Genomic DNA, 57,671 nt, shown 5'->3' with positions numbered 1-57,671 from the left:
CCGGGAACAGGTCCTCCAGCTTCAATGCACAAGACTCCTCCAAATCCCACTTCAGAAATATCTTTCAATTTAACATCATTGCTTTCCCTCAAACTATCAAGCACTGTAGTAAGATAGTTCCCTCCCCTTAAGGTGTTGGTAGAATCACTTTTTGGATCGCAGCCAATTTGTATCACCTTATATCCTGATTCCGCCAGAGCAGCACTTATATTGGAGGTAGTTGTAGATTTTCCTATTCCACCTTTACCGTAAATAGCTATATGTTTCGTTTTTTTACTCATAGTCAATTTTCCTTTCATAAAATAATATTGATTTATCCTTATACTTTTTAAATACTTAACACTCTTTTCACTATTTTGGTAAAAAGTATATAAAATTATTTTTATCCCCACTTTAAATTTTATTAATGTTCACACCACATCCCAACTTCTATTTATTTTTATCAAAACTAAGCACAAAATGTAAAAGAAAAGGCCAAGGTAACTTATAAGATAGAGATAATATAATATATTATCTACTATGCTAAGTTAACTTGACCTCTAGCTTTCTAGTCAGTCCAAATAAAAAACTTCCTGTGGAGAAACCACAGGAAATTATATCCTCTCGTTTCTCATCTCTCAGGGTATGCCTGCTGGAATTAGCACCGTTGAATATAAAATTTATTCAGGTTGCCGGGCATCATAGGGCCAGTCCCTCTGCCTCTCTCGATAAGAAGTTTTGTTTTTTAATTTACTACATGATACAACTTTTAAAATGCTTTGTCAATAATAATTTTTTTATGTTCCTCAATTTCATTATCAATGCAGCCTTCTAGGAAAAGAGCCGCTGCACCCACTGAAAATGCATCTTTTTTAAAATATCCATACCTTTTTATAGAAACTCTTTCAGGAATATATTTTATACAGGTTTCATAAAACATATTATAATCAATCAGGGATCCATTTAGTATTATACATTCAATATTTAGCAGATTTATGTAAGCTTTAATACATCTCCCCAATTTTGATCCACCTTCAAGAAGATATTTTTCAGACATATCATTATCTTTTATGAAACTGGAGTACAATTTATTAAAATCCACACTTTCATCCATATTTTCAATCATATGCTCAAAGGCATATTCATTGTCTTCAGATGATCTTATAATCCTGCCCTGAATAATTGCTGCCTGTTTCAATCCAGCACCACAATCAAAATAAGCCATATTTTTAAAATTTTTGCCTGATCCATAGAAATACTCTGCAGTGCCAGCTGCATTTGCGCAATTGGTGACAACTACACTGCATCCCAACTTTTCTTCAAGTATTTTATCTATGTGCTCATCATTCCAAAGCCCCGTCTCAACTGCAGCTCCAATTCCCACAAGCTGAAGAAGTTCCAGATTCAATTCTTCATAGGCACTTTTTATAGTCAATAGAATTTTTTCTATTACCTCATCACAGGAAATACAAAAATCAATATAAAAACTCTTTTTATAAAAGATTTCCATCCTCAGGTTCACTATGGATACCTGTACACAGGTACTGCATATGCTTATGCCCACAATATAAAATCTGCATACATTCACATCGTACAACACAGGTTTTCTCCCACCTGTAGACTCTCCTATACACTTCTGGACTAAAATGGATTTCTTTTCAAGCGGATTCATAATGCGATTCAATGTAGTTAGTTTCATATCTGTTTTAAACAGGATTTCATTTTTAGTCATCAATCCATTTTTCTGTATTAAATTAAATATCTTTTTTTGTTCCAGGGTCAAATCTCTAAATAATCTATAATTGTCTATCATAACATCATACCTTTTATCATTATTGTATACTTTATTCAATGCACAATTATGGAGAAAAGCATTCTTTGCAATCAAACTCTCTCTGCATCCAGTAACCTAATAAAAATATAGTACGAAAGGGAGGCCGGTGTCAATACGATAAAAATAAATTTATTGACAAATTTATTTTAAGTGTGTTAGTATTTAATCAATTAAATATTGAATTCTTATCAAGAGAGGCGGAGGGACTGGCCCTATGATGCCCGGCAACCTGATTATTTCAAAGGTGCCAATTCCAGCGGGTTACATAATTTGCCTGAAAGATGAGAAAATTATATAAAAAACTTTCTTGTAAATTATATCAGGAGGGTTTTTATTTTGTCAAAGTTTTGATGTTAAGTATAGATTCTTCTTTCCAAAATGGTTAGAAGATTAATACTTCATTTAACAACAAGGAGGGTATCATGAAAGTAACGATTAATGGTAAAATTAAAGATATAAAGGAGGGAGTGACTGTAACAGAAATTTTAAAAATAGAAGACGTAGAAATGCCGGATATGGTTTCCGTACAGCTAAATGATGAATTCGTGGACAGACCTAACTTTGGCAGTACTATTCTAAAAGAAAATGACAAGATAGATTTTCTGTACTTTATGGGAGGTGGAAGCAGTGGATTTTAGTGAGGAGCAGATAGAAAGATATTCGAGGCACATAATTCTGTCAGAAGTAGGTGTGGAAGGTCAGGAAAAACTTCTAAACTCCAAAATCCTCATTATAGGTACAGGCGGTCTGGGAGCACCTGCTGCCATGTATCTGGCCGCTGCAGGAATAGGAACCATAGGTCTTGTGGATGGAGACGTAGTGGATCTTTCAAATCTTCAAAGGCAGATAATCCATCAGACAAAGGACGTGGGAAAACCCAAGGTTCAGTCCGGAAAAGAAACCATAAATGAATTGAATCCAGATGTAAATGTAATAACCTATAATGAGCTTGTAAATTCCGGCAATATTCTGGATATCATAAAAGACAGAGATTATGATTTTATAATAGATGGTACAGATAATTTTCCAGCTAAGTTTTTAATAAACGATGCTTGTGTACTTTCCAAAAAACCATTTTCACATGGAGGAATAATAAGATTTCAGGGGCAGCTCACAACTTATATACCCGACAACGGCACTCCCTGTTACAGGTGTATTTTTCAATCACCGCCCCCGGCAGGAGTTGTTCCAACCTGCAGAGAAGCAGGTGTTCTAGGTGTAATGGGTGGAATCATAGGATCTCTTCAGGCAACAGAAGCCCTCAAGTATATACTAAAAATCGGCAGTACTCTTGCAGGATATCTTTTGACTTACAACGCAATGACAATGGAATTCAGAAAAATAAGGGTATCCAAGAACAAGAACTGCGGTATATGCGGTGAGCACCCCACAATAAAAAAACTGATAGATTACGAACAGGCAGCTTGTGATCTCAAAACAGCAAATTGAACAGGTGATAATTATGATATATATATACAAATTGCAGTATGAAAAAATCTTAAAACAGGCCAGGAATGAATTTCCCAATGAATGCTGTGGTTATCTTGGAGGATTGGATTCTGGAAAAGACATTTTTATTAAAAAAATATACTCCCTGACCAATACAGATCACAGCAGTGATCATTTTTCCATGGATCCTGCCGAACAATTCAGAGCTGTAAAGCTCATGAGAAGCGAGAAATTCAACATGATTGGCAATTATCATTCTCATCCTTATTCACCTTCCAGACCATCTGAAGAGGATAAAAGACTTGCTTTTGATGACAAAATATTATACGGAATTTTATCTCTTGAAAAAGAGAAACCAGTATTTAATTTGTTTAAAATCGACAAAAATAAGAATGTTGAAAAGCTTGAATATAAAATAGTTTAAAAAAGGAGTGAGATGTTGTGATAAATATAAATAAAGATCACTATAAATCCATAGAAGACATAAAAGAAAAATCACAGCAGTATTTAAACAATGCAATAGATCCTGTGAGATTCAAGGCTTTTAGAGTTTCCATGGGAGTATATGAGCAGAGAAAAAAGGAAACTTATATGGTGAGAACCAGAATACCCGGAGGAGTCATAACTTTAGAACAATTCAAACGTATAAGTGAACTTGCAGAAAAATATGCAAAAGGCAAATTGAAATTCACCTCCAGACAGGACATTCAATTTCAAAGTGTTGATTTAAGAGATGCTTATCCAATAATAAATTCCCTTATAGAAGTAGGCATAATAACAAAAGGCACGGGGGGAAATACTGTTCGAAATGTGGAGTGTTCCCCTCTTTCAGGTGTTTCAATAGATGACGTCTTTGACGTAACACCCTATGTAAAAGCAGCCACCAATTACCTCATAAAAGATCCGACAACCATGAACATGCCCAGGAAATACAAGATAGCTTTCTCCAATACTCCAGAAGATACAGGCAATGCAACCATATCCGATCTGGGGTTTATTGCAAAAATAGCAGATGGCAAAAGGGGCTTTGAGGTATATGGAGCCGGAGGATTTGGAGGAAGCCCGAGAGTTTCTTTAAAATTAAGTAATTTCATACCAGCAGATGAAATACTATACTATATACAGGGTCTTAAAAATGTGTTTGAAGCCGAAGGAGACAGAACCAATAAGAACAAGGCCAGAATACGATTCATCCTCATGAGACTGGGCGAAAAAAAATTTGTTGAAGAGCTAGAGGAAGAAATAAACAAATTAAAGGAAAAAGGCAGTCTCAACATACAGGTGGATGAAAATGAATTTACACTACATCCCGACGCCAAAATTGTCCAGGACGTAAAAGTGGATGAAAAACTTAAAAATGTACTGTTTCCACAAAAGCAGGAAGGCTACTATTCCGTCTATGTTCATCCTCAAAGCGGAAATTTAAAAGTTGAAAACTTGAATAAAGTACTTGCTTTTATAGAAAATTTGGATTATGAAACATCCATCAGGGTAACAAATACCCAGGGCTTTTTTATAAGAGACCTGAAGAAAAAAGATGCTGAAGCTCTTATAGAAATAACAGGCAGCTTTACTTCCCTATACAACATAGACAACTCTGTAACCTGCGTGGGTGCTTCCACCTGTCAGCTCGGATTATGTCTTTCACAAAATCTATTAAAAGCCATAAAGAAGGAATTTGAGGGTGCATCATCTCAAATAAAAGCTGCACTGCCAAGACTGTTTATATCAGGCTGCCCGAATTCCTGCGCCCAGCACGAAAAAGGAGCTCTTGGCTTTCATGGCAGAGCTAAACGAACAAAAAATGGCCTGATTCCAATGTACTCCATATCCTTTGGGGGAAAAGTGGGATCAAATATAGCCAGAATGGGTGATACTTACGGAGATGTACCAGCAAAGAAAGTTCCCCTGTTCATCCATGAACTTGCAGAACTAAAAGTGAATTCCGGATATGAAGATTTTTATGATTTTCTGGATAACAGGTCATCGGATATAAAAGCTCTTATAAGCAAGTATACCGACGTGGATAAATTTATCGGTGAAACAGACATCTACTTTGATTTTGGAGCCTGCGAGAAATTTTCATTAAAGGGCAGAGGACCTGGAGAATGCAGTTCCGGCGTAATGGATGTTATAAGACTGGATTTGTCAAATGCCGAAGCCTCCCTTGAAAGGTACAAAGATACAAAACAAAATTCCGATCTGTACTCCTCTGCACTGTCCTCGGCCAGAACCCTTCTGGTACTTAAAGGAGTGGATTCAAACAAAGACAGAGAGATATTTGAGGAATTCAGCAAGAATTTTATAGAGACAGGCTATGTTAAATCCTCGATTAAAGAGCTTTTTGAGGATCTCATAGACTACAAAATAGACAGTGCAAATGACATATCCGACAGAGTTTCGGAAGTGGAATACCTGTACAATAAAGTGGATGCCATGTATAAATCCTTAAACGGTAAATTGGAAATAACACTTCCAAAAGAAAAAAACGTGCAGTCAGAGTCCCACAATGAGGACAATGATGAAGTCGACGGTCATGATAAAATCGGTAATCTTAAAATTGTGAATTTAAGAGGAGTAAAATGTCCTATAAATTTTGTAAAGGTAAAAGTCGAACTTTCCAAAATAAAATCCGGACAAAAGCTGGGATTTTATTTAGATGACGGAGATCCTATAAACAATGTTCCCCAAAGTGTGACAAAAGAAGGAAACGAAATAATTTTTACAGATACAAATTATGACGGCTACAATTTATTGGTTATACAAAAAAAGTAATGTGAATTCAATGAAGGGTGGTATCCCTGTTAAATACCATCCTTCAAATAAATTACTGGGAGTGAAACAATGAAATTCAATACAAAACTCATACATGGAAATTTTAATATAGATTATACTGGAGCCACCAATGCCCCCATCTATCTTTCAAATGCATATGCTCATAAAAGTGCGGAAAATCTGGAGGATATATTCACTGGAAAAACCATGGGTTATGCCTACACCAGAATATCCAACCCCACGGTCATCTCTTTTGAAAGAAGAATGGCCAGCATAGAAGACGGATTGAGTGCAACATCTGCAGCATCGGGCATGAGCGCCATCTACCTTGCAATTATGAACGTACTGGAACCCGGAAACGAGATAATTGCTTCCTGTGGTCTCTATGGCGGCAGCTATACCCTGATAAGAAATTTAAGATCCTTTGGAATAAAAGTAAAATTTTTAGAAGAATTAAACAAAGAGTCTCTGGAACTGGCCATAAATGAAAATACCAGATTGGTTTTTGCAGAGACTATAGGGAATCCCAAGCTGAATGTTCTTGACATAGAACCTGTTTCAAAGATCTGCAAGCTGCACAAGATTATTCTGATGATTGACTCAACCATGACAACTCCATATCTCATAAAACCTCTGCAGCATGGAGCAGATGTGGTAATACATTCCACTTCCAAATACATAAATGGAACCTCCAACTCCATAGGTGGAATTATAATAGACGGTGGAGGCAGCAAATATTCTGACTCAAAATACAGCAATTTTGAACCTTATGTAAAAAGATTCGGAAATATGTCCTTTACAGCCAAGCTCAAAGATACCATAGGAAGAGATATAGGTCCAGCCATGTCACCATTTAGTGCATTTTTAAATCTCACAGGAGTGGAAACACTTGCCCTTAGAATGAAGGAACATTGTAAAAATACACTTATGGTGGCTAGATATTTAGAGTCCAACAAAAAAATTTCAGAAGTAAACTATCCCGGCCTGGAAAGCTCCAAATACCATGATCTGATTAGAAAATATTATAAAAATGAAGCCGGTGGTATTTTAACTTTCAGACTTGGAAGCAAAGAAAAAGCCTTTGCTTTTCTAAACCGCCTGAAACTCATATTAAATCTTACAAATATAGGTGACACCAAATCCATAATAATTCATCCTTCTTCCACTATATGCTCCAATAATACAGAAGAAGAAAAAATGCAAATGGGGGTATATGATGATCTGCTCAGATTATCTGTGGGAATAGAGGATGTGGAGGATATAATAGGAGATATGGAGCAGGCCCTGGAAAACGTCTGAAAAGTTTTAATCAGGACAATGTACTTTTGAATATTTAAGAAATCCGCTATCTATATTCAATTCTATAACTCCTTTTTCATTTAAATACTCCAGATAGGACTTGAGCATTCTCTCTATAAGAGTGTATTTGTACTTATTACCGATATGAATCTTAAAATCTTCAACAACGGCTTTCATTATATCTTCCATTGTCATAGAACCTTTTATAGTGTCACATACTTTTTGGGCTCTATTTCTATAAAAATTCACATTATCATCTATAAGCTTTGTAATATCGTCAAACACACCTCTATGTGCCACTATATATTTACTGCACCTTAGATCATAGAGTTTTTTCTTGCTCTTCAAATCCTCTGTGAGTATATAGGCATAGGGCATTTTTGCTCCTTCCATAACCTCATAGCTTATAAGAGAATCCCCAAGATATGCAACGCCGTCAGGAGTTACAATACAAATATGTGCAGGACTGTGTCCCGGGGTATGAATAATTTCAAATTCAATGTCACATACCTTTACTCTGTCTTCATCACTTAAGATTAAGATATCGGTCTTGCAGATCATGTTTCCAAAATGTTCTTTTACCTCCGACAGAGTTTGGCCATTATAATAGAGTTTCAAATTCACTGCTGAACTGCATATAAGCGCTTCATAGGCAGACATGGCAATGGTACATCCGTATTTCTCTTTTAAATGGGTATTATTTCCCACATGATCTACATGAGCATGACTGCATATTATTCCGGAAACTTTAAAATTATTTTTTTCCAGGAGTTCATCTATTCCCTTTCTCTCTCCCTCAGCCCATCCCGTATCCAGCATTATAATTTCTCTATCATTGATCTTGTAAAAAGGTATATATGTCATTCCTGTATCAATATAAAACGTATTTCCCTTTACTTTTTCCATTTTCATAATCTAATTTCATCTCTAGTGAATTGTACTAGAAATCGGTCCACCTCTTTTATGCTGTTTTTATTTAAATTCTTGAAAAATTACAATTTTTTATCCATGTAAAAATTATAACATCAATAATTTTGGAAATCCACACAATATATTTTCATATACACTGTAATATACAGATAATTTATTTTATAATTGTTTTATAATTACTTTAAAAATAAAAAACTTTTTTAGGGGGACCAGAAAATGAATGCTAAACTCAATATCATCATATCCATGCTTATATTTGGAAGCATTGGTGTCTTTGTAAAAAATATAAATTTGCCTTCTTCCGAACTTGCCTTTTTCAGATCTTTCATTGGAAGTCTTTTTCTAGTCTGTGTATGCTGTTTAACAAGGAAAAAAATATCCTTCCAGTCAATAAAACAAAATCTTCTGCTGCTCCTGGTATCTGGAACAGCTCTGGGACTAAACTGGATTTCATTATTTCAGGCATATAAATACACCACAGTATCCATTGCAACTCTTACCTATTATTTTGCTCCTGTATTTGTAATAATGTTATCTCCTTTCATCTTGAAGGAAAAGCTTACCTTTACCAAAGTGAGCTGTGTCATCATAGCGCTGGCAGGACTATTTTTAATTTTAATCACAGGTAATAATGCCATGACAGGTTCCTACAATCATTTAAAAGGCATAATATATGGAATTTTAGGTGCAGTGCTCTATGCCAGCGTAATTTTAATGAACAAGTTCATAAGAAATTTATCAGGCTTTGAAACCACACTGATCCAGCTTGTAACAGCAGCTCTGGTACTCCTGCTAAGTATGTTCTATAAAAGCCACATCAACATTGGTGAAATAAACCACAGCGCCTTGATATTTATATTGATAGTAGGCATTTTGCATACAGGCATAGCCTATTTACTTTATTTCAGTTCTATAAAAAAATTAGATGGACAATCTATAGCAATTTTAAGCTACATAGATCCAATTTCGGCAGTATTTATTTCCGCCCTGTTTCTAGGTGAAACCATGACATCTATCCAGGTACTGGGAGGTATACTTATTTTGGGCTCAACCTTTTTAAGTCAGATTATAAAAAAGTAACGCCGTTCGTGCTTTACTTTTCTATAACCGATCTGTTTATCTTATATCTATTTTATCCCTGATTTTCTCCAGGGTCTTATCCCCTATCCTGTCTATTTTCTTCAGATCTTCCACTGAGGAAAAATCTCCGTTTTTTTCCCGATAGTCTATTATTTTCTGGGAAGTAACATCTCCTATACCTGGTATGGTTTTAAGTTCTTCCTTGGATGCCTCGTTTATATTTACTTTGCCATCACTTCCCATTTGGCTCTGGGAGGATACGGGAGAAGCTGAACTTCCGGCAGCATTGCTTGTTTTACTGTCTACGTATATATAGTCCTCATCTTTTAATTTTTTAGCCAGATTCAGCTTTAAACTGTCGGCTTCATCTGTAAAACCTCCTGCTGCCTTCACCAGGTTTTCAACTCTGCTGTTGTTTTTAAGTTTATATACTCCAGGCTTTTTGATCTCACCGTTTATATAAACGGTTATTTCTCCTGTATTATTGACAGCTTCAGTACCTTTGGAATTTTCACCAGTGTTCTGTTCTCTGAATATATTTTCACTGTCCTTATTCACTTTTGCCGGTCTGGAGTGTACATATCCCACTGCCAGGAACACAGAAAACAGTGCCAAAATTATAATGGATCCTATTATTTTTTTCCTGTTTTTCATTTTATCTCCCCTTTCAATATCAATTACAGTAAGAAAGCTGCAATTTGCATTAAATTATATTTAAGTTTATAATTTAAATTATTGACAGTTTTAAAAAAATTTTGCCACTTAATATTGTCTTTTAATACAATGTTTAAAGATAATAACAAGGGAGGAAAAAATGAAAAAAACAATTACATTTATATTACTGTTTTTACTTATTTATTCATGCAGCTTACATAATATTTATGCTAAAGAAACACCTCCTGCTGTTTCTGCTGACAGCGCAGTTATATTAGATGCAGCCACCGGTCAATTACTGTATTCCAAAAATCCCGATTCACCTTATCCACCGGCGTCTACCACTAAAATAATGACCGCCCTTTTAACACTGGAAAATACAAATTTAAATGACAAAGTGGTGATTGGCAAAAATCCACCAGCTGTAGAGGGAACCCGATTGGGTCTTTACCCTGGTGAAGAAATAACTGTAAGAGATTTATTATACGGGTTATTGCTGGCTTCTGATAACGATTGTGCAGAAGCACTGGCGGAACACATAAGCGGTTCCATGGATAAATTTGCTGCAAAAATGAATGCCAGGGCAAAAGAGCTAGGTGCAAAAAATACAAATTTCGTAAATCCCACCGGACTGTTTGATGAAAATCATAAAACTTCTGCCAGGGATTTATCACTTATAATGAGAGCACTGTCTAAAACTCCTGAATATTCAAAAATTGCAACTACTACATCTTACACCATTGCTCCTACTAATAAATCTGCGAAGCCAAGAACCGTATGGAATGAGAATAAGCTTGTACAAAAACAATCTATGTACTATTACAGCGGATGTGAAGGTGGTAAAACAGGCTACACAATTCAATCTCTCCACTCTTATACAGCAACTGCTACAAGAAATGGTCAGGAATTGATTGTGGCTTTAATCCACGATAAAAACAAAACCTTTTTCAAGGATTCAATATCCCTATTTGATTTTGGCTTCAACAATTTTCAACTGACAAAACTGTATTCAAAAGGGGATTTAGTTACAACCTATAACAGAAACAAACTTTCCATTCCACTTATTGCAAATTCTGATTTTTACTATGTAAAACAAAAGGATGACAAATCCATACCACATTTAAACATACAAAATAAAAATCTGTCCTTTAAATTTTTCAAAATTGGAGATGTAGTAAACAAAGCCACGGTGTATTTTAAAGGTCAAAATATAGGAGAATTGAAGCTTTCAAGTGGTGTGAATCATACTGAAAAACAAATATTGGATTCAGACGTCATTCAAAACCTGGTAATGAAAAACAAATACTCAATTCCAATTATGGCAGTATTTTTAACAGCTATAGTCATTTTCACCATAAGAAAGTTTATATATATAAATAAATAGTTTTAAATGATATTTGCCAATTTTTGATAAAAAATATTTTTCAGAGCAGTTAATAAATAAGTTGAGGCTTTAGATATTCAATATCAAAGCTTCAACTTATTTTGTTTATCAGATCCAAAATATCCTGGGGAATATCACATTTAAGCTCCATCAGTCTGTCGCCTCTCGGGTGGGGAAATTTAAGTCCATAGGCATGAAGTGCCTGCCTTTTTATATACTGGCTGTCATCTTCTAATCCATAGAGTGAATCTCCATACAGCGGATGACCTAAATAACTTAAATGAACCCTTATCTGATGGGTCCTTCCAGTTTCAAGAGTAAGCCTCAATAGCTGAGCATTTTTAAAATTATCCATTACTTTATAATGGGTTACACTTTTCTGGCCTCTCTCGTCTATAACCCTCTTTATTCCGGCTTCTTTATTTCTGTATATGGGTAAATCTATAGTTCCTTCTTCATCATCCATCTTTCCGTGAATAACAGCTATGTAACTTTTCTGGAAGTTCTTGCTTTTCATATCCCTGGCCAGGCACATATGTGCAAATTGATTCTTTCCCACTATTATAAGTCCAGAGGTATCCATGTCCAATCTGCTCACCAATCTGACTATGCAGTTCTCTCCCTTTTTTCTAAAATAATAGATAATTCCATTGGCCAGGGTACCATTGGGATAGCTTCTGGTAGGATGGACAACTATACCAGGCTGTTTGTTTACAACTATTATATCCTTGTCTTCATATACCACCTGTATATCCATTTTTTCAGGCTCAATATTCTGGGATTCTTCCTTTATAAGATTTAAAGATACACTTTCTCCGGTCTTTACTATATGATTTAGTTTCACTCTTTTATTGTCTATCTCCAGTCTCCCACTTAAAGCCGCCCCTTTTATAAGTCTGCTGGAAAGCCTCTGAACCTTTTTTAAATATGCTCTTAGCTTCAATCCTTCATCTTCCTGTCTCACCTTAAATACTATTTTATTTTCTTCCATGCAATATAATCCTTTCCCTATCTATCCATGCCTAAAATAGAAAAAATAAATCTTAACAGTCAAAGAGTGAACCTTTAAAAGTTCACTCTTTGACTATGTTCCATTTAATCCACCAATGCTATTACTTCTATTTCAACCAATGCATCTTTGGGAAGTTTTACTTCCACGCAGGATCTTGCAGGCATATCTTTTTTAAAATACGCTGCATAAACTTCATTTACAGCTGCAAAATCAGACATATTTTTTACATATACAGTGGTCTTAACAACTTTATCAAAGGATGTACCTGCTTCTTTAAGCAGTGCCTTTATATTTTCAAGTGACCTTTCAGTAGCTTTTTTAATATCATCTGAGATAAGCTCTCCAGTTGCAGGATCCAATGGAATCTGACCTGAAGTGAATAAAAAGTTTCCCACCTTAACAGCCTGGGAATACGGTCCTACGGCTCCAGGTGCCTTTTTTGTACTTATTATATTCTTTTTCATAATAACCCTCCTTGTAAAATCTAATTGAATATACTAAAATAAAACATCAGCCTGCAATATGTAACAACATCATTATATCAAATTTTCATATCTAATGTTAAATATTTAGAGAATTATGTCTATAAAATTACAGATGCAAAGTCTTATATATTAAATAGTTTCTTCCCTGAATTGTATTTAAATGAAGTAATTGATTTCTGCTTATCACAACCTTTATAGTGTTGTTAAAGGCATCCAGCAGAGCCCCGTTTAAATCCGTAAGGGCCTTTTCCCTGAGTTCTTCTACCCCTGGAAAATCTCTTAAAGGTTCTATGTAATCCGAAATATATACTATTTTCTCTAGAATATTCATATTTTTTTTACCTGTAGTATGATATTTCACGGCACTTAATATATCCTCATCACAAATTCCCATGATATTTTTTGCTATTACAGCAGCAATACTGCCGTGCAGAAGTTGTGGATTTGCTCTAGCTACTTCATCTACTTCCATTCCATTTTGCTCTGCTATAGACAGTATTTGCCCGTTTGACATATATTTTGCACAGTCATGAACCAGCCCTGCCGTACCTGCCTTTTTAACATCTGCATTATAAATTTTAGCCATTTTTATAGCCGTATCTCTTACACTCAAACTGTGTTCATATCTGCTTTTCTTTAACTTTTCCTTTAAGTACTCTATAATCTGTTCCTCATTCCACATCAATTATCACTCCAAAATAAAAATTATAAAACTATTTATAAAGACCAAGTTGTTTAATAATACGGGAAACATTTCCCGGTAAAAGATAATTTACATTTCTTCCTTCACTTATATTTTTTCTTATGGTAGTAGAGGAAATATCCAAAAGTGGTGCATTTAAATATATGATCTCAGTAGAATACCTGTCCTCAATTTTTTTCTTTTTTTCTTTTATACTCTTCATCGTAAATGCCGGAAAGCTGGGTCTGTTAAATACTATAAATTGGCACAATTTAAATATATCCTCTATTTTATTCCAGTTTTCAAGGTCCATCAGACAATCCATCCCTACAAGGAAATACCATTGAGTCTGCTTTTCAAGATCGCTAAAATATTTTAGAGTATTATAAGTATAACTTAAATTGGGTCTGCTTATTTCATAATCGCTTACAGTGAATTTGTCCTCTGATTTAATAGCCTCTTTTACCATCTTATGCCTCAAAAGAGCATCTGTTATATCCTCTTTTGATTTATGAGGCGGATTGCCAGTTGGCACAAATACCACCTTGTCTAATTTCAGCATATACAATGCTTCATAAGCTATGTGTATGTGTCCAATGTGTATTGGATCAAAAGTTCCTCCAAAAATAGCTTTTTTAATCATCTGTTTCTCCCCATTTATTTATAGATTACATCACGTAGTCAAATTCAAAATTGTTGAGTCTTACTATGTCCCCATCTTTAATTCCACTATCCACTAATTCCTTGATGACTCCTTTATTTTTCAGCACTTTATAAAAATATCTCAATTCATCAGGATCATTTACATTTACGCTGTCCAGTAATCTGTCCACAAAGCTTCCCTCAACTATATAGACATTTCCTTCTTTTCTTATGTTATAAGTGAACTTCTTTTCCTGGGGAATAAATCTATCCTCCTCACTTATTTCAACATCAGTAACAGGTATTAAATCAAGCATAGCTGCAGTTTCCTGCATGAGCTCTTTTATTCCCTTTTGTGTAACAGCAGATATTTTAAAAACTTTGGTGTAACCTAATTTCTTAACCTCATTCTTAAAATTCTCAAATAATTTATCATCATATAACATATCTGCCTTGTTTGCAGCAATTATCTGAGGTCTATCCCAAAGCTTCACATCATATTTTTTCAGTTCTTCATTTATTTTAATAAAATCTTCCAGAGGATTTCTTCCCTCTATACCTGATATGTCCACTACATGTATCAGGACTCTGGTTCTTTCAATATGTCTCAAAAATTCTATTCCAAGTCCTACCCCTTCTGCTGCTCCTTCAATTATACCCGGTATATCAGCCATTATAAAACTCTTAATTCCCGGTACATCAACTACACCAAGATTAGGGGATAATGTTGTAAAATGATAATTTGCAATTTTGGGTGTTGCTTTAGTAACTACGGACAGAAGAGTAGACTTACCTACATTGGGAAATCCCACAAGTCCTACATCTGCAAGTATCTTCAATTCAAGACTTACATACCTTTCTTCGCCTGGCATTCCCGGTTCGGCAAAATCAGGTGCCTGCCTTACAGAAGTAGCAAATCTGACATTTCCCCTTCCACCTTTTCCTCCTTTTACCACCAGGCATCTGTCGCCCGGGTGGGACAAATCTGATATTATTTTATTGCTTTCTACATCTCTTACAACTGTGCCGAGAGGTACTTTTATATAAAGATTCTCTCCATTTTTTCCAAAACATTTGGAGCCAAGACCATTTCCACCATCTTCAGCTGCATATTTTTTCTTATATGCAAAATCCAGCAAAGTGGTCATATCTGTATCTACTACCAATACAACATCTCCGCCTTTTCCACCATCTCCGCCATCTGGTCCTCCCAGTGGTACATATTTTTCTCTTCTAAAAGAAACGGAACCATCTCCACCTTTTCCGGATCTGACGAATATTCTGGCTGTGTCCACAAACATCTCAAATCACTTCCCTTCTATTATATTTAGTTTGCCCGATGGCTATCATTTCTAAACCTCCCAGTCTTATGACTGGCAGGTTAAGAACTGCTACGCCCCTGGATTGGTTCTTCTAAGGTTCCTCCCAAGAAAGATCCTTCTTAGAAGCAAATTTCCACGAACCTAAGAATCACCTTACCCGATGGATTTCTAAACCTCCCAGTTTCACAACATGGCAGGTTAAGAACTGCTACGCCCCTGGATTGACTCACTCAAAAAGAACACACAGGTTTAAAAAAGCACCCCTATAAGGGTGCCCAATAACACTATTCAGCTGCTAATTCTTCTACCTCTAAAGGGTATACACTTGCTCTTTTTTTAGTCTTTCCCATTCTCTCATATTTAACTACGCCGTCAATTTTCGAAAACAGAGTATCATCAGAGCCTCTACCCACATTATTTCCTGGATGGATTTTAGTTCCCCTCTGTCTCACCAATATATTGCCTGCCAAAACAAATTGTCCGTCAGCAGATTTAACTCCAAGCCTCTTTGACTCACTGTCTCTACCGTTTCTTGAGCTACCTACTCCTTTTTTATGAGCAAACAGCTGAAGGTCCATGATCATCATGCAACTACACCTCCTTCACTTTTACACTTATATATTTACCAAAATTAATCTCTATACTCTTCAAAGAAAGTAACATAGTTTCCATAAGTACCTGACATCTTAAAATATCTTTTTCTTCCATATCCTCCAGAGAAAAACTCAAGAATCCATCTTTTCTGGAATAGTCAAGATTTAATTTCAGCACTTCAATTATCCCAATTACAGTACTTTGGGATACAGCTGAAACAGCACTGCAAACCAGGTCATATCCCTGCTTTGACCATTCCGCATGACCCTGAAGTGAAACTGAAACCAAATTACCATCTTTTTTATCAAATATTACTCTAATCATAATTATGCATCAATTTTTTCAATCTGCAATTTTGTATAAGGCTGTCTATGACCCTGTTTTTTCCTGTAATCCTTTTTAGCTTTATACTTAAATACCACAACTTTTTTGGATTTTCCCTGAGCTAAAACCTTGGCATTTACCTTGGCTCCCTCAACTACAGGTTTCCCAACAACCAATCCTTCATCGTCCTTACTCACTATAAGTACATTTCCAAGTTCAACTGTTGAATCAACTTCAGCATCCAGTTTCTCAACGTAAATTACGTCTCCTTCTGCAACTTTATACTGTTTTCCTCCAGTTTCTATAACCGCATACATTCAAAACACCTCCTCAATCCAGTCTCGCCTAAAAGGTATATACAGAATCTTTTTCAGCATAATTTAAACCTCTTTCGAGCGGTCTACAGGTGTCATTTTAACACATATACCTCTCTTTGTAAAGCTTTTTGGATTCAATTTACTTTAAACATTTCAAGCTGCTCCAGCTGACTTTCAAATACAAGAGGTTCCAATTTATACATGAATAACTTATCTTTATAGGTAATATAAACCGTCATATTATCAGCCCCTATGTTCTTTACAAAGCCCTGTAAATCTTTTTCTATTTCTTTTTTATAATATGAATTTATCTGGATATGAATATTTTTTATATTTTTTTCCCTGCTCATATTTAAAATTTCATTTCCAATGAGCAGAACCATATAGGACAGCTTTATTTTCTTTCCAATGCCGCTGCAGCATGCACAATTTTCCTCTATATAGTCATATATGGGTTTTCCCTTTCTCCTTCTCGCTATCTGTACCAGGTTAAGTTCTGTAAAATCATATATCAGGATTTTATTTTTATCATTTGAAAACCCACTTTTCAATTTACACAAAACTCTTTCTTTGTCTTCTTGTCTATCCATATCTATGAAATCTATCAAAATTATTCCATTTAAATTTCTGAGTATTATCTGTCTGGAAATTTCCTCTGCAGCCTGCAGATTAGTACTGAGTACGGTTTTATTCATAGTATTGTTTTTTGTATTTTTACCTGAATTCACGTCTATTACAAACATAGCTTCTGTTCTGTTTATTATTATGTATCCGCCACAGCTCAATTCTACCCTGCTGTTTCTCAGCTTCAATATTTCCTTTTCCAGATTATAATATGAAAACAAGTTCCTATTATCCTGGTGCAGTATCAGTTCCACATCCACATTGCATACATATCTCAAAAAATTCTGCACACAGGCATAATCTTTTTCATTGTCTACATATATTTTAAACTTATCATCATTTAATTTGTCCCTGAGAGTTTCGCCGAGTATTCCGCCGCTTTCAAATATCAATCCCGGTTTTAATGAATAACGCCCTTTTTTCTCTATACTACTATAATCTTCATACAATTTATTTATTTCATTATTTACAGCATCTACATTCACATTCTGGGCATCAGTCCTTATCATAACTCCCACATCTGCAGGCAGTTTTATATTTTTTGCTATTCTATTTTTGAAATCCCTGTCATCTATCTTTTTTGAAAATTGTACATTATGGATAAAATCATCTAAAACACAGTATTTCCCTGGTATACTTATACTATTAACCACTTTGGCTCCTTTTTTCCCATAGCTTTCCTTAACCACCTGTACAAGAAGCTTTTCTCCCTTTTTCAAGTTCAGATTTTTGAATTTACTGTCCATGTACATATAGGCATTTTTACCACACCCTATATCTATAAAAGCACATTTTATAGCAGGAACTATGTTTTTAACCACACCATTGTACACCTCTCCTGGATACGCATCACCCTTTTGTTCCTCAATAAGACATTCCTTTAAAATACCATTTTGTCTTATAATGATTCTTAAAAGTCCCCCATTTCTTTCCACAAATATCTCCCTCAAGCACAGATCTCTCCTTTCTTTAAAAATCATCTTCTGTCATATACAGTTCACATACTCGCTGAGTGGAACTAAAGCATGATCCAACTGTCCATATAGTTCCTTCCTCATTATTTCAACAAAACTCTCCTTATCTGCATTTTCAGTATTATATTGTATGAAATGAACCAGGAGCTGCGGCGATAAATTTTCTGTACTTCCGCAGGAAATCAAGGCATTTAAAATCAATCTGCCATTTTCAAAAGTACAATCTATCTTTTTTACCAGTGTTTTAATGTCTACTCTGCTCTCTCCTCTTTTAGTCTTTTTCAAATCATACCAGTGTTCCCTATTCATTAGATCATCCATGTTTTCTTTTAATTTATCAGCATTATTGTACTGCATGCCTATTAAATATTCAGCCGCACTTATTGCTGCCATGGATTTAAACACCTTTCTATTTTCAACTCTTTTTACCTTGTTCACTTTTAATATCCTTATTCCGGAGGGTGCACTGTTATTTAATTTTTCCATAACCTTTTTTTCTGAAATACTCTGCTCCAAATATAAATCCATATATTCTCCACAAGAATAAACCCCTACAGAAAGCGGCTGTGCTATGGACATATTTATGTGTGGATTGAATCCCCGGGAGTATTCTGCAGGTATACCGGATCTCCTTATCATCCTCTGGAGAGTTCTCATCAAATCAAGATGTCCTATAAATTTTATGTTCTGTCCTTTACTGAACTTTATCAGATACTGTTCCCTCAAAACATTTCCCTCCTAAATTAACATTGACACCGCAGTTTTTACATCCTAGTCTACAATCTGGAGTTACCCGGGCATTCTTGGCATTTTCATTTTCATCTATCAAGAACTTTTTATCTACACCTGCATTTATAAAATCCCAGGGAAGTATCTCATCATAGTCTCTGCTTCTGTAGGCATAAAAATCTCCATCTACACCACATTCCTTAAAAGCGTTTTCCCATACATCAAATTTGAAGTATTCAGACCAGCTGTCAAATTGGGCCCCCTTTTCATAGGCCCTTATAAGTACATCACATACTCTTCTGTCTCCTCTTGCAAATACGGCTTCCAGATAGCTAAGCGGGCTTTCATGCCAATTGTAAAGCACATGTCTGCTTTTTATGGAACTTCTTATCACATTTATCTCCTCTTTCACATCCTCCATTTTTATCTGGGGAGTCCATTGAAAGGGAGTGAAGGGTTTTGGTACAAATATAGAGGTGCTGACTGTTACTTTAAGACCCTTCTTTCGAATCTCCTTTGGAACTTTGTAATATTCCCTCACTACTTTTTCTGATAAATCTGCTATTCCCTTTATATCATCCATGGTCTCATAGGGAAGTCCTATCATAAAATACAATTTAATGGTGGACCATCCAGACTTAAAGGCACTGCACACAGAGTTCATCAGATTTTCCTCCGTAACACCCTTGTTTATTACATCTCTCATTCTCTGACTTCCAGCTTCAGGCCCAAAAGTCAGCCCGGTTTTTCTCACCTTCTGTATTTCGTTGATTAGGTCCACCGAAAAAGAATCTATTCTAAGGGAGGGAAGGGACACCCCCACTTTATCCTTCTTATGCCTTTCTATAAAACCATGAACCAGATTTTTCAAATCAGAATAATCACATATACTTAGAGAAGTGAGAGACACCTCGGAGTAACCCGTATTTTTTATGAGCTCATCTGCCTGTTTCAATAATTTTGAAGTGCTCTTTTCTCTAACAGGCCTATATATCATACCAGCCTGACAAAACCTGCATCCTCTTGTACAGCCTCTAAAGGTCTCTAGGACTATCCTGTCATGCACTATGTCAGTGAATGGGACTACAAGCCTATCAGGATATTGAACTTCATTGAAATTTTTTATTATTCTCCTGGTGACCTGGTTGGGAACATCTTCATAAATTGGTTCAAAACTTTTTATGGTTCCATCCTCGTTATAGTTTACACTATAAAGTGATGGAACATACACTCCCTCTATGTGGCATACTTCCCTTAAAAATTTCTTTTTTCTGCCCTTATACATCTTATATAGATCCATGATCTCATTTATCTGCTCTTCGCTTTCCCCTATGGTAAACAAATCTGCTATATCCCACAGAGGTTCAGGATTGTAGGCACAGGGACCTCCACATATAACTACAGGGTCCTGTTCACCTCTTTCAGAAGCCCTGACAGATAATCCTGACAGATTCAGCATATTTAAAATATTGGTGTAGCTCATCTCATATTGAAGTGTAAAACCTATGAAATCAAAATCTCTTATGGGATCCCTGCTCTCCAATCCATAAAGATATATGTGGTTCTCTCTCATAAGTTTTTCCATATCCGGCCAGGGTGCAAAAACCCTTTCACAATAAGTGTCATTTCTCTCATTTAATATATAATACAGTATTTTCATACCAAGATGTGACATGCCTACCTCATAGACATCGGGGAAACAAAATGCGAATCTAACGTCCACTTTATTTTTATCCTTTATATAAGAGTTCATTTCTCCCCCAATATAGCGTGCAGGTTTTTCCACCTTGGACAATATACTGTCAGAAACTCTATTCATCAAAAATCCTCCTCTTAGGTATTGTCACTATATTTTAGCATAAGCATACACAATTTAAAACCCTAAGGCAGTGAACAATTTACAATTGACAGTTGACAATGCAAAATTAAAGAAGATTTTCAGCAGCAGCCGAAAATCTTCCAAAATCTGAACCTAAGAATCATTTATTTTGATAAATTTCTCTATGGTTATATTTCCGTATAATTTCAATGCATTTATTATCTCTTCCTCATAGATTACATCAATTATTTTCATCTCTTCATCCAAAACCATAAATATGTTGTATTTGCTCTTGTCAAACAGTCCCATAGCCATAAGCAGATCCTGCTTATAATATATTGAAACATTCCTGTTTTCAATATACCCCCTTTTTATAAATTTGTATTTTTTCTTTATAATATCTCCCATGATTATATATGATACCCTTTCATTTTCTTTTAAAGATGATACAACTATCAATATTCCTATTATTCCCACATTAAAATTACTGTTTCCATGAAGAAACAAAAATATATAGAAAAGCATAAGTGCTATTCCTATAAATATACTGGAAATCATCATTATTTTATTTGCTTTTTTATAAGTCATTTTTAAGTTCAGCATACTTCTCAAAATTCTTCCACCGTCCAGGGGAAATGCTGGAATCAAATTGAATAATCCTATAGCCAGATTTACAGAAAAAAGCATATTCCAGAGGCCCAGGCTCCAAATTTCATATATACAATAAAAAAATACACTTAAAATTAAATTAACAGCCGGTCCCGAAAATGAAATTATCAAATCCTCTTTTGGAAATGCTTCGTCTATATCCTTCAGCCTTACAGCAGCTCCAACTGCTATAAATTCTATATCAAATCCAGAGAATTTATAATGTCTGGCAGTAAAATAATGAACCACTTCATGAAAAAAGACTACTACAAATGTACAAATAAGCTGTCCCTTGTAACCTATAATAATTAAAAATATTACATAGGGAATAAAATATTTACTCATTCTAATCACAAAAATACCTCTTAAAACTTAATCTTTTCCATCTACTCTCAGTTGTTCAATTACATTTTTGACCCTATCTCCAATATAATTTACATCTATATTCTTCAACTGGATTTTCAATTTATTATAATCATAATTCTGGCCGACAATCTTTTTAGAATAACTATATACATTTTTGCTTGTAGTAGTCGGAATCACTTTACAGCCTGCAATAAACACAAATAAAATCAATGCTCCAGCTAAATCTCTTATAATTCTTCTGCTCAAATAATTAGCCTTTTTAGCATAACGATCACCGCTGCCAGCTCTATTGTAGTAAGGTGAATATCTCACTTTCCGCTTCAGGGAATTATAGTATTTTTCATATTCTGAATCATAATTTCCCACCTTGAAACCTCCTTCATAACACACATATTAATATATATTTAAAAATAACTGTATTTATGACTTGGTGACTTTTCACATAAAAATAAGGGACTTAATATTGAAATATAGGTATTTCAATATTAAGTCCCTATAAATTAACCTTCACTGTAATTTCGCAAAGCCTTTACAAATATTTCTGCAGTTCCCAGATTAGTAGCAAGAGGTACACAGTGTACATCACAAATCCTGAGCAACGCGGAAATATCAGGTTCATGTGGCTGGGCTGTCAATGGATCCCTTAAAAATATAACTATATCCATATCCCCCTGTGCCACCCTTGCACCTATCTGCTGATCTCCTCCCATAGGACCTGAGAGAAATCTATGTATTTTTATCCCCGTGGCATCACTTATCAATTTTCCTGTGGTTCCTGTAGCAAATATTTCATGATTTTTAAATACATTTTTATATCTCTTTACAAAATCCACAATATCATCTTTTTTTTTGTCATGTGCTATAAAAGCGATTCTCATTATAGTATATCCCCCTAGAAATTAATCTTTTTCCTCCTCATGCCTATATTTAGAATCAAGGAAAGTTCTATAAAAGCCGAGAGCATAGAACTTCCTCCATAGCTCATAAAGGGAAGTGTAATACCTGTTATAGGCAATAGTCCCACCGTCATACCTATATTCTGGAAAACAGAAAATAACATGGTAGATATTATGCCTACACATACCATTGTCCCAAAAATATCTTTAGACTCTCTGGCTATTTTTATAGATCTATACATTATAATCACATAAAATAATATTAAAACCAAACATCCTATAAGTCCCCATTCCTCTCCCACTACAGAAAATATAAAATCAGTATGGGATTCCGGAACATAACCTCCTGAAATCTGAGTGCCTTTTAAAAAACCTTTGCCCAAAATTCCTCCCGAACCAATCCCTATTTTTGACTGAGTGACCTGCAGTGAATAAGATGCTTCATATTTTTCAGGATTGAACAAGGATACGATTCTCATCTTTTGATAATCTGCTATGAGTGAAGAATTCCATGCAATTGTTCCCAGTATGGTAACTCCCAATATACCTCCAAGTATCACCTTGAAATTCAAGCCTGATATAAAATATATTCCCAACACAGCAAAAAAACATACCATGGTCATTCCCATATCAGGTTGTTTTACAATCAATGCCATGGGAATGAGAGCATACATCGTAAGTTTTGCGATATTCTTTACACTGTTAATGTTTCCTTCCATATCTTCCAGCTGTTTTGCCAGCATCACTATAATTCCAACTTTGGCAAATTCAGAAGGCTGCATGGAAATACCTCCAATTTTAATCCATGAAGATGCTCCATTTACCGTGTACTGAAAAGCAGGAATACAATTTAAAATGAGCAGGAATACTCCAAACCCATAGATTATAACAGCATAGTCTTTTATAACAGAATAATCTATTAAAAGAATGAAATATATTAAAGCAATCCCTATAACTATCCAAATGAGCTGTGCTTTCAAATAATAATAGCCGGAACTCATATGAGATGCACTGTATATATTCAAACTGCCAAATATACATATAAGTATGGTAGTAACAATTATAGGAAAATCAAGTTCTTTTAAAAGTTTTCTACTTATAGTAAGTTTTTCAAGCATTCTATATATCCCTCCAATATAACTATAATGATTATACCACAGGGAAATAAAAAAACTATATATAAATTATCAATAGTTTACCTATTATTCTTAACTTTTTTTATGGGTATACTGGCCACAAGAGCAGCCGAATTCCCTTTTATTTCCTCCGGTGTTGTCATCTTCACATCTATTTCTGAACAATCTATTTCCATATACTTTGAGAGAACCTTAAGTATATCTTCTTTTATATTTTCAAGTAAATCCTCAGACATATTGCATCTATCGTGTATAAGTATCAGCTTTAATCTCTCTTTAGCTACATTCTTAGAAGATGATCTAGAGAATATCTTAAAAAAATCCATTCTCCTACCCCCTTATTTAATGCCGAATAATTTTTTTAAAGATGAGAAAATACCTTCTTGCTCATTACTTAAATCCATTATAGGTACCTTCTCTCCCGTAATTCTTCTAGCTATATTTCTAAAAGCTTGTCCCGATGCAGCTTTGCTGTTGAGCACTATGGGTTCTCCTTTGTTGGTAGAAATTGTTATATTTTTATCATCCGGTACCACTCCTATAAGTTCTATGGCCAGACTATCCAATATGTCATCTACATCCAGCATCTCTCCACTTTGGGTCATCCTATAGTTCAATCTATTGACTATAAGCTGATGATTTTCCAACCCCTTAGCATCAAGTTTTCCTATAACTCTATCTGAATCCCTGACAGAAGTCACCTCCGGATTTACCACAACAAGCGCTCTGTCCGCACCTATTATAGCATTTTCAAAACCGTGTTCAATTCCTGCGGGACAATCTATCAGTACATAATCATGTTCCTTTTTTAATTCATAGATCAAATCCATCATCTGCTCAGGACTTACATCTTCCTTATCTCTGGTCTGTGCAGTAGGCAGCAGATACAAATTTGTAAATCTTTTATCCTTTATAAGAGCCTGTTTCAACTTACATTTATTTTCCACTACATCCAGCAGGGTAAACACAATCCTATTTTCAAGGCCCATGAGTACATCCAAATTTCTAAGTCCTGTATCTCCATCTACCACCACAACATCTTTCCCCAAAATAGCAAGCCCGGTGCCTATATTGGCGGTAGTAGTGGTTTTTCCTACTCCTCCCTTGCCTGATGTCACTACAATTGCTTCTCCCATTACACTGCCTCCCTTTATATAAACAAAATACCCTTTTGTAAACAGCCAAATAATAAAAAACCATCTATAAATTATTATACTAGACATGGCGTAAATAATCTATAATATTATCGAACTTTAAAATATCAACTTAAATTTGAGAAGCCATGTTTTATTTTTTTATCTGTCTGCTTGGCAAGGCATTGCCCATATTTTGTAATTTATGCTCTTTATTGTTTTCATGGGATAAAATCCTACTACAGGCTCGATTATTATACGAAAACTTAATTCCAAATAAGTATATCAGCACTCCGAGAACCAAAAAATACAGAATCATATATATAAATGACAAGGAAGAAGTATAATTGTAGATAGAAACTGAGCCAAAGAATATAAATACAGTTCCAGCTATCCATTTTATGTATATTTCGGGTATATTTCTGCACATCCACGCACCACCTAAGATACCTATGCCATCCGCAATTAACATACCGGCCGTACTTCCCATCAATATAAATATTGGATGAGCATTTTGTGCAGATATCGTTATGGTCATAAGTTGAGTTTTATCACCCATTTCCGCTAAGAAAAAAGCCAATGCCACTGTGGCAACCGGTCCAAATCTGTTCTTTTTTTCACATTCATCATCAATTTTATCTCCTCTTAATGTCCAAAGTCCAAAAATCAAGAATAGCACTCCAGCTACAACTTTTACTATACCCATCGGTATAATGGAATTCAAATAGCTTCCTACTGCCACTGCAAGAGCATGGTTAAAAATTGTAGCAGCAAATACCCCCAGCAACACCTGCTTTATTTTGTACTTACCAGCCATAGCCATAGCAAGCAATTGGGTTTTATCACCCATTTCTGCCACAACTACAAGTAATAATGTTTTAATAATTAACGCCATTTAATAAACCTCCTTTTTAACATAAAAAAGACTTTTGACACAACGATAGAATCATTGTGTTAAAAGTCTCGCTTGACTAGAATCAGCCATGACAAAGCCAGATCAAAAGATCAGTATGTTGACTTTATCACCAAATATAGGCAGCTACTCCCTCTTAGCCTTAAAATTTTCATTTCTAATAATCTTATCATAAAGTTTATACACAAGCAATATCAAAATTAAATTTTTTCTATAATGTAGGAACTCATTATTTTCGACGGCAAAAGGGAAAGAGCTCCTGAACAAATAGGGGCTCTTATGGGGTATAATGACTTAATAATTTGATCATTTCTAAAAGGCATGTGCCCAGAAAATAAACTTTTAAAATAGTACACCTTTATTTTATGACTATAACAGAAAAAATCAACAACGTTAAATTCAAACATATTTATTGGGCAGATAGGGTTCAACTACTATCATATCACCCTTTATCCTGGCCACTTCTGGATATTCAGGCTTGATATTATCCTCAGGTGATCTGGCAACTATATCAGAAATCTGAAGCATTTCCGGCTGAAGGCAGATAGATGCCACTATAGCCTTGGAATTACCGCTAAATCCGGCATGGGCATATCCTCTAAGTGATCCAAATACTATTATGTTACCACCTGCATATATTTCAGAACCAGCATTTACATCTCCAATTACGACTATATTTCCAGAATAGTTTATAACTTGTCCACTTCTCACTGTTCTTCTTAAAAATTTAGTTCTTCCTTCATAAATCCCGGAAAATACTTTATTGGGTTTTTCGTTGCTGTCTTCAAATATACAGTCTTTTACCAAAAATTTTTCAAACAATACATCCTTTAACCTGGCAAATTGTTTTTGATTTATGTATTTCAATTCTGTAGTTATTCTTATAGTACATCCTTTATAAAACATTCTGCCAGCTGAAAGCCTTTTAACTAAAAATTCCAGCATCTCTTCAAAATCCTTGAATTTATTCATATTTATAATTATATTTATTCCATCCCTGTTACCCTTAACCACTATATTATTATCTATCATATCCAGCCTCCATAAGTCACCTCTAAAATAATATTCAATACTTTTTCTATAAATCCTTCTAGATTTTTATCTTTATTTTTAAATATAACTTGATATGAGATTATTGTCCACATAAAATTTGCGAATAGAATATTCTATTCGCAAATTTTCCGCTTATTGATTGTTTTGTCCCGTACTGGTAGAAGCACTTATAGTTCCATTGGAGGTAAAATATGCAGAATAAATATCTCTGGCTACAGAGGCTGCTCCCACTCCTCCCTGACCACCGTCAAACAGCACTACACATACGGCTATCTGTGGTTTGTCAAGAGGAGCAAACCCAATATATTCAGCATAGTCGGTCCTGCCTACCTGCTCCTGGTTGCCAAGACTCTGGGCGGTACCTGTTTTACCTGCGGTAGTTATGGGAAATCCGCTAAATACCTGGGCAGCCGTACCACTTTCATTAACGGCATTCATTCCCTGTTTGACTGCTGCTATGGTTTCAGCTTTAACACCTGTTTTTTCTATTACTTCAGGCTTCACCTTTTCAATGACTTTATCCTCTGCATTCAGATATTGATCCACCAGATGGAGTTTATATCTGGTTCCGCCGTTGGCAATAGTGGCAGCATAACTTGCTATCTGAAGAGGGGTAAACTGGTTAAGCCCCTGACCTATGGCAGCATTTTCTATGTTTGCCGGTACCTTCAGCTGGGCATTGGCATCCGATATAGTTATACTGTACACCACATTCAGCAGGTTATCCATCTGGCTGTCACTTATGTCCTTCTTATTGTTCGGATCTGCTTTCACAAGCTCCGAAAACAACTCATTGTACTTTGACTTGTCAAAAGCACTTTTACCTTCCTTTATAGAATTCTTTATCAAAGTTTTGATGTTATTTTTAATATTTTTAACTTCAGCCGAATCACTGCTGTTGTCATATAGATCCAGAGTAACTACTTTGTGTCCATAATCATCCTGCCCGCCTTTAAGCACTTCCATAGTTTTCAAAAGATAGATATTTGAATAAGTATTTTTATTGGACACGGTATTATATACTTGTCCGAACTTTTCCGGTATCTCTATTCCAGTGGCAGCTTTTGACTTGCTGTCTGGAGATATCCCAAGTCCAAATTTCCAGGCATACTTGGCCAGAATATCATCTCCAAAGGCATTTCTGAGTTTTTCAGCCACTGTCATGAAATAGGGGTTACTGGACTTCCCTATGGCAGTTATCAAATTCACGACTCCATTTCTGCCATCTAACTCAAATTTTACAATTTTACCACCTTGATTGAAATATCCTTCATCATCCACAGTAAAGCCAGGAGTTATGACCCCGGTCTCAAGTCCTGCAATGGCCGTCATAGGCTTGAAAGTAGAGCCGGGAGGTATCAGGGACTGGGTGGCATAATTATAAAATGGCTTTGGATATATGTCATATACATCTTTTCTTATAGTGGTATTATTTTTTATGCTTTTGTCTATGGGAAAAAGGGTGTTCAGCACTTCATCCTCACTTTCACCAGGATAATTGGCCGTGATTCCACGGGACTGAATATAATTCCTTCCAAATTGTTCTAGATCCGGACTGAAATACTGGTTATACAGTTCTGAACTAAGTTTCCCAGGTGAAGCAAACAGATTTGGATCATAACGTGGTACCTGGGCCATTGCCACTATGGCTCCCGTATTCACATCAACTGCCACTGCAACACCTCTGGTAGCATTTGATGTATTGGAACGTCTCATCTTATACGGATCAGCTCTAAGACCTGCAAGAGTATTATCAAGAGAAGTTTCCGCCGCTTTCTGCACATCCTTGTCTACTGTAAGCTGCACTGTCTGTCCGGGATAAGGTTCCCTTTCACCAAGCTCTTCAATTATCCTTCCATTTTTATTGAGTTTTACTATTTTCCCGCCTTTTGAACCCTTTAACCTGTCCTCAAGTGCACCTTCTATTCCTGCCTGGCCTACATAATCACTGCTCACATCATATCCTTTTTCAGTATACTTTTCATAATCGGAAGATATCTTTGATATATATCCTATAAAATTGGAACCAAGATCTCCATTTGGATAAGATCTCAGAGGCTGGGTGGTCACGTCTATTCCCGGAAGATCATTTAACATCTGTAAAAATTTAAAAGCAGTTTCTTTGCTTATGTTGCTGGCCACCGTGGCAGGCTTGTATCCGGAAAAGCTCTGCATCTTCAGAGTATCCTTCACAATCATGAACCTTCTCTGCTGCTCCAGTGAATAGGCACTGCTTATCTTGTACTGCTTCACAAGTTTCTTGAAGGTATCCTCGGGAGATATCTTCAAAAGTTCTTTGTTGACCATACTTTTCAGTTCATCTTCGGAGATATTCTTATTCCTGCTCTTGATACTCTTTTCTATGGGCTCATTCAGACCCCTGTCCCTCTTGAATTTGATCTCAAGAGCTTTTCTGGTCTCCTCATCATCACTTCTAAATTCAAATTTGAATGGATTTATCTTCAGCTCAAAATCATCCTGCTGACTCTCGCCGCTTTCATCCAATATTTTAAATACCTTGCTCATTGTAGTGAAAAAAACCTTGTCACTCTCGTCCGTCTGGTTGTACACCAGCATATATCCCTGAGTGCTGGCAGCAAGAACATTGCCTTTCACATCTAAAATCTTTCCCCTTGGAGCTATATCGGGAATTTCCCGTATGGATTTATTGTTGGACTGTTCTTTATACTCCTGACCTTTTACCACCTGCAGAAAGAAAAGCCTTCCTGCAATGGTAAAAAAAATAATCAGCATAATCGTTATAAGCGCAGTGTATCTTGTAATATCAGAATATCTTTTATCAGAATATCTTTTTTGCCTCACAAGGTACCACCTCCACCTTTATAAATTTTGTTTCTATTTTAGAACTTCCACCTGAGCTGCATATAATCCTTTCTGCAAAAGTTATAAACTGGCTTATATATAAAAATGCACAAAACCATATCGTAAATGCCTGAGAAAAATATATTGGCCATATTCACATATGCTCCAGCCAGATAGAGAATACCCCACATCAAAATTCCCTTAAATAGAATCAATAAAAAGCAGGAAATAACAGGGACAATTCTTTTTTCCCTAAATATACTATCCCCTATAAATCCCGCTGCAATGCACACTATCATATTTGTAAAAGAATTCATTCCAAATCCCTGTGAGAAATATATATCCTGGAGTATTCCAGTAAAGACTCCTAGCCAAAGTCCTTCCCATTTTCCATTTACAATGGAGTAGCAAATTATAAAAATCAGCAGTAAACTGGGATAAAATGTTCTTACAGCAAAAAAAGGCATCAATGCATTGTCCAAAATAAACAGCCCAATTGATAGGAGAAAAAGTACTAATATTTTTTTCATTTTACCTCACCCTAGTATTTAATATCCATTTTATTTTTAGGAACTACTATGAGCAGCTCCTGAATTTTATCAAAATTTACATAAGGTTTTATTATGGCATTTTTCATTACCTTTCCCTTATCATCTTCCACACCTATTACAGTGCCAATTCTTATTCCCCTGGGATATGAACTGTCAATTCCTGAAGTCAGAATCTCGTCACCTTTTTTAATAGTGGATTCCTGGGGAAGGTAGTAAAGTTTAGCCAAATATTTATTTTCACTGTCTTTATATCCCTTTACAATACCACTATTTATGGCCCCGCTGGTATCCATAGAACTTCCCACAGTACCTCCCACTGCCAGATTCTCATTGGTCAAGCATTGAACTATGGACCAGTTGTTTTCCACATGAACCACCTGACCTACAAGTCCTTCCGCAGTAACAGCCACCATCTGTTTTTTTATACCATCTGCACTCCCTCGATTTATTGCAAATTCATCCAGAATACCATCACTGCTTTTGCCAACTATATCACAGCCTATGTAGTCATATTCCGCCTTTTGGTTTTTAAAATTAAGCTCTTTCCTAAGCTGAGAATTTTCATTTTTCAAAGTATTATATTCTATTAACCTATTCTTTAATGAATTGTTTTCCTTTTTCAACTCCTCGTTTTGACTTTTCACTTCAGAAAAATTTATTATAAAGCCCAAAAAATTTTTCATTCCGCCATTGAACTTGTATAGGACTCCTTGAACCGAATTAAAAGTAACACCTATACCATTTCTCAAAAACGATCCGTTGCCGCCCTTGATACTGAAGGGAATTAAAATTAAAAATATAATTGAAAGTATTACTATTGTCACTATCAGCTTATTCTTTAAAAATCTCATAACCTATCACTATTTTCTGCTAGCTACTATTTTGTCAATAGTATCCAGAGCTTTTCCTGCACCCAGTGCAACACAATCAAGAGGCGCTTCAGCTATATGCACAGGCATATGTGTCTCCTGATTTATCAATAGATCCAGCCCTCTCAGCATAGCTCCTCCGCCTGCCAGCATAATTCCTTTGTCCATTATATCTGATGCAAGTTCTGGTGGTGTTTTTTCAAGTGTAGTTTTTATAGCCTCAATTATAGCTACTATAGGCTCTTTCAAAGCTTCTCTGACTTCACTTTCAGTTATATTTATGACTTTAGGCAATCCTGAAATCAAATCTCTTCCCCGTATTTCCATTGACTTGTCTTCTTCATCCATTTCATAGGCTGAACCCAATTCAATTTTTACGTTTTCTGCCGTTCTCTCCCCTATCATAAGATTATATTCCTTTTTTATATAACTTATGATGGCATGATCCAGCTCATCACCGGCAATTCTCAAGGATTTGCTTGTTACAATTCCTCCCAGTGATATTATTGCAACCTCCGTAGTTCCTCCACCTATATCCACAATCATACTTCCCGTAGGTTCATTCACAGGAAGTCCAGCTCCAATAGCAGCTGCCATGGGCTCTTCCATAAGAAGTACATCTCTGGCCCCTGCATGTTTTGTAGCCTCTTCTATGGCCCTTTTTTCCACTTCTGTAACTCCAGATGGAAAACACACAAATATCCTGGGGCTTGTAAATGCTGACTTAGGACTTACCTTTTCTATAAACTTTTTCAGCATGGTATGTGTCACATCAAAATCAGCGATAACTCCATCCTTAAGCGGCCTTATAGCCACTATATTTCCAGGTGTCCTTCCTATCATATCCTTTGCTTCATTTCCTATTGCCATTACCTTCTTAACATCGCTGTTTATAGCCACCACAGAAGGTTCTCTAAGTACTATTCCCTTTCCCTTAACATATATCAACGTATTAGCTGTCCCCAGGTCAATTCCCATATCCCTGGACATTCCGAAAAATCCCATTTATATTTTCTCCTTTCAATCACACAAAATTCCTTTTTCCTTTAAACTCACATATGTTCCATTACCTATTATCAAGTGGTCAACTAACTGTATACCTAGAAGATCACCACATTTTTTCAATCTGCAAGTCACGTCTATATCTTCACTGCTGGGTGATGGATCCCCTGAAGGATGATTATGACACACTATTATAGATGCACTATTCTTTTTTATGGCATACGAGAACACTTCTCTTGGATGAACCATTGAAGAATTTAAGCCTCCAATAAATACATTTTTAATTCCCATAACCACATTTTTTGTATTTAACATCATCACCTTCAAATATTCCTGTTTCAACCCTTTCATCTCCTCCATAACCAGCATTGCTGCATCTTCAGGGCTACATATTTTACAGCTGCCGCCGTCTTTATAAGATTTAAATCTCTTCGACAGCTCTACTGCCGCCATTACTCTTGCAGCTTTTGCTTTTCCAATGCCACAAATGCCCATGAAATCTTCCAGGGTAGAATTGAGAATTCCATTTAACCCCCCACTATGCTTTATAATTCTAGTGCTCAAAGATATTATATTTTCCTTTTTATTCCCAGTGCCAAGTATTATAGCCAAAAGCTCGGCATTGGACAGAGCCTCTGTTCCATATCTGAATAACCTCTCTCTGGGTCTTTCATTTTCCGGCAAATCCATAATTTTTAACATGTCATCCATTTAAAAACTCCCTATTACAAATTTACCCCCATCCCACTTAACATATTATACAACTTATTTAAAGGTAATCCTACCACATTATAATAGCATCCGCGAATTTCTTCAACAAAAATTCCTCCACGGCCCTGTATGGCATAAGCTCCTGCTTTATCTTTATATTCTCCTATCTTTATGTAGTTTTCTATTCTATTATCATCTATTTCACTAAATTTCACAGTAGTACACACAAAATCCCTGCAAATTCTGCCTGAATTTCTATCTATAATGGATATTCCTGAATAAACCTGATGCTCATTTCCACTTAAAGATTTCAACATTTCAAAAGCCTCTCTGCTGTCTTTTGGTTTACCCATTATATTTTTCTTAAAAAATACTACTGTATCACATCCTATTACAATTGAATTTTTATCTGCAAACTTACTGCATACGTTTTTTGCCTTACCCTCAGACAACTTCTTAACATATGATGCACAATCCCCATAAAATAAAATAGAACTTTCATCAAAATCACTCACTATCACTTGAAAGTTTTGCACTAATCTTTCTAAAAGCTCTTTTCTTCTACTGGAGGCTGAGGCCAATACAATTTTCAAGTCATCACTTCTTCCTAATACTTTCTATATAATATTATAGCCATAATTATTCCTATTATAGTCATAATATTTACTTTAAAGTTCACTCCAAAAGTAGCTGTCATGACTTTAAGATTTAATACCACGGGTTCTGTCATTCCAACTGAATAAGAATCTTTAAAAAGGCTTAAAAAACTGAAATTATTTCCGATAGCATCTCCAAGGACACTTCCCAATATAGCTCCCAAAAATATAAAAAGCCATAAAAATCCTTTTCTTTTTTCCGCCCCTTTCACATAAAATCCCCTACCTTAATAATATGTCCTATATAGTTTATCATTTAATAAATATATAAACAAGTACATATATTATTGTTAAAAAAAATTTTTAAATTTAGCATAAAAATGGCAGCTGCTGGTATTCATATACCCTTACTGCCATTCCCAATAATTACCATATTTAGAATATTTCAGAATCAATTGGCTGCCACTTTTTTTAACAAATTGAATATATATATATAATTTCCCTCACTATTATCCTTTGTTATTTCCACAGGAAGCTTATTTATGTATTCCTTCAGCTGCTTTAAAACTGATTTGTTCTTATAATTTCCTGTTTCTCCTTCTGCAAGAGATGAACACCATTTTTTCAATTCTGCAGTTTGTATGGATTTTACATCCTCTGCCGAAAGTTTGTTCAATACTTTCAAGTTTGCATCTACTATCTGAATTATTTCAGTATTACAGGTTCCATCCTGTTTTATTGTAAATACCATCTTTGAAGTTTCTACATTCTGTGATCCGAGAGACTTCATAATTTTATCTGCATTATCTTCCGTAAAAATTCCTAAAAATACTCTCATCTTATCCGATTCCGTGATATAAAATGGAAGTCCGTATTTAGACAGCACTTCCTTTTCCTGAGCTGCATTATTTTTATCCTTGTAAATACCGCCTTGAACAGCTGCAAATTTCACGTCTTCATTTTTTAAAATTGAACTGCTCCCAGATTCACTTTCTGTCTTATTCTTAGATGTACTGGTATAATTTAAATCACCCGGACTTTTTATTATAACCTGAAATATAAAAGTTCCCAATATAAATGCTGAAAAAAGTACTATAAATATCAAAATCATAAAAGTCTTAGTACTCTTGTCCTTTTTTAAATCGTATCGTGTGTACTTCATTTTTTCACTCCCAAATTAATAGTTTTTATATATACTATTAATTTGTGAAAAAAAATATTACCTTTAGGCCCCGATTTTTCTCATAATTATCATATCCATATACTTGTCATTCACATTATAAAAATTTTTTACCCTTCTCACGGCATTAAACCCCATACGCTTCCAGAAATTCAAATTTCTAATTTCATTTTTGATTATTCTCGTAAAAAAAACAGATGTATCATATTCTCTTGAAAAGTAATCCATAAGTTTCTTTAGTATGGTATTCTTCAAACCGGAATCATCAGATATCTTATCCAGATTGAAAAACCATATCCACAGCTCATTTTGAATTTTAAATTCAACTCTGCCCTTTAATATACCTATTAGCTTCCCTCTCTTTTCTATTTTTAAGAAAAATTCGCATTCACTTATATAACTTTCCAAAAACCTTTCTGTAAGCTTATCCAAATCTGTCTCCTCACGGGCAAAGGTATTTTTCATCTCCATCCATTTTTTTATTCTTGTTAAGTCCTGCTGCCATACATTAGAAATTTCTATACCTTTAAATTTCATTTCAATCTCCAGCATAGCTTCACCTCTTTTGTATATTAAATTATTAATTTTAAAATTCTACACAGGTACTTAAAATTCCTCTATTTCATATTATATCTTAAGCTATGCTGTTTTTTTACAGAATCTGTCAGCCTGCAATCTTGACTCCCTCCAGATCAGGTTCAAGTGATATCACATTCCATTTATCCTCGAGCTCATCTAAAAATTCTCTCATTGCTTTTATAAATTCATCTACGTTTCCATCCAACACCGCCATAAGTGTAGAGCCGGAACCACTTATAAACTCACCCACAGAGCCAAGTTCTCTTGATTTTTTAAATATGGCATCTGAATTTTTTATCAAATTTTTTCTATAGGGCTGATGTACCCTATCTCCAAAGCATATCCTCAGCTTATCAAATTCACTGTTATAAAGAGCACTTATAAGCATGGCAGATCTTGATATATTGAATATGCAGTCTTCTTTTAGATAGGTATCCGGAAGTACTTTTCTGGAAAGGGCAGTACTGACTTGAAAAGAAGGTATCATAGCAACGAATTTAAGCTTATTGGGAATGGACACCTTGGAGTATTTTATTTCTTCTCCCACTTTCAAAGATACAACCATACCTCCCAAAACAGCAGGAACCACATTATCCGGGTGGCCTTCTATTTTTGTAGCCAAATCAATTATATCTCCCAAATTCATGCTATTTCCCATAATTGCATTGGCAGCGGCTATTCCTCCCACTATACAGGCTGAGCTGCTTCCCAGCCCTCTGGAGATAGGTATGTCGCATCTAATTACATTTATTTTAAATCCACTATAGGGATATTTTTGTCTATCCATAGTCTCAGCTATACTTTTATATATAAGATTATCCTTAAAATCTTCCTCCGACTTCAAATTGTTATTGTATATTTCAGTCTGCCTGTCTACCTCTTCAACTTCAATCTCATTATATAATTTTAAAGCCATACCTAAAGTATCAAATCCAGGTCCCATATTTGCAGTAGTTGCAGGTATTCTAACTTTCACCTTAGTCATCTCTAGATTCCTCCCTAATTGTATGAATTTTATATCTTCTATCACAATATAACTCGTTATTTATCCAGAACCAAAAATTTTTTTACTGATTGGGCATATTTATCACTTTTCATTTTTTCAATATAATCATTCAGCACATCTTCATTATCAGCACTCACAAAAGCTGCCACTTCATTTTTATTGCCGCAAAAACCATTTGATAAAATATAGCAGTTTTTGAAGTTTACAGATATACTCTCTATAATTTTCATTCTGTCACAGGTCTTTACTCTCATGAACCAATTGCTTTTTGATTCTAAATTTTTATTTATATTTGCTTTTTCCGCACTGAAAATAATGGATTTCTCCTTTTTGTGCTCAATTATATCAGCTATATCTCCAAAAACCGCACTGGCTGTCGGAAACATTCCTGCACCTTTACCGGAAAACATGACATCTCCTACTGCATCACCTTCTACCAAAATTGCATTGTATTCATCTTCGATCCTTCCAAGCACTGAATCTTCCTTCACCATAACCGGCATAACAGAAGCATATATCTTATCACCGCAGACCTTGCTGATACCCAAAAGTTTTATATTGCATTTTTTATGCTTTGCATACCTGAAATCTTCACTGTCAATTTTCACTATTCCTTCAATATTTATATCCTTCCAGCTTACCCTGCGGTTATAGGCAATAGTGGATAAAATAGAAAGTTTTCTGGCCGCATCATACCCTTTCACATCCGATTCAGGATTGGCCTCCGCAAAACCCAATTTCTGTGCAAGTTTTAGTGCACTCTCATAACTCATCCCATTGTGATTCATTTTAGATAGTATAAAATTTGTAGTTCCATTCAATATGGATTTTATACTTCTTATCTGATTTCCCACCAGGCATTCATTTATTGATTTTAATATTGGTATACCTCCTCCTACGCTTGCTTCAAAATGAATAGTAACTCCATTTTTTCTGGCAAGTTTCAGCAGCTCGTATCCGTACTCTGCAATTAGATCTTTGTTGGCTGTAACCACATGCTTTTTCATATTCAAAGCCATTTTTACATATTCATAAGATGGATCAAGTCCTCCCATGGCTTCTACTACAATATCTACTTTTGCCTTAAATATATCCTCTATATTATCCGTTAAAAGCCCCACGTTCTTGTTGCTCATATGCCTCTTCATATTTTTCACTAAAATTTTTGACAGTACAAGTTCCTCATCCAGCTCATCTTTAAATTTGTATTTGTTTCTCAATATCAATTCGGCTACACCACTGCCTACAACTCCATATCCTAACATTGCTATATTTACCATTTAATAAGCCTCCTTTTTATTTAATTTAAATTGGTAAAATGTAAAATCATAAAACTCAAGTTAATAAAAAAACTCACCCCACCATGGGACGAGTCTACCGCGTTTCCACCCAAATTAACAGTAATGCCGCCAAACAAAATATATACCCCATAAACTGTCATACAATCACTTATATGCAGTACAAATCACTGCTATCTTCATGCCTTTAACGCAGACCTGCGGAAATATCTACTATTTAAACTTCAATATACAACTCAAAGGTGGTTTTCAAAAATTCTTTCCTGAGGAATATTTCAGCCTGTGAATTCCTCTCTCTGTAGGCAGTTTATCATCTACTCTTCCTTATCATAGCCTTTATTTTAAATTGACAATAGCTTTTTTATTCTACTGCAACTAAGTTAACTTTTATGACATTTTTTAAATTCCTTATATACTCCAACAATTCATTGATTTCCACTTCCAATTTGGAAGCGTCGAAAGTTATAGATACAGTAGCTGCATTATTGATAGGTATATCCTGATTTATAGTAAGTATATTGCCTTTTTTCTGAGCTATTGTATCAAGTATTTTGGATAAAGTTCCTGCCCTATGGGCTAAAACCAATCCCATGGTTATCTTGTGACCAATTATGCCTTCAGACAACGTAAAAACTGAATCTTTATATTTATAATAAGTACTCCTGCTTATACCAGCCTTTTTTACTCCCTCTGATATATCCTTTACCTTTTTAGTCCTCAAAAGTTCTTTTACCTTTACCACTTTGGCAAATACTTCAGGAAGTATCTTGGTATCAATTATAAGAAATTTAGCATTCATAAAACCCCGTCCTTGTTCGCAATCAAAACACAAATGTATTTCAGTTGAATATGTAAATTATATTACCACAATTACTATAAATAATCAACAATTTTATAAAGAATTTTACAAATAAAAAAAAGGTGATATGATATCACCTATGTGCTTAGTCCTCAAATATTATATAGGGAACTGTAACCACTGCTATATTCCTTCTTCTAAGGAGCATGGTTCTAATAAACAGCGCCGTTTGATTGTGCAGTATATTTCCCCACCATCTTGTAACTACAAGCTGGGCCAGAACTACTGTTACTGTATCCTTGGGGCCTGCAGCATATTCTTCTGATTCTATAAATTTGACCAGCGGTCCCAATATGCTTCTATAGGGAGATTTCTTCACCACTATAGGTATACCTACATTGTACTCATGCCATTTTTTCAAAAGTTTTTTCGTAGCCTCATCATCCACTGAAACATGAAAAATTATTATATTGTCCGATATGGTCCTGGCATAATTCAGAGCCTTCAGAAAAGATTTATTCAGATTATCTATAGGTACTATCACATATCGCTTCTGCTTGGATAAATCCACTTTTTCCTTGGGTCTCTCGCTTACTGAAAGCTTCAGCTGTTTAGCCACTTCACGATAATGTCTTTTAATGGCTACCATAATATAAACTAATATAGGTATAAGTATAAATACAACCCAGGCTCCATTCAAAAATCTAGTTATACCAAGTATAACAGCTGTAGCGAAGGTGACCAGCGTGCCTATGCCATTTATGGCCGCCTTGCGGGTCCAGCCTTTATTTTTAAGTCTTATCCATCTCTTGAACATTCCCGCCTGGGACAACGTAAAGGATATAAAAACCCCCACTGCATAAAGAGGCATCAAATAGTGAGTGTCACCTTGAAACATGACAACCAATATAGCTGACACCAATCCCAGGGTTATGATCCCATTTGAATATCCAAGTCTTTTTCCCCTCTTTGCAAATTGCCTGGGAGCAAATCCATCTCTGGCTATGAAGGCCAGCAGCAGCGGCAATCCTGCAAAAGCAGTATTACTGGCCATTATCAGTATAATAGCAGTAGTTATCTGAACCAAATAGAACATGATGTTGCCGCCAAATACCTGATGGGCTATCTGGGCAACTACAGTAACATCAGAATTGGGTACTGCATGGTAGAGGGTGGCCAGATAAGACACTCCGCCAAATATTACAAGTACCACCAATGCAAGAAGTTCCAAAACTGTTTTGGCATTTTTCTGTGAAGGCTCCTTGAAGCTTGGAATACCATTGCTCACTGCTTCTATTCCAGTGAGTGCCGTACATCCTGATGAAAAAGCTCTCAAAAATAAAATTACGGTTATATCGGAAACCGCTGTTGGTATTTCGTACATGGGTTTAGGTACATACCCAAGAACTTTCACTTTGAATATTCCAAAAAATATCATGATCAATATGACAATCATAAATAAGTAGGTTGGTGTGCCAAATGCCTTGGCGGACTCTCTTATCCCTCTTAAATTGCCTATGGTTATAATAAATATAAATAGCAGAGTTATATCAACCCTGTAGGGCAATAATGGAGGTACTGCAGAAATTATAGCTGCTGTACCTGCGGATGTACTCACTGCCACAGTCAGCACATAGCCAATAGTTAAAGATGCTCCTGCCACAAGCCCGGGAACCGTTCCTAAATTATCTTTTGCAACAATATAGGATCCCCCTCCTTGAGGATAAGCATCTATAGTTTGTCTATATGAAAGCGTGACTAAAACCATCAAAAATACAATACATAGTGCAGCATAGAACATATACTTATATGACAGTATGCCTAATACTGGTATCAGTACCCAGAGTATCTCCTCACCTGCATAGGCTACAGAGGATATTGCATCACTGGACAGTACTGGCAGTCCCCAAAACACATTAAACTTTTCAGCCTTAAGTTCATTTGTCTTCAGGCTTTTACCAATTAATAATCTTCCCAATTTAGATATCATTTTTGCACCTCTAAAAGTAAATTTTACTTTAACTTTAGTATGGAATGATTATATATTATTATTCACTTTTACGATAGCTTTTTTTTTAATATTTTAGGACTATTTTAAATTGAATAGGGCAGTTCTATGTGAATACATCACATCTCTATTTGTTTTTTGGTATATGCTCAGTTTTAATTACATATGCTAATATTCAGATAATTTAAAGCTACTTTAAACTCTGAGCCAGTTCGTTCATACTGGACACTAATGAAAGTACTTCCTGCAGACTGGCATTGATTTGTTCAACAGCTGCTGCCTGATTTTCACTTGTCTTTAAAGTGTGATCAGAAACATCAACCGTTTTTAAAACTGAATCCTGAATATTTGAATTGAGTTTTACAATACTCACAGCTGTTTCTTTGGAGCTGTCTGAAAGCTTTCTTATTTCATCAGCCACTACCCCGAAGCCCTTTCCATATTCCCCTGCTCTGGCAGCTTCAATGGCTGCATTTAATCCCAGCATCTTTGTCTGATCCGCAATACTCTTTATATAATTTATAACTTCATGTATTTTTTCCGACAGTTCTTTTATATTCTGTATCTCTTTATTTAAGGACTGATGATTTTCTGATACACTTACCGCAGATGAAGAAAGCTCTTCTATAGATGCGGCTATCTGTTCAAGACTCTCGTTTACATTTTGACTTATGTTCTTTAATTCATATTGATTATACCCGAGCTTTGAAAGTATGTTCGAAATCATATAAAGTACATTTGCCGCTGCTTCTATCCTGTCTCTTTTTATAATTTTGACCTTTCTAAGGGCTTTTATATATTCTTCCGGATCAACACCTATCTCCTCCGCTATCTTTCTAAACTTATCTTCATCAGGTTTTTCGGTCAATACCTGTCCTCCCAGCATGCTTCCAATTACTTTTCCCTTTAGGATTATGGGAGCAGCAAAATCTACCAGACCTGCATGACAGGAATAAACAACAGGTTTTCCCGTTTTATAGGATTCTATGCCACCGTTCTTATCGCATTCCTCACATCTTTCATTTCCAATCCTGCAACCTCTTGTCAGCTTCATACAAAAATCTGTAAATTCGCTTCCCTTTACTACCGGTTTACCTGTATCGTCTGAAGTTATAGCAGCCATACCCACACTCTTGGCGAAATTGTCCTGGAACTCCTGCAAAAAATCAATGTCTATTATATCCTCCAACTTTATATCGTCTACATTTTTTACTGATACCTTGCTATTATCTATATCCATATTCACCATCCCCTTACTTTAATGGATACACTGGCATTTACTAAAGAAATAAAATTTATATATTCTGTACAGATATGTTATAGACATGTTAATTATAATCAGTGTATTAATTACATCAACATTCTAATTAAATTATCGAAAGGATGGTTTTTAACTTTAGCAAATTCAAGCATATAAGTCCCAGTAAATAAAATATATTACTGAAATTCAATATAATGTAGTTTATTATAATAAAAGTTCAGATATTAAATATCAAATAATGAAGATTTTCGGTGCAGCCGAAAATCAACTGGATCTGATATTTAAACTCTGAACTTTGGTATTTGCAATATGCGCCTGAATAAATTCTTTTAAACTATTCTAAAGGAATCTGCCATGGTGCATCTTCTGATCCTTGTAAAGGAAACTGCATTTGTAAGTCCCTCACCTGTAGGTCCAGCTATAGTGAATGTAGTATGACCTTCTCCGCCAAATCCTATTCCTGCATAGGAAGGTGCATTCTTGACAAATATAGTTGTATCTATTGCCCTTGCCATTGCAGTCAGATGATCTACATTCTTGGAGTGCATTGCAGCTGTGTGTCTGTTCCCATGTTCATCTTCCACGGCTGTTTCAAGTGCCTCATCAAAATCTTTTACTTTAACTATGGAAAGTATAGGCATCATAAGCTCCAATTGTACAAATGGATGGGAGTTTTTAGCCCTGTATATCAAAATCTCTATTTCATCTGAAACTTTTTCTCCTATGCTCTCCAGGATGTATTTTGCACCTTTGCCAACAAAAGCTTTGTTTATGGAGTACTTGCCTGTCTGGCTGTCTTTATTCAAAACTGTACCCAGAAGTTTCTCTGCCTGGGCATCATTTATCTCATAAACAGCTCTGTTTTCTTTCATATGTTTGATTAAATCTTCGTATATCTCTGCTACAGCTATAACCTCTTTTTCAGCTATGCAGGGCAGATTGTTATCAAAGCTGGCTCCATTTATTATATCCCTGGCTGCTTTTTCTAGGTCTGCAGTTTCATCAACTACCACTGGAGGATTTCCTGCACCTGCACCTATGGCCTTCTTGCCTGAAGAAAGCACCATCTTTACTATTCCAGGGCCACCTGTAGCAACCAGCATTCTTATTCTGCTGTCGTGCATAAGTACATTTGTATTTTCCAGTGAAGGTTTTGCCACTGCAGTAAGCAAATTATCAGGACCGCCTGCTTCTCTTATAGCTTTGTTCAAAATTTTCAGAGTTGTCAAGGATGTTTTGAAAGCTCCTGGATGAGGTGAAAATACCACTGTATTTCCTCCTGCCAGCATACATATGGCATTGCATATGACAGTAACTGCTGGATTTGTGGACGGAGTTATAGATCCTATTACACCAAAAGCTCCACGCTCAACCAAAGTAAGTCCCTTGTCACCTGTAATTGCCTCCGGTTTAAGGACTTCCGTACCCTGGGTCTTTTCAGCCGTGAGCTTTAATTTTAAATATTTGTGATCAACTCTGCCCATTCCAGATTCTTTTACAGCAAGATTTGCCAGCGACATTGCATTGTCCATGGTTGCTTTTCTCATTGCAGCTATATATTTTTCACGCTGTTCAAGAGTAGAATTTTTAAACTTTTTCTCAGCTTCATAAGCTGCTGCTATGGCTTCATCTATAGTGTCAAATACTCCATCGCTTACTTCCTGTTTTTTTGTGTCCTTTTCATTTAACTCTTTCAATACTCTTTCTATTATCTGTGACAGATCATTACCGTTTAATTCCATTTTTTATTACCTCCTCAAAAACTTTTACTCCATATTCTGAAACGCTAGTATCTTCGTCTACTGTACCTCCACTTACTCCTATAGCTCCTACAATTTGATCATCTACTTTTAAAGGAAATCCTCCTGAAAAGGTCAATACATTTCCATCATGGGTGAGTCCATAAAAATCTCCCCCGGGCAGTGAAGCTTCATATAAATCCCCTGTAGGACTTTTGAGAGCTGCAGCCGTATATGCTTTTTTCAAAGCAACCTTCAAACTTATTAAAAGGGAATTATCCATTCTCTCCAACAATACCGTATTGCCATCGGGGTCCACAATGCATATTACCATTGGTACTCCTATTTTCTGAGATTTCTCTATACATTTTTTAGTTATATATTCAGCAATTTCTCTACCAAGCGTCTTTTTCGCCACCAGACCTTTTTCAGAGCTGCTTTCATGTATTTCCCCACTGACCTTAAATGTCGTCAGCTTTTCTTCAGCTCTTTTTAATATATCTTTGTAATCTAAATATCTGGCTATGGCATAAATAGCATCCGATAATCTATTTATATACCTTTGAAGACTGCTGTTAACTTCATAATGATTCTTCAGCTGGGATATATATCTTTCTGCCCTTCTCACATCCGTCCTTGCCACATCAAGGTGAGCAGATTCCACAGTACCGCCAGGTACTATAAATCCATTTTGTATAGGACGCATTTTATCAAGATCATCTATAGTGTTTTCCAGAGATACAACATCTTCATCTTTTATTCTATCTTTATAATGATCAGTTCCAAGTGAGGCTAATTCTGCTGCAACCTCAAAGAGAGTCTTCTGTATTTTAAGCAGCTTATCTTTCAATTTCTTATCTTCAATATAAGCTCTAGCCAGACCAATTGATGAATTTGCTTCATCTATACTTCCATAAGCCCATACCCTGAGATCATATTTATTTGTCCTCTCACCGCCTACCAAACTGGTACTTCCCTTATCACCAGTTTTAGTGTATATCTTCATATAAATCACCACCTAAAATGCCATTTTAAAAATGCAAACATACATATCAGCGCTTATTCCATTCAACCTCATCTACAATTCCTACAATAGAGGTATCTGCAGGTATACTGCTTCCCGCCTCAGTTGCATTTCTAGCTCCGCTTCCCGTAACTACAATGACAATTTCATTAATTCCGGCACCAACTGTATCTATGGCAACCACGGGTTCACCTATTATATTTTCATCTTCATCTATTTTTTTAATTATAAGCAGCTTGCTTCCAATCAGTTTTTCATCTTTCTGTGTGGAAACAACATTTCCAACTACCTTAGCCAAAAACATACTCATCCCTCTTTCTTAAAATTCAAGTGTTCAATAATATCTTACAACTATATTATTATTGTCCATATAATCTTTTGCAAGAGGAGTTATCAGTGAACCCTGTTTTATTAAAATTTCCTTCGTATTCCCAATGTTAGCCAAAATATCCTTTGCAGTTACAACATGAGATAATATTTTACACGCCTTACCGCTTTCAGGCAGTCCAGCATCAATGATATTTTTGTCTTCATCTCTGCCGGAGAATATCTTTTTCTCCTCTACAGCACCTGCAGACAAATTATCATTATAATTGTTTAAAAGGATAAATTTACTCTCCAAGGTTCTTCTCAGTTCATCTCCCTGAATAAAATCAACTCCCAGGCCGCATAAAGTATCTTTATAGTTCAATATGAATTTATTATATGCCTCATTTTTGCTGAACCCCAAACACTGATTCCTGGGATTTTCAGGATCGAAGCTGTCTGATACAGCAATTACTTTTTTATTCATCATAAGAGCTTCGGCTATTCCTATGGTGACCAGATTATCTTCTATGCCAACTGCACACTTGGACAGTGTATTTCTTGTCATAACCGGTACCAGCACCAGATCGTCTTCCCGCACTGCCTGGGTCAGTTCTTCTTTGCACTCTATGAATTTTCCGTTCAAATCATCTATATATTTCTCTGGAATCACCTTTTTTGCAGGTTCCGTCATAACTATATCATACTTAAGAATACTCATAGAAGCCAATGTCTCAAATATATCCTTGATATTCACGGCTCCTCCTGATATAAACAAAAGCACCCTTTTGTTCAGCATGCTTACAATCTGGGCAACCACAGGTCTCAGTAAATCTTTTATATCCATTTATTCACCTCGCTTATATCAATTCTCATGTATACTACTACTTATTTCTCAACGTCATTCATAGCTATTCCCATAGGTGTTACAAGGAGAGGATTATAGGGCTTAATGGTTTTTATATGGGTATATTTCTCAAATATATTTTCTATATTTTTCAGGCAACAAGTCCCGCCTACCAGATAAATGGTATTTACATCATGTCCTTTGATATTCCTGAGTACTATCTCCGCCATTTTTTCAATCACAGGTCTCACCAGAGGAAATACTCTGTTATAATTCTCTTCTTCAACCTTATATTTTTCTGCTTTTTCATAGTCCATCTGAAGTGCTCCGGCTATTACCAGACTCAGATGATGCCCTCCTGTAGGTTCATCCGCACAGTGCACCACTTTTCCATTCTTTAATATGGATATTCCCGTGGTTCCACCTCCTACATCCACTACTGCACCCTCATCTATCTTTAGAACATTGGAAGCTGCAGTTGGTTCATCTATTATATTGGTAACTTTAAAATCAGCAGCTTCCACCACATTTGAAATAACTTTTGTATTTCCATCACTTATTCCGGGTGGTATAGCTGTAGCTGCACACTCTAGTTTCCTTCCCAGACTACTTTCCAGCTTTTCTTTTAAATTTCTAAGTATGTCTACCGCCTTTAAATATTCGACAACTATTCCATCTCTCACCACACTGGCGGAATACAGCTGCCCGGCAACAGGTCTATTTTCCCTGTCAAGTACTGTTATTACAATGTTGGAAGTTCCCAAATCCACTCCAACTTTCAAGCTCTGATCCTTGGAGATTTTATTGGGCTTCTCAAAAGATTTCTCCATTTCCATAATAAATGAGTTAGCTTGATTAAGCACGTCTTTTACCATTAAATCACCTGCTCAAACCTATTATTCTAATTAAATCACTGCCTTTGATCTCCGATGCATTGGCTTCGTCTGTATCTATGTGGAATTCCAATGCAGACGCATTGCTCACACGTATAAGCACATTTTTGAATATAACTCCTTTGGAACCTTTGGTTTCTACATCCACCAAATCTCCATTTTTCAAACCATAGGACTCAGCTTGTTTTGGAAGCATATGAATGTGCCTGCTGGCACATATCACCCTGTTTTTAAAAACCAGAGTTCCCTTGGGACCTATAACGGAAAGAGTTGCAGAATCCTCAAGATTTCCTGAATTTCTAACCGGTGCCTTTATTCCCAGATTGTATGAATCAGTTCTGGATATTTCAATCTGGCTGTATTTTCTAACCGGTCCCAGAATTCTAACTCTAGGGAAAAATGATTTAGGTCCTGCAATGGCAACAGTCTCATTTGCAGCAAATTGTCCTGGCTGCTTTACTTTGCTTTTTACTGTAAGTTCATATCCTTTTCCAAACAAATACTCCAAATCCTGCTGGGTAACATGAATATGTCTATTTGATACACCTACTGGTATGGAAAATTCCTTATTTTTAATTCTGCTTTCATTTACAATATGTGATACTAGATCTTCTACAAATTTTTCACTGACTTCCATTACTCTCTGTCACCTTCCCATGCTTTTTTGTAATGAATGCATAAATTCCTCGGCTGTCCTTTTCTTCTCGGACATTTAGGATCATGGCATATATTACATACTTCTTTATCTTCTTCTGTATTTTCTTTTATATTTTTTTCTGAATTTTCTTCTGGATTTTTTTTTACTTCTTCTTCTGCATCTTTTATATCTTGCTCTGAATCTTCTTCCGTATTTTTGTCCGAATTTGTTTCAAAAGAGTTCTCATCTTTAGTTTCAGTGACTTGTTTTTCTCTAGTTTCAATGTTCTGCTCTTCTTCAGTCTCCTCATCTGAATCTACATCCTGGAGTTTATATCCAATTTCTCCTTCATAATCAGAATCCTCAGATTTATGATTATGATCCTTTTCTTCATCAGAAACTGTAACTTCTTTTTTTGCCTCTTTCCCGTTTTCTTCAAGTCCAACTGTTTCTTTTGACTCTATAATACTGTCTAAATCTTTGGCAGGTCTTGGTATGACAAGGCTTGAATAAACTTTATTGACTTTGCCTGCACTCACCTTTGCCGCATTGATGGCAGCTTTGACAGCTCCTACATTTCCTTCTATTTTTATTGTTACAAGGCCGCTCCCTCTGGTCAGTTCGTAACCTATAAGAGTTACATTTGCTGATTTCACACAACTATCTGCAGCTTCTATTGCTGCAGCCATTCCAATAGTTTCAATAATACCAAGGGCCTCTCCATTCATAAAAAATCCCTCCCTTGTTAAATATGGAGTATACATAAAATTTTAAGAAATATTTAAATTAAAGTTCTTTAAAACAGAAATAACCGCCGATTTAACCTGGTTTCTTATATCATCTTCACTGGCATTTTTAAAGGATTTAAAGGGCATGATTTTATAAAGTCTAGCAGCATTACAGCCAATCATCCTGGCCTTATCTTTTTCATAATAATCAAGTCTCACATTTATAAGAGGACGATTTTCTTTGAGTTTATTATAATGAAGTACCACTCTGTCATTTTTTATTGCAATAGCTATTCCCATTCTGGATTCTTCAGCAGCTTCATAAGCAGTTTTGACTATTTCATCATGTGTAAAATTCATATTTTGCAGCTCATAGGGAATACCTTCTTCTTCCAATCCTGCGAGAATCTCTTTTAAAAGAGATTCTGCAGGATTATCAAGACATACATTTATACATGGCCTATTTATATTCACATTATCAATCATACTAAACTACCTCTTCTATGCTCTTGATTTATCAGGATGTAAACTCTCGTAATATGCAATCACCAATCCTGTAGCTACTGCATTTCTAGGTCCCATAATTCCTCGTATATTACCACTGCCGCATATAACTCCATAATGGGATAGTTCATCAGATATCATCTCTGGTATTTCGAAATCCAACGCGGATCCTCCTACAAGTACTACAAAATCCACAGCTCTTATATCATGATTTGGAGCTATATCCTTTAAAGCCCTCTTGATATTGGTTACAAATACCTTCTCCTTGGATTCCCTCCTGACCATTCTTATTTTCTCTATGGAATGTCTGGTTGGAATTGGAATCATCTCATTTTCACTCTTCACAATTACATTTCTGGCAAATAGAGAAGAATCCAGTTGATTTTGATAAAAGCACACATTTCCGCCTTCATATCTTATATTGAATAAGCTTTCAACTTTAGCCAGAGGATATCTTTTTATATCCTCCGCCAGACTCAAGTCATTCAATCCCAATTCTGAATTTATGAGCATTGTAACCATCTGTCCTGCTCCTGCATGATGAATGGATCTTATATCTCCTTCTCTGCTTATATAGGCTGAATCCGTGGAACCTCCTCCTATATCAAGTATTACCAATGGTTTATCCGTACCCGGAGTAGTAAGCGCTCCCCTAACTGCTACATTGGCTTCAACTCCGCCTATTATAACTCTTACCTTGGTCTCATTTTCCAACTTTTTAGCAATACTCTCCATAGGTAGTTTACTGGTTTTTACCATGGCTGCCAGTGCCACTGCATTTTCAAGGGAGAATTCACCGGCTACTCCCCCTTGAACCTTTTGAGGTATAAAGGTATCTACGGCCAAAATATCCTGAATTTTTACTTCATCTATATTCTGACTTGTAAGTTCACCCATTACCTGTCTTACTCTCTCCAACATTCCGCCCACATTAGTTCCAGCCTCACCGGTTACATCTTTAAGAGGCCATACTTTTTCCAGTTCCTTCATTATAGCTTCCGAACCGCTTTCTATTGGAAGCTGACCCTTTTGTTTCTCCCCCATCAGGATTAGTTTTCCAGCAGGGATTACCCTCTCTTTTACATCTCCCTCGGGAGTTCTTATAACAACTGCAGATCTATTTCCAATCAAAGCCCTTGCTATTGGAATCACATGTTTGGTTTCTTCTGGTGAAAGCTTAAAAACAGTAGCCAGCCCATAGGGATTAGACAGCACCTTTATGGTCTTGCCTGGAGATGCCACTTCCACTGCTGCCAGCATTCCCATAGGAACTTTATCTATATAAGATACCTCATCTACAATAGGAATATGTTTTTTCAGCCTGTTGTTTATTATCACTCCATCATCGCCCTGAACTATGGCAGCAGTGACATCAATATGATTGTCAAAGGCCTGATTTAATCTATTTGCAGCAGTTTCAAAATCAACCTTTCTAGGAATCACACAGATTACAGGTTCATTGGATGACATGCCTTCCAGTTCATCTAGATATATGGTTTTTCCCACTCCTATTCCCATACCTCCAGGAGTATCCGGGTTATGTCCTATCATAGTGGACTCTGTAATAACTGTCTCAGTTATGGTTTCCATAGCTACATCTCCAATTACTGGAGTTGCCTCATTTATACATATCACATTTAAATCCTGTATATTTATATGTATATTTTCACAAGCATCTCCTAGAGCTTTCACTATCCCTACCACATTGTCCAAGGTACCCTTAATTCCTGTGGTCTTAACTATACTACTTGTTTTAAATTCCAATTTATTTTCCACATCTGCAATTGCAACCTCAGTAGTGGAATTTCCTATATCAACTCCTGCTACAAATTTCATCATATCACCTGCCTAAGCTCTAAACATATTTCTCTTTTCATAAACCTCAGCTGCTTCTCTTATAAGTGAAGCATTTATTTTAGCGTTGTAGTCATCTTCAAGTTCCTTTGCTATATCCAAAAGTTCCTGTTTTGTAGACCTATGAGGTCTCAGTGCTCCATATATTTCAAGAACTCTGGCATCTGGAACTTTTGTAAGCTCAGCTGCTCTTCTAAGATTTTGTGCAAATTGTTTTCTTCCAACTGATTCTGCTATTTGAGCCTGATATAAAAGTACTTCTGGAGTTATCTTTATATCATCTGGAGTTATTTTTCCATTTAAAACATCTTCTATTTTTATATCATTTATAGTTTTCCCCGTTGAAGTCTTAATGAGATCAGGTCTTTTCTTGCTCAACGGATAAGCATTTTCAGCATTTAAATTATTTTCCTGAACTGAGCAAGCTTGAGCTGTTTTATTTCCAGCTCCAGTAGAGCCTACATTTTTCAAAACTTCATTAACTATCTGTTCTATCAAATCGTTATTAGCCATAATTTTCACCCCTATTCAAAAGTTACTTTTAGTTCTACAGGTTTAGCACTTCTGTCCACATGTTCAGTTTCCTTTATATGAAGTATTGCTGCTTTTGCCTGATATTTTGGTCTTGCCATCTGATCATTTACAACTGCTACTGGATCCGGAGACTCACCTTTAGCATATCTGGCTGCATTTTTACCTATTGCCCTAAAAGTCTTTTTATCAATCAATGGTGCCTGCGAAAATAATTCAAGGTTGTTTAATGGCTCCAAATCTTTCTGATGGATAACTGTAGTTCCTTTTGACTGTATTCCTATGCCAACACCCGAACCGCTTAACTTGGCTGCAGTATGAGCTACAAAAGCTACATCGGAAGTATTTAAAACTCTTATAAATCTATAGGAAATTCCCTCTTCTTCTATACCTGCAAGGATTTCTCTCAGGACTTCATTATGAGGTATTCCTATTATAGTTTCAGTCTGATACAATCCAAAAGCCGGTGCCAGACCTATTACTACTTCATCACTCTTCTTACCCCTTTGTGCAGGACCTATTTCCTCTATCTTCATATTTCCCACTTTTAAGGCAGGAGTATCGCTACCTGCAGAAGTACTGCCCTGGTTTCCGCCAGCCTGCAATTGCTCTAAAACTTTCTGCACTATAGATTCTATTAATTCCTCATTAGATACTGAATTTACCATATTCCAATCCCTCTCTTTCTTACATTTTTTCAGGGTCTAGAGCAAATGTTATGTCTTTTAACTTATTCCATCTTTCTCCCTCTACTCTATAACCGGTTCCAGGTCCCATATAATCATTTTTATCATTGACAGCACTTATAACATTAAATTTATTATCAAATATTGAGGATGCATGTAAATAATCCCCTGCTATTCTCTGTCTCAATATGTTGAGGACATTTTCAGCTATATCTGTAAATCCGCCTTTGTAAAGTCCCTTTACTATATCCAATCCAGTTGTGCCTCTGGACAATAATTCCTGAGCTGCCTTTAAATCTTCTACTACATTTCTAGCAGGCATATCCTTGCTCCCGTGAGCATATGTTGCAGCTTCAACCTCTTCGTCAGTTATAGCAGGAAGTCCGAGTTCTCTGAACAGTGCCTGCATTGCCCTGGCTGCTTTATTCCTGGCTGCTACAACATCTTCTTCCTTAGCAGGCTGAAGTCCTCCATCAACTTTAAGGTCTCTCTGTAACACTATCCAATCATCATAATCCTCTGCATCCCAGTTTGAACCTGCGAACATATTGTCGTAGTTAGGTGTAGAACTATATCCGGAACATATGAAGTCAGTTCCTGGTAAAAACTGCATCATGGTTCTTGCGGTCTTTCTGATATCGGAATGTGTAAATGTCTGGTCATTACTTGAAGCAACTTCAAGATCAAGCATTTCAGTTATAAGATTTTCACCCAGTACTGCTCTTATTCCTCCTGGTACTGCTGCTGGAACACCTATACAGCTGACTGAACCATTTTGAAGTCCCTGAACTCCTGCACCCTTTGTCATCATTATGCATCTTGCTTCCAGATAAAGCATGGATTTTCCTTCTGCATAACCCATCTGCACTTCGGAACCTGTACCTGATGTAAATCTCATCTTAAGTCCTCTTGAAGCATAAGCTGATGCAAGGAAAGTCTTTGAATATGGAGTATCATCACCATCTACGAACACATTCTCTGTACCGTATACGGATATGGTTTCTGCATAAGCTGTAAAACCAAGCATACCTAATTTAAGTTCTGTAGCTTCTTCCAGTGAACACTGTGTCAATACTCCAGGTCTTCCTGTCTGTGCTCCTACCAGAATTGCAATTGCATTAAATGGTGCATATCTTACTATACCTACGGTAGTTTCCATTTCTGCAAAACCTCTGATACCTGATTCAGCAGCATCTGCTGCAATCTGTACCGGATTATCACGTACATTTGTTACATGCGCCTGATTTGCAGGTGTTTTTCTAGCTCTCATCTTTTGAAGAGCCATCATCATTTCAACTACATTTAATTTATCAACTACTTCCACTAATTTTGCCGCAGTAAGCGAAGTTGTTATCTTTATTATTTCATCTCTCGAAACATTTATATCAACCAGCATTCTTGCAATATCAGTTGAATCCAATGCCATGGCTTTTTCGGTATTTTCTAAGTTTATTGAATGATCTGCCAAAAAAGTATCTATAAAATCAAAATCTTCTCTTTTCTTTCCATCCATCTCAACTACTTTCCCATTCTCCAATTTGATACTTGGAGCTGGATCATTGGGACTTCCTATTGCTATAAGACCAACTTCCGGCCATTCCTTAACGTAACCATCCTGATGAATTGGTCTTTTCTCTAATACTTCAAATCTCTTGGATTTTTTCATTAACTAGAACCCTCCTTAAACATATTAAACCCTTTGAATTTCCGATATTCATTAAATATAAGGTTTACCAGTAGTAGACACAGGATTCTGTCCCATGGATCTTGCTATGGATAATCCCACTTCTCTTGCAGCAATTACAGACTGTCTCACAGCACCTGAATCTCCAGTTACAGTTATGATAACCTCATTTGAATATGAAGTTCCATTTGAAGGACTTGAATAACTAACTAGATCAACGTTTGCAGTTTTAAGTGCTGTATCTGCCATTACCACTCCAAGTCCTGCAGGAGCACCTACTATTATTCCAAAAGATTTACCTATAGGAGCACCGAAGGCTTTGTTTAACGCCAGACTTGCCCTGGCGGTATAATGAAGCTCCACATGTCCTGCATCGAATCCATACACATCTCCAAAAGTCCTGTCCGTATCTTTAAGTGCAACTTCCACTGCTCTTCTGGAATCAGATACATCTTCTGAAGCCAATATTATGAGAGATCCGTGTCCAGCTCCGCCTTTGGTATCTCTTGGAAGTTCAATACTTATAACCTCCGTATTGGTGGCTTTCACGGCCTCATCTGCTGCCATTATCTGGGGACCTGCTCCTGTTCTATCACTTATAATTCCTATAGAGCGGTATTTTGCATCGATACCCATTTTCTCATGTAGAAGACTATCAACGTTTGCAATTACCAGTCCAACTGTATCTCCATAATTTGCTGTTCCAACAAATTCAGTTATTGGTGATGGTGCGCTCATTAAATCTACCTCCTTTTTATTATTGTTTTCTTTATTTTGTCTGGAAATTAAATTTTCAGATGATGATTTTACGATTTCATTTAATTGATCTTTACTGATATTTTTCAAATCTACCTTTTTTCTGATTTCCTCTAAAACCTTCTCTATTAACTCATTATCCATTTATATCTACCCCTAATCAATTATTCTGTAATTTTAGGCAATATTTTTTCTACATCTGTATGAGGTCTTGGAATAACGTGTATTGATATAACTTCTCCTACTCTCTTTGCCGAAGCTGCACCAGCATCTGTAGCCGCCTTTACTGCACCTACATCACCTCTTACCATAACGGTTACAAGTCCAGATCCAATTTTCTCATAGCCAATAAGTACTACATTTGCTGCCTTTACCATTGAATCAGCTGCCTCAATTGCTCCAACTAATCCTCTTGTTTCTATCATTCCTAATGCTTCCTGTCCCATAGGAACACCTCCATTAAATAATATTGATTTAAATATAAAAAAAGGAAAGTGTTATGGATTTATTGGAATAAATGGTTCAGGTAAAAGTCTGCTTTTCAAAATTATATGTGGATTTGTAAGGCCTACATCAGGACATATTAATGTTAATGGAAAAAAAGTTGGCATAGATGTTGATTTTCCTGAAAATATTGGTGTTTTAATTGAACATCCTGGTTTTTTACCTGAATATACTGCCTTTGAAAATCTTAAATTTTTAGCTAGTATAAATAATAAAATAGGAAATACAGAAATTGAGAATGCAATAAAATGTGTTAATTTAGATATAAATAATCATGAAAGTGTAAAAAAATATTCATTAGGAATGAAACAAAGGTTAGGTATAGCTCAAGCAATTATGGAAGACCCTGAAATATTAATTCTTGATGAACCAATGAACGGTTTAGATAAAAATGGTGTGAAATTAATAAAACAAAAACTACTTGAACTCAAAACAAAAGGAAAGACAATACTTTTAACAAGTCATATTTCACAAGATATAAATGAGCTAAGCGATTATATATATGAGTTTGACAATGGTAGTTTATCTCAAATACTATAATTAACTATATCTATATTTGAATTTCAGGGTATATTTATCTTTGCCATTACAGTTAAAATTTCGGTAACGTATTCCTCAAGATTACGTATCTCACGGAATCTTTCAATATACAGTCCTGTAAATAATTGTGTTCTTCTTTCAGCCGTTCAATAGACTCTTTATCGTAATATCCAGTTTGACCATCCTTATCACAAAACATATAAATTGGACCCTAAAAACATTTTAAAGTAAAAAGAGCTTGTTTAAGTCAAATAACGAAGGTATTAGGGAATATCTGTTGTAGTAAAAAACATCTTATGCTACCCTTTACTCACCAAGTGATTCTATAGTAATAATTTTTTATTGAAGATTACATTTAGATTATACAAGGAGGAGTTTTGATGTCTTCAAGAAAATTGCTGATTTTTGACTTTTGTATAGCCACAGCAATATTGTTGTCCGGATGTTCTACTGGGAAAATACATGTTATTAGTGATACTCTTAAAAATCCGATTATTCATAATGTCTATAATACAAGCAAACAGCCTAATGTTAATGTTTTGTCAATTTTTAATTCTTCGGGCAATGTTAAAATTACCAAATCAAGCTCCAATGAATTAAAAGTTGATGTAAAGCTAATCCAGACTAAAAACCTTACAGATATAGACAAGAAGTTAAAAAATTTAACTGTTAAACCTCAAATAAAAAATGGAATACTTTTTTATCAACCGCTATATGCTAAAAATAATAGTGAAAATTATTGGATGTGGATTACAGAAAACTTGAACGCTAATGGAATATATATAGATTTTGATATAGAAGTTCCCAGTTCAATCAGGGAAATTCGTGTGTTTAATGGCACTGGCAATATTGATTTAAGAAATATATCAGCAAAAATTTATGCTCAAACCGATGTAGGTAATATTACTGGTAAAGAAATAGAGCCTTTAGATAATGCTGTATTTAAAGATGATGTACCATTTTCAGATAAATTAAATGATATCGATATGGATTTTTCCAATATTGATAGGGCAAATAGTATAACTGCTGGCTCTAACACAGGCAGTGTAATTCTAAAGTTACCACATAGTGCAGAATATACCCATAATGAAATAAAATCATCAGACATGAATCTTGAATATCCATATCATTCAAATTCAAAACAAAGATTTGATTATTGTATAAAACAAAGTCTAGAGCCATCTAAAATAATATCTGCGAAGCACAATAAGACAATTATCACTACAGTCCCTATAGAAAAGAGCTCCAATAATGTTTTAATTATTAAAAAATAAAATTCAAAATATACTTTTGCTGCATTTGTATTGAAGGTAATCTATAAGTTTATAAGAAGTCGATGTAACAAACATTCGGTTATAAAGATATGCAGGTTGTTCAATGTGTCACTCAGTGGATATTATTTGTGGAATAATCCTGTTCGCTATTTAATTCAGATTTTTATAAGAAATATTTATAGTAAATAAATCGTCTTCTAAAATAGCTTATCAAACCTTAATTTTATTCTCTATAGTAGTAATCATATCTGCTATCAGATTTAAAATATGGTTCGCCAAATTGTAAGTATGTCCTTTTTATATTTGTAAGCTTACCAATAATAACAACACTTATTAAAATTCTAGGTGAAAAGAGAATACTATCCAAAGGCTTTGCTTTGTCAATTATGAAAATCTAAGAATAAGTTAGTATATTAAAGAAATTTAAAGATTATAGAGGGAGGTACAGAGGCTGACAATCATGCTATTATAGTGATATCAGTAGCATGTAAAACGGACAGGGATAGATTATATCCCTATTTTTTTATATTCTTTTCTTTTGGATGAGAGATAATACATATTTTCAGGTTTCCTCCAGGTTGACTTTTTCTACTAAAATCAACTATAAATCCATTTACGGAAAACAGATGAACATATAAAATATTATTAGAGGTGATAGATATGAAGGTGCTGAATATAGGCAAGTGTATTGTTCAGATGAGAAAAAGGAACACAAGACCATGGAGTCCCTGCTTTACACGCCAATATCCATGGAGCAGCTGCTCAGAGCCAAGATTTTAGGTGTCTTTGTGCCATCTTACATAATTACCTTTATTTCATTTATAATCTTTGGCATTATATTTGATATTGGAGGCTTCATCTATTTTGGAAAACTGATTTTCCCGGATATAAAATGGCTCGTAATCATATCTTGGATTGTACCTGCAGTTAATTTACTATCGCTGACATTTACTGTGATGGTATCTGCGAAATCGGAAACCTTCCAGGAAGCACAGCAGGTAAGCGGCTTTCTTCTCATTCCGGTAATTCTTTTATTGGTAGGCCAGATGACAGGGGTGCTTTTGCTCAATAATTTTGTAATGTTTATAGGCGGCGGTATTCTGCTGGTACTTGATTACATATTGATGAACAGGATTTCCGCCGGGTTTGTTCCTGAAAAACTGATTTGAATATATGATATACTTTTGTGTAGTATGACAATGTTGAAATCAAAAATCAAAGAAATGCTGAGGAACTTATAAGGCCATATTTTAACAGTGAAATAAGAGTATTCGTGGGAGATACTGTTTGTATATCAGTAGTGTTGATTTACAATATAAATTGACCCCCTTTTTACACTGAAAATTGACCCCTTCACTTTAAAATAATATCCTTTATGAGAGGTAAAAAACTCATGAAGGAGGCATAAGAGTGTAGGTGAAAGACTTG

At 35.6% G+C, this 57,671-nt stretch carries 60 protein-coding genes, 1 pseudogene, 2 riboswitches and 1 other annotated feature (1 of these 64 running past the window's edge); of the genes and pseudogenes, 10 read left to right on the top strand and 51 right to left on the bottom strand.

The features are described 5' to 3' along the window. Together CLLU_RS06360 and CLLU_RS06355 are read right to left on the bottom strand one after the other, a co-directional pair. Positions 1–281, bottom strand: partial view of a nucleotide-binding protein gene (locus CLLU_RS06360; RefSeq protein ID WP_106008765.1) — the beginning only. The gene continues 592 nt to the left of window position 1, outside the view; the window shows 281 of its 873 coding nt (coding positions 1–281); the start codon lies at positions 279–281; its stop codon lies off the left edge, out of view. A 326-nt stretch (positions 282–607) separates the two neighbouring features. After that, a riboswitch (SAM riboswitch) is annotated at positions 608–714 on the bottom strand. A 34-nt stretch (positions 715–748) separates the two neighbouring features. Continuing rightward, positions 749–1,867, bottom strand: coding sequence for an ROK family transcriptional regulator (locus tag CLLU_RS06355; RefSeq protein ID WP_242977502.1), 1,119 nt, complete (start codon positions 1,865–1,867; stop codon positions 749–751). Between the two features lie 128 nt (positions 1,868–1,995). Next, positions 1,996–2,101: riboswitch (SAM riboswitch) on the top strand. A 134-nt stretch (positions 2,102–2,235) separates the two neighbouring features. Here CLLU_RS06355 and thiS point away from each other — a divergent pair. The 5 genes from thiS (at position 2,236) to CLLU_RS06330 (ending at position 7,336) form a co-directional block, all read left to right on the top strand. Then, positions 2,236–2,451, top strand: a complete 216-nt coding sequence (gene thiS, locus CLLU_RS06350; RefSeq protein ID WP_106008742.1) for a sulfur carrier protein ThiS — start codon at positions 2,236–2,238, stop codon at positions 2,449–2,451. Next, positions 2,441–3,262, top strand: coding sequence for a HesA/MoeB/ThiF family protein (locus tag CLLU_RS06345; protein ID WP_106008741.1), 822 nt, complete (start codon positions 2,441–2,443; stop codon positions 3,260–3,262). Before thiS ends, CLLU_RS06345 begins: the two co-directional genes overlap by 11 nt. A gap of 13 nt (positions 3,263–3,275) precedes the next feature. After that, positions 3,276–3,686, top strand: a complete 411-nt coding sequence (locus CLLU_RS06340; protein ID WP_106008739.1) for a M67 family metallopeptidase — start codon at positions 3,276–3,278, stop codon at positions 3,684–3,686. Positions 3,687–3,703: 17 nt separating this feature from the next. Beyond that, positions 3,704–6,037 carry a sulfurtransferase TusA family protein gene (locus tag CLLU_RS06335; RefSeq protein ID WP_106008737.1) on the top strand — a complete coding sequence of 778 codons (2,334 nt, stop codon included), beginning with the start codon at positions 3,704–3,706 and terminating at the stop codon, positions 6,035–6,037. Between the two features lie 69 nt (positions 6,038–6,106). Beyond that, a complete protein-coding gene (locus CLLU_RS06330; protein WP_106008735.1) occupies positions 6,107–7,336 on the top strand; it encodes an O-acetylhomoserine aminocarboxypropyltransferase/cysteine synthase family protein in 1,230 nt (409 codons plus the stop codon). Positions 7,337–7,342: 6 nt separating this feature from the next. Here CLLU_RS06330 and CLLU_RS06325 read toward each other — a convergent pair whose 3' ends face one another. Beyond that, entirely contained in the window at positions 7,343–8,248 is a 906-nt protein-coding gene (locus tag CLLU_RS06325; RefSeq protein ID WP_106008733.1) for an MBL fold metallo-hydrolase, read from the bottom strand. Positions 8,249–8,482: 234 nt separating this feature from the next. On the opposite strand from CLLU_RS06325, the gene CLLU_RS06320 reads away from it, so the two are divergent. Then, positions 8,483–9,346 carry a DMT family transporter gene (locus CLLU_RS06320; protein WP_106008731.1) on the top strand — a complete coding sequence of 288 codons (864 nt, stop codon included), beginning with the start codon at positions 8,483–8,485 and terminating at the stop codon, positions 9,344–9,346. 36 nt (positions 9,347–9,382) lie between these two features. Here CLLU_RS06320 and CLLU_RS06315 read toward each other — a convergent pair whose 3' ends face one another. Next, complete coding sequence (locus CLLU_RS06315) at positions 9,383–10,000, bottom strand: ComEA family DNA-binding protein (protein ID WP_106008730.1); 618 nt, start codon at positions 9,998–10,000, stop codon at positions 9,383–9,385. A 160-nt stretch (positions 10,001–10,160) separates the two neighbouring features. Between CLLU_RS06315 and CLLU_RS06310 the strand changes: the two genes are divergently transcribed. Next, positions 10,161–11,384: a D-alanyl-D-alanine carboxypeptidase family protein gene (locus tag CLLU_RS06310; protein WP_106008728.1), complete on the top strand. Its 1,224-nt coding sequence runs from the start codon at positions 10,161–10,163 to the stop codon at positions 11,382–11,384. A 91-nt stretch (positions 11,385–11,475) separates the two neighbouring features. On the opposite strand, the gene CLLU_RS06305 is transcribed toward CLLU_RS06310, so the two are convergent. The 47 genes from CLLU_RS06305 to pduA form a co-directional block, all read right to left on the bottom strand. Beyond that, on the bottom strand, positions 11,476–12,375 hold the full coding sequence (locus tag CLLU_RS06305) for an RluA family pseudouridine synthase (protein ID WP_106008727.1): 900 nt from the start codon (positions 12,373–12,375) through the stop codon (positions 11,476–11,478). A 104-nt stretch (positions 12,376–12,479) separates the two neighbouring features. Next, complete coding sequence (locus tag CLLU_RS06300; RefSeq protein ID WP_106008725.1) at positions 12,480–12,860, bottom strand: RidA family protein; 381 nt, start codon at positions 12,858–12,860, stop codon at positions 12,480–12,482. A gap of 127 nt (positions 12,861–12,987) precedes the next feature. Next, positions 12,988–13,563, bottom strand: coding sequence for a bis(5'-nucleosyl)-tetraphosphatase (symmetrical) YqeK (yqeK, locus tag CLLU_RS06295; RefSeq protein ID WP_106008723.1), 576 nt, complete (start codon positions 13,561–13,563; stop codon positions 12,988–12,990). A 31-nt stretch (positions 13,564–13,594) separates the two neighbouring features. Continuing rightward, the gene (gene nadD / locus CLLU_RS06290) at positions 13,595–14,206 is read right to left on the bottom strand and encodes a nicotinate-nucleotide adenylyltransferase (RefSeq protein WP_106008721.1); all 612 of its coding nucleotides are present in this window, start codon (positions 14,204–14,206) and stop codon (positions 13,595–13,597) included. Positions 14,207–14,231: 25 nt separating this feature from the next. After that, complete coding sequence (gene obgE / locus CLLU_RS06285; RefSeq protein ID WP_106008720.1) at positions 14,232–15,506, bottom strand: GTPase ObgE; 1,275 nt, start codon at positions 15,504–15,506, stop codon at positions 14,232–14,234. Positions 15,507–15,811: 305 nt separating this feature from the next. Beyond that, positions 15,812–16,114 (bottom strand): 50S ribosomal protein L27, encoded by a 303-nt coding sequence (rpmA, locus tag CLLU_RS06280; protein WP_106008719.1) that lies wholly within the window; start codon positions 16,112–16,114, stop codon positions 15,812–15,814. A gap of 4 nt (positions 16,115–16,118) precedes the next feature. After that, positions 16,119–16,445, bottom strand: coding sequence for a ribosomal-processing cysteine protease Prp (locus tag CLLU_RS06275; RefSeq protein WP_106008718.1), 327 nt, complete (start codon positions 16,443–16,445; stop codon positions 16,119–16,121). A 2-nt stretch (positions 16,446–16,447) separates the two neighbouring features. Then, positions 16,448–16,762 carry a 50S ribosomal protein L21 gene (gene rplU, locus CLLU_RS06270; RefSeq protein WP_106008717.1) on the bottom strand — a complete coding sequence of 105 codons (315 nt, stop codon included), beginning with the start codon at positions 16,760–16,762 and terminating at the stop codon, positions 16,448–16,450. 134 nt (positions 16,763–16,896) lie between these two features. Continuing rightward, the gene (locus CLLU_RS06265) at positions 16,897–18,336 is read right to left on the bottom strand and encodes a ribonuclease E/G (RefSeq protein ID WP_106008716.1); all 1,440 of its coding nucleotides are present in this window, start codon (positions 18,334–18,336) and stop codon (positions 16,897–16,899) included. A 36-nt stretch (positions 18,337–18,372) separates the two neighbouring features. Further along, positions 18,373–19,086 carry a TIGR03936 family radical SAM-associated protein gene (locus tag CLLU_RS06260; protein ID WP_106008715.1) on the bottom strand — a complete coding sequence of 238 codons (714 nt, stop codon included), beginning with the start codon at positions 19,084–19,086 and terminating at the stop codon, positions 18,373–18,375. Beyond that, the gene (locus CLLU_RS06255; RefSeq protein ID WP_106008714.1) at positions 19,055–20,908 is read right to left on the bottom strand and encodes a TIGR03960 family B12-binding radical SAM protein; all 1,854 of its coding nucleotides are present in this window, start codon (positions 20,906–20,908) and stop codon (positions 19,055–19,057) included. Before CLLU_RS06255 ends, CLLU_RS06260 begins: the two co-directional genes overlap by 32 nt. Before the next feature lie 153 nt (positions 20,909–21,061). Continuing rightward, the gene (locus CLLU_RS06250; protein WP_337955452.1) at positions 21,062–21,901 is read right to left on the bottom strand and encodes a M50 family metallopeptidase; all 840 of its coding nucleotides are present in this window, start codon (positions 21,899–21,901) and stop codon (positions 21,062–21,064) included. Positions 21,902–21,928: 27 nt separating this feature from the next. Further along, positions 21,929–22,288, bottom strand: coding sequence for an endopeptidase (locus tag CLLU_RS06245; RefSeq protein WP_106008712.1), 360 nt, complete (start codon positions 22,286–22,288; stop codon positions 21,929–21,931). Between the two features lie 134 nt (positions 22,289–22,422). Further along, positions 22,423–22,800: a methylglyoxal synthase gene (mgsA, locus tag CLLU_RS06240; RefSeq protein WP_106008711.1), complete on the bottom strand. Its 378-nt coding sequence runs from the start codon at positions 22,798–22,800 to the stop codon at positions 22,423–22,425. A 14-nt stretch (positions 22,801–22,814) separates the two neighbouring features. Continuing rightward, entirely contained in the window at positions 22,815–23,936 is a 1,122-nt protein-coding gene (gene rodA / locus CLLU_RS06235; RefSeq protein ID WP_106008710.1) for a rod shape-determining protein RodA, read from the bottom strand. Positions 23,937–24,013: 77 nt separating this feature from the next. Continuing rightward, positions 24,014–24,280 carry a cell division topological specificity factor MinE gene (gene minE, locus CLLU_RS06230; RefSeq protein WP_106008709.1) on the bottom strand — a complete coding sequence of 89 codons (267 nt, stop codon included), beginning with the start codon at positions 24,278–24,280 and terminating at the stop codon, positions 24,014–24,016. A 12-nt stretch (positions 24,281–24,292) separates the two neighbouring features. After that, on the bottom strand, positions 24,293–25,090 hold the full coding sequence (gene minD / locus CLLU_RS06225) for a septum site-determining protein MinD (RefSeq protein ID WP_106008708.1): 798 nt from the start codon (positions 25,088–25,090) through the stop codon (positions 24,293–24,295). A 151-nt stretch (positions 25,091–25,241) separates the two neighbouring features. Next, positions 25,242–25,982, bottom strand: a complete 741-nt coding sequence (locus CLLU_RS06220; protein WP_106008707.1) for a TMEM165/GDT1 family protein — start codon at positions 25,980–25,982, stop codon at positions 25,242–25,244. Between the two features lie 417 nt (positions 25,983–26,399). Continuing rightward, on the bottom strand, positions 26,400–27,032 hold the full coding sequence (minC, locus tag CLLU_RS06215) for a septum site-determining protein MinC (protein WP_106008706.1): 633 nt from the start codon (positions 27,030–27,032) through the stop codon (positions 26,400–26,402). 153 nt (positions 27,033–27,185) lie between these two features. Continuing rightward, entirely contained in the window at positions 27,186–29,807 is a 2,622-nt protein-coding gene (locus CLLU_RS06210; RefSeq protein WP_106008762.1) for a penicillin-binding transpeptidase domain-containing protein, read from the bottom strand. Positions 29,808–29,914: 107 nt separating this feature from the next. Further along, on the bottom strand, positions 29,915–30,406 hold the full coding sequence (gene mreD / locus CLLU_RS06205) for a rod shape-determining protein MreD (protein WP_106008705.1): 492 nt from the start codon (positions 30,404–30,406) through the stop codon (positions 29,915–29,917). 11 nt (positions 30,407–30,417) lie between these two features. Further along, the gene (gene mreC / locus CLLU_RS06200; protein WP_106008704.1) at positions 30,418–31,278 is read right to left on the bottom strand and encodes a rod shape-determining protein MreC; all 861 of its coding nucleotides are present in this window, start codon (positions 31,276–31,278) and stop codon (positions 30,418–30,420) included. A gap of 9 nt (positions 31,279–31,287) precedes the next feature. Further along, the gene (locus CLLU_RS06195) at positions 31,288–32,301 is read right to left on the bottom strand and encodes a rod shape-determining protein (RefSeq protein ID WP_106008703.1); all 1,014 of its coding nucleotides are present in this window, start codon (positions 32,299–32,301) and stop codon (positions 31,288–31,290) included. 15 nt (positions 32,302–32,316) lie between these two features. Then, positions 32,317–33,009: a RadC family protein gene (gene radC, locus CLLU_RS06190; RefSeq protein ID WP_106008702.1), complete on the bottom strand. Its 693-nt coding sequence runs from the start codon at positions 33,007–33,009 to the stop codon at positions 32,317–32,319. A 14-nt stretch (positions 33,010–33,023) separates the two neighbouring features. After that, entirely contained in the window at positions 33,024–33,602 is a 579-nt protein-coding gene (locus CLLU_RS06185) for a Maf-like protein (RefSeq protein ID WP_106008701.1), read from the bottom strand. Between the two features lie 14 nt (positions 33,603–33,616). Further along, positions 33,617–33,877, bottom strand: a complete 261-nt coding sequence (locus CLLU_RS06180) for a DUF4321 domain-containing protein (RefSeq protein ID WP_106008700.1) — start codon at positions 33,875–33,877, stop codon at positions 33,617–33,619. A gap of 179 nt (positions 33,878–34,056) precedes the next feature. Beyond that, positions 34,057–34,767: an SPOR domain-containing protein gene (locus CLLU_RS06175; RefSeq protein WP_106008699.1), complete on the bottom strand. Its 711-nt coding sequence runs from the start codon at positions 34,765–34,767 to the stop codon at positions 34,057–34,059. A 63-nt stretch (positions 34,768–34,830) separates the two neighbouring features. Further along, entirely contained in the window at positions 34,831–35,337 is a 507-nt protein-coding gene (locus CLLU_RS06170; RefSeq protein ID WP_106008698.1) for a GNAT family N-acetyltransferase, read from the bottom strand. A 112-nt stretch (positions 35,338–35,449) separates the two neighbouring features. Then, positions 35,450–36,349: a homoserine kinase gene (gene thrB, locus CLLU_RS06165; protein ID WP_106008697.1), complete on the bottom strand. Its 900-nt coding sequence runs from the start codon at positions 36,347–36,349 to the stop codon at positions 35,450–35,452. A gap of 56 nt (positions 36,350–36,405) precedes the next feature. Further along, positions 36,406–37,650, bottom strand: coding sequence for a homoserine dehydrogenase (locus CLLU_RS06160; RefSeq protein ID WP_106008696.1), 1,245 nt, complete (start codon positions 37,648–37,650; stop codon positions 36,406–36,408). An 81-nt stretch (positions 37,651–37,731) separates the two neighbouring features. Beyond that, positions 37,732–38,008 (bottom strand) — a binding site (T-box leader). Positions 38,009–38,029: 21 nt separating this feature from the next. Beyond that, the gene (locus CLLU_RS06155; protein ID WP_106008695.1) at positions 38,030–38,467 is read right to left on the bottom strand and encodes an ACT domain-containing protein; all 438 of its coding nucleotides are present in this window, start codon (positions 38,465–38,467) and stop codon (positions 38,030–38,032) included. Positions 38,468–38,612: 145 nt separating this feature from the next. Continuing rightward, positions 38,613–40,457, bottom strand: a complete 1,845-nt coding sequence (locus CLLU_RS06150; RefSeq protein ID WP_106008694.1) for an APC family permease — start codon at positions 40,455–40,457, stop codon at positions 38,613–38,615. Positions 40,458–40,665: 208 nt separating this feature from the next. Next, positions 40,666–41,715 (bottom strand): PocR ligand-binding domain-containing protein, encoded by a 1,050-nt coding sequence (locus tag CLLU_RS06145; protein ID WP_106008693.1) that lies wholly within the window; start codon positions 41,713–41,715, stop codon positions 40,666–40,668. Between the two features lie 350 nt (positions 41,716–42,065). Beyond that, positions 42,066–43,478 (bottom strand): aldehyde dehydrogenase family protein, encoded by a 1,413-nt coding sequence (locus CLLU_RS06140; protein ID WP_106008692.1) that lies wholly within the window; start codon positions 43,476–43,478, stop codon positions 42,066–42,068. After that, complete coding sequence (locus tag CLLU_RS06135) at positions 43,462–44,481, bottom strand: cob(I)yrinic acid a,c-diamide adenosyltransferase (protein ID WP_106008691.1); 1,020 nt, start codon at positions 44,479–44,481, stop codon at positions 43,462–43,464. Before CLLU_RS06135 ends, CLLU_RS06140 begins: the two co-directional genes overlap by 17 nt. Before the next feature lie 46 nt (positions 44,482–44,527). After that, entirely contained in the window at positions 44,528–44,803 is a 276-nt protein-coding gene (locus CLLU_RS06130) for a EutN/CcmL family microcompartment protein (RefSeq protein WP_106008690.1), read from the bottom strand. Between the two features lie 30 nt (positions 44,804–44,833). Beyond that, positions 44,834–45,652 (bottom strand): flavoprotein, encoded by an 819-nt coding sequence (locus tag CLLU_RS06125; protein ID WP_106008689.1) that lies wholly within the window; start codon positions 45,650–45,652, stop codon positions 44,834–44,836. A gap of 41 nt (positions 45,653–45,693) precedes the next feature. Continuing rightward, positions 45,694–46,527: an ethanolamine utilization protein EutJ gene (eutJ, locus tag CLLU_RS06120; protein WP_106008688.1), complete on the bottom strand. Its 834-nt coding sequence runs from the start codon at positions 46,525–46,527 to the stop codon at positions 45,694–45,696. Positions 46,528–46,531: 4 nt separating this feature from the next. Then, positions 46,532–47,182, bottom strand: coding sequence for a phosphate propanoyltransferase (locus CLLU_RS06115; protein WP_106008687.1), 651 nt, complete (start codon positions 47,180–47,182; stop codon positions 46,532–46,534). After that, positions 47,182–47,910, bottom strand: coding sequence for a BMC domain-containing protein (locus CLLU_RS19310; RefSeq protein ID WP_106008686.1), 729 nt, complete (start codon positions 47,908–47,910; stop codon positions 47,182–47,184). Before CLLU_RS19310 ends, CLLU_RS06115 begins: the two co-directional genes overlap by 1 nt. A gap of 42 nt (positions 47,911–47,952) precedes the next feature. After that, entirely contained in the window at positions 47,953–48,396 is a 444-nt protein-coding gene (locus tag CLLU_RS06105; protein ID WP_106008685.1) for a glycerol dehydratase reactivase beta/small subunit family protein, read from the bottom strand. 15 nt (positions 48,397–48,411) lie between these two features. Beyond that, on the bottom strand, positions 48,412–50,250 hold the full coding sequence (locus CLLU_RS06100; protein ID WP_106008684.1) for a diol dehydratase reactivase subunit alpha: 1,839 nt from the start codon (positions 50,248–50,250) through the stop codon (positions 48,412–48,414). 12 nt (positions 50,251–50,262) lie between these two features. Further along, complete coding sequence (locus CLLU_RS06095; protein ID WP_106008683.1) at positions 50,263–50,781, bottom strand: diol dehydratase small subunit; 519 nt, start codon at positions 50,779–50,781, stop codon at positions 50,263–50,265. Positions 50,782–50,792: 11 nt separating this feature from the next. After that, complete coding sequence (locus CLLU_RS06090; protein ID WP_106008682.1) at positions 50,793–51,467, bottom strand: propanediol/glycerol family dehydratase medium subunit; 675 nt, start codon at positions 51,465–51,467, stop codon at positions 50,793–50,795. A 19-nt stretch (positions 51,468–51,486) separates the two neighbouring features. After that, a complete protein-coding gene (locus CLLU_RS06085) occupies positions 51,487–53,151 on the bottom strand; it encodes a propanediol/glycerol family dehydratase large subunit (protein ID WP_106008681.1) in 1,665 nt (554 codons plus the stop codon). A 51-nt stretch (positions 53,152–53,202) separates the two neighbouring features. Then, a complete protein-coding gene (gene pduB, locus CLLU_RS06080; RefSeq protein ID WP_106008680.1) occupies positions 53,203–54,069 on the bottom strand; it encodes a propanediol utilization microcompartment protein PduB in 867 nt (288 codons plus the stop codon). A 20-nt stretch (positions 54,070–54,089) separates the two neighbouring features. Continuing rightward, positions 54,090–54,371 carry a propanediol utilization microcompartment protein PduA gene (pduA, locus tag CLLU_RS06075; protein ID WP_106008679.1) on the bottom strand — a complete coding sequence of 94 codons (282 nt, stop codon included), beginning with the start codon at positions 54,369–54,371 and terminating at the stop codon, positions 54,090–54,092. Here pduA and CLLU_RS19515 point away from each other — a divergent pair. The 3 genes and pseudogenes from CLLU_RS19515 to CLLU_RS06060 form a co-directional block, all read left to right on the top strand. After that, positions 54,346–54,969 carry an ATP-binding cassette domain-containing protein gene (locus CLLU_RS19515; RefSeq protein ID WP_106008678.1) on the top strand — a complete coding sequence of 208 codons (624 nt, stop codon included), beginning with the start codon at positions 54,346–54,348 and terminating at the stop codon, positions 54,967–54,969. The genes pduA and CLLU_RS19515 overlap by 26 nt on opposite strands. Positions 54,970–55,349: 380 nt before the next feature. Beyond that, entirely contained in the window at positions 55,350–56,243 is an 894-nt protein-coding gene (locus CLLU_RS06065) for a hypothetical protein (RefSeq protein ID WP_106008677.1), read from the top strand. A 701-nt stretch (positions 56,244–56,944) separates the two neighbouring features. Next, positions 56,945–57,412 (top strand): annotated as a pseudogene (locus CLLU_RS06060) (ABC transporter permease subunit); the annotation flags it as partial. Positions 57,413–57,671: the final 259 nt, after the last annotated feature.

Origin of the sequence: Clostridium luticellarii, assembly GCF_002995845.1 — a bacterium.
In the GTDB taxonomy this organism is placed as follows: Bacteria; Bacillota; Clostridia; order Clostridiales; family Clostridiaceae; genus Clostridium_B; species Clostridium_B luticellarii.
Note: the sequence above shows the minus strand (reverse complement) of the source record. Positions and strands in the feature narration are given on the sequence as shown.

What these genes read in the sequence shown, in the direction of transcription:
- thiS (WP_106008742.1), top strand. Translation starts at nt 2,236, where the DNA reads ATGAAAGTAACGATTAATGGTAAAATTAAAGATATAAAGGAGGGAGTG.
- CLLU_RS06340 (WP_106008739.1), top strand. Translation starts at nt 3,276, where the DNA reads ATGATATATATATACAAATTGCAGTATGAAAAAATCTTAAAACAGGCC.
- CLLU_RS06330 (WP_106008735.1), top strand. Translation starts at nt 6,107, where the DNA reads ATGAAATTCAATACAAAACTCATACATGGAAATTTTAATATAGATTAT.
- CLLU_RS06325 (WP_106008733.1), bottom strand. Translation starts at nt 8,248, where the DNA reads ATGAAAATGGAAAAAGTAAAGGGAAATACGTTTTATATTGATACAGGA.
- CLLU_RS06320 (WP_106008731.1), top strand. Translation starts at nt 8,483, where the DNA reads ATGAATGCTAAACTCAATATCATCATATCCATGCTTATATTTGGAAGC.
- CLLU_RS06315 (WP_106008730.1), bottom strand. Translation starts at nt 10,000, where the DNA reads ATGAAAAACAGGAAAAAAATAATAGGATCCATTATAATTTTGGCACTG.
- CLLU_RS06310 (WP_106008728.1), top strand. Translation starts at nt 10,161, where the DNA reads ATGAAAAAAACAATTACATTTATATTACTGTTTTTACTTATTTATTCA.
- CLLU_RS06305 (WP_106008727.1), bottom strand. Translation starts at nt 12,375, where the DNA reads ATGGAAGAAAATAAAATAGTATTTAAGGTGAGACAGGAAGATGAAGGA.
- CLLU_RS06300 (WP_106008725.1), bottom strand. Translation starts at nt 12,860, where the DNA reads ATGAAAAAGAATATAATAAGTACAAAAAAGGCACCTGGAGCCGTAGGA.
- yqeK (WP_106008723.1), bottom strand. Translation starts at nt 13,563, where the DNA reads ATGTGGAATGAGGAACAGATTATAGAGTACTTAAAGGAAAAGTTAAAG.
- nadD (WP_106008721.1), bottom strand. Translation starts at nt 14,206, where the DNA reads ATGATTAAAAAAGCTATTTTTGGAGGAACTTTTGATCCAATACACATT.
- obgE (WP_106008720.1), bottom strand. Translation starts at nt 15,506, where the DNA reads ATGTTTGTGGACACAGCCAGAATATTCGTCAGATCCGGAAAAGGTGGA.
- rpmA (WP_106008719.1), bottom strand. Translation starts at nt 16,114, where the DNA reads ATGATGATCATGGACCTTCAGCTGTTTGCTCATAAAAAAGGAGTAGGT.
- CLLU_RS06275 (WP_106008718.1), bottom strand. Translation starts at nt 16,445, where the DNA reads ATGATTAGAGTAATATTTGATAAAAAAGATGGTAATTTGGTTTCAGTT.
- rplU (WP_106008717.1), bottom strand. Translation starts at nt 16,762, where the DNA reads ATGTATGCGGTTATAGAAACTGGAGGAAAACAGTATAAAGTTGCAGAA.
- CLLU_RS06255 (WP_106008714.1), bottom strand. Translation starts at nt 20,908, where the DNA reads ATGAATAGAGTTTCTGACAGTATATTGTCCAAGGTGGAAAAACCTGCA.
- CLLU_RS06250 (WP_337955452.1), bottom strand. Translation starts at nt 21,901, where the DNA reads ATGAGTAAATATTTTATTCCCTATGTAATATTTTTAATTATTATAGGT.
- mgsA (WP_106008711.1), bottom strand. Translation starts at nt 22,800, where the DNA reads ATGAGAATCGCTTTTATAGCACATGACAAAAAAAAAGATGATATTGTG.
- rodA (WP_106008710.1), bottom strand. Translation starts at nt 23,936, where the DNA reads ATGCTTGAAAAACTTACTATAAGTAGAAAACTTTTAAAAGAACTTGAT.
- minE (WP_106008709.1), bottom strand. Translation starts at nt 24,280, where the DNA reads ATGGATTTTTTTAAGATATTCTCTAGATCATCTTCTAAGAATGTAGCT.
- minD (WP_106008708.1), bottom strand. Translation starts at nt 25,090, where the DNA reads ATGGGAGAAGCAATTGTAGTGACATCAGGCAAGGGAGGAGTAGGAAAA.
- CLLU_RS06220 (WP_106008707.1), bottom strand. Translation starts at nt 25,982, where the DNA reads ATGGCGTTAATTATTAAAACATTATTACTTGTAGTTGTGGCAGAAATG.
- minC (WP_106008706.1), bottom strand. Translation starts at nt 27,032, where the DNA reads ATGATAGATAATAATATAGTGGTTAAGGGTAACAGGGATGGAATAAAT.
- CLLU_RS06210 (WP_106008762.1), bottom strand. Translation starts at nt 29,807, where the DNA reads ATGCTGATTATTTTTTTTACCATTGCAGGAAGGCTTTTCTTTCTGCAG.
- mreD (WP_106008705.1), bottom strand. Translation starts at nt 30,406, where the DNA reads ATGAAAAAAATATTAGTACTTTTTCTCCTATCAATTGGGCTGTTTATT.
- mreC (WP_106008704.1), bottom strand. Translation starts at nt 31,278, where the DNA reads ATGAGATTTTTAAAGAATAAGCTGATAGTGACAATAGTAATACTTTCA.
- CLLU_RS06195 (WP_106008703.1), bottom strand. Translation starts at nt 32,301, where the DNA reads ATGGGATTTTTCGGAATGTCCAGGGATATGGGAATTGACCTGGGGACA.
- radC (WP_106008702.1), bottom strand. Translation starts at nt 33,009, where the DNA reads ATGGATGACATGTTAAAAATTATGGATTTGCCGGAAAATGAAAGACCC.
- CLLU_RS06175 (WP_106008699.1), bottom strand. Translation starts at nt 34,767, where the DNA reads ATGAAGTACACACGATACGATTTAAAAAAGGACAAGAGTACTAAGACT.
- CLLU_RS06170 (WP_106008698.1), bottom strand. Translation starts at nt 35,337, where the DNA reads ATGCTGGAGATTGAAATGAAATTTAAAGGTATAGAAATTTCTAATGTA.
- thrB (WP_106008697.1), bottom strand. Translation starts at nt 36,349, where the DNA reads ATGACTAAGGTGAAAGTTAGAATACCTGCAACTACTGCAAATATGGGA.
- CLLU_RS06160 (WP_106008696.1), bottom strand. Translation starts at nt 37,650, where the DNA reads ATGGTAAATATAGCAATGTTAGGATATGGAGTTGTAGGCAGTGGTGTA.
- CLLU_RS06155 (WP_106008695.1), bottom strand. Translation starts at nt 38,467, where the DNA reads ATGAATGCTAAATTTCTTATAATTGATACCAAGATACTTCCTGAAGTA.
- CLLU_RS06150 (WP_106008694.1), bottom strand. Translation starts at nt 40,457, where the DNA reads ATGATATCTAAATTGGGAAGATTATTAATTGGTAAAAGCCTGAAGACA.
- CLLU_RS06145 (WP_106008693.1), bottom strand. Translation starts at nt 41,715, where the DNA reads ATGGATATAGATAATAGCAAGGTATCAGTAAAAAATGTAGACGATATA.
- CLLU_RS06140 (WP_106008692.1), bottom strand. Translation starts at nt 43,478, where the DNA reads ATGGAATTAAACGGTAATGATCTGTCACAGATAATAGAAAGAGTATTG.
- CLLU_RS06135 (WP_106008691.1), bottom strand. Translation starts at nt 44,481, where the DNA reads ATGAAGATATACACTAAAACTGGTGATAAGGGAAGTACCAGTTTGGTA.
- CLLU_RS06130 (WP_106008690.1), bottom strand. Translation starts at nt 44,803, where the DNA reads ATGTTTTTGGCTAAGGTAGTTGGAAATGTTGTTTCCACACAGAAAGAT.
- CLLU_RS06125 (WP_106008689.1), bottom strand. Translation starts at nt 45,652, where the DNA reads ATGGATATAAAAGATTTACTGAGACCTGTGGTTGCCCAGATTGTAAGC.
- eutJ (WP_106008688.1), bottom strand. Translation starts at nt 46,527, where the DNA reads ATGGTAAAAGACGTGCTTAATCAAGCTAACTCATTTATTATGGAAATG.
- CLLU_RS06115 (WP_106008687.1), bottom strand. Translation starts at nt 47,182, where the DNA reads ATGGAAGTCAGTGAAAAATTTGTAGAAGATCTAGTATCACATATTGTA.
- CLLU_RS19310 (WP_106008686.1), bottom strand. Translation starts at nt 47,910, where the DNA reads ATGAATGGAGAGGCCCTTGGTATTATTGAAACTATTGGAATGGCTGCA.
- CLLU_RS06105 (WP_106008685.1), bottom strand. Translation starts at nt 48,396, where the DNA reads ATGATTGATAATGTGAATATAAATAGGCCATGTATAAATGTATGTCTT.
- CLLU_RS06100 (WP_106008684.1), bottom strand. Translation starts at nt 50,250, where the DNA reads ATGAAATTTGTAGCAGGAGTTGATATAGGAAATTCCACTACTGAGGTT.
- CLLU_RS06095 (WP_106008683.1), bottom strand. Translation starts at nt 50,781, where the DNA reads ATGGCTAATAACGATTTGATAGAACAGATAGTTAATGAAGTTTTGAAA.
- CLLU_RS06090 (WP_106008682.1), bottom strand. Translation starts at nt 51,467, where the DNA reads ATGGTAAATTCAGTATCTAATGAGGAATTAATAGAATCTATAGTGCAG.
- CLLU_RS06085 (WP_106008681.1), bottom strand. Translation starts at nt 53,151, where the DNA reads ATGAAAAAATCCAAGAGATTTGAAGTATTAGAGAAAAGACCAATTCAT.
- pduB (WP_106008680.1), bottom strand. Translation starts at nt 54,069, where the DNA reads ATGGATAATGAGTTAATAGAGAAGGTTTTAGAGGAAATCAGAAAAAAG.
- pduA (WP_106008679.1), bottom strand. Translation starts at nt 54,371, where the DNA reads ATGGGACAGGAAGCATTAGGAATGATAGAAACAAGAGGATTAGTTGGA.
- CLLU_RS06065 (WP_106008677.1), top strand. Translation starts at nt 55,350, where the DNA reads ATGTCTTCAAGAAAATTGCTGATTTTTGACTTTTGTATAGCCACAGCA.